The sequence below is a fragment of the Perlucidibaca sp. genome (genome assembly GCF_057084925.1).
The window spans coordinates 1-57264 of record NZ_JBXMRC010000016.1 but is presented as its reverse complement, the minus strand read 5'-3'; the positions used below and the strand labels follow the sequence as shown (position 1 = coordinate 57264).

Genomic DNA, 57264 nt, shown 5'->3' with positions numbered 1-57264 from the left:
CCGAACAGGAAACTCACATGAATTCGCCCGAAAATGCCTTCCTGAGCAGCTCCGCTCAGGTCGATGCTGCTGCTATAGCTCCCTTGCCCAACTCGCGCAAGGTGTATGTCACGGGGTCGCGCCCCGATATTCGGGTGCCGCAGCGCGAGATTTCGCTGGCGGACACCCCCACCAACATGGGCGGCGAAAAGAATGCGCCGGTCATCGTGTATGACACCTCCGGCGCCTATACCGATCCGGCGGTGAAGATTGATATTCGCCAGGGTTTACCGTCAGTGCGAGCTAACTGGATCGATGAGCGGGGCGATGTCGATTTGCTCAGCGGCGTCAGCTCGGTGTTCGGTTTGCAACGCGAGAAGGACATTGCCACCGCGCACCTGCGTTTCGGTCACATTCGTCAGCCGCGCCGTGCCAAGGCCGGTGCCAATGTCACGCAGATGCACTATGCGCGCAAAGGCATCATCACGCCGGAAATGGAATATGTGGCGATTCGCGAGACCATGCGCCGTGAGCATCTGGCAGACGCTGGCTTGCTCAATCATCAGCATCCGGGCCAGAGTTTCGGGGCATCGATTCCGAAGATCATCACGCCTGAGTTTGTTCGTGACGAGATCGCCCGCGGTCGCGCCATCATCCCGGCCAACATCAATCACACCGAGCTGGAGCCGATGATCATCGGCCGTAACTTCTTGGTGAAGATCAACGCCAATATCGGCAACTCGGCGCTGGGCTCGTCGATCGACGAAGAAGTCGAGAAGATGACTTGGGCCATCCGCTGGGGCGGCGACACGGTCATGGATCTGTCCACCGGCAAGAACATCCACGAGACGCGCGAGTGGATCATCCGCAACTCGCCGGTGCCGATCGGCACGGTGCCAGTGTATCAGGCGCTGGAGAAGGTCGGCGGCGTCGCCGAAGACCTGACCTGGGAGCTGTTCCGCGACACGCTGATCGAGCAGGCCGAGCAGGGCGTGGACTACTTCACCATCCACGCCGGCGTGCTGCTGCGCCATGTGCCGCTGACGGCCAAGCGCATGACCGGCATCGTCTCGCGCGGTGGCTCGATCATGGCCAAGTGGTGCCTGGCGCATCACAAAGAGAACTTCCTGTACACGCATTTCGAAGACATCTGCGACATCATGAAGGCCTACGATGTGTCGTTCTCGCTGGGTGACGGCCTGCGCCCCGGCTCGATTGCCGATGCCAACGATGCCGCGCAGTTCGGCGAGCTGGAAGCGCTTGGCGAGCTGACCAAAATTGCCTGGAAGCACGATGTGCAGACCATGATTGAGGGTCCTGGGCATGTGCCCATGCACCTCATCAAAGAAAACATGGAGAAGCAGCTCGAATGCTGCGACGAAGCGCCGTTCTACACGCTAGGCCCGCTGACCACCGACATCGCACCGGGCTATGACCACATCACCTCCGGCATCGGTGCTGCCATGATCGGCTGGTTCGGCTGTGCCATGCTTTGCTATGTGACGCCGAAGGAGCATCTTGGCCTGCCCAACAAGAAAGACGTGAAGGACGGCATCATTACCTACAAGATTGCTGCCCACGCTGCCGACTTGGCGAAAGGGCATCCCGGCGCGCAAATCCGTGACAACGCGCTAAGCAAGGCGCGCTTCGAGTTCCGTTGGGACGACCAGTTCAACCTGGCGCTGGACCCGGACACTGCGCGTGAATATCACGATGAAACCTTGCCGAAAGAGGCACACAAGGTCGCGCATTTCTGCTCGATGTGCGGCCCGAAGTTCTGCTCCATGAAGATTACCCAGGACGTGCGCGATTACGCCGCCGGGCTGGAGGATGCTGCAGCGCTCGCCGAAGCCGAAAAGGGCATGGCCGAGAAGTCGGCGGAGTTCCGCGAGCAGGGTGCCGAAATCTATAAGGTGGTCTGACCATGAGCAGCAATGAGCTGGGCCGAAATGATGTCGTGATTAACCGTCGGGAAACCCTGTTTCAGGGTTTCTATCGCGTCGACAAATTTTGGCTACAGCATCGGCATTTTGATGGCTCCATGGGCCGCGAAATCACGCGCGAGATGTTCTTGCGTCCGCCGGCCGTTGGTGTCCTCATCTATGACGTAAAAACCGACGATGTGCTGCTGATAGAGCAGTTTCGAGTAGGCGCTATCGACGATCAGCATCCTTGGCAATATGAAGTGGTTGCAGGTCTAGTCGAGCCAGGCGAAGCGCTTGAAGCGGTGGCTCGCCGAGAGACGTTAGAAGAAGCCGGTGTGGTCATTACGGATCTCGAGAAAGTCTTTGAGTTCATGCCCAGTGCGGGCGGCTCAAATGAGCGCTTTACCTTATTCGTGGCGCCAGCCGATTTGTCTCGTGCCGGCGGCGTTCATGGCCTTGCCGAAGAGGGCGAAAATATTCGTGTCATCGTGCTGGGTCTGAAGCAGGCGTTACAGCTGGTCAGTAGTGGCCGCATCAATAACGCGCCGTGCATGTTGGCGCTGCAATGGTTGGCTTTGAATAAGGCGCATATCGTGTCGAAGTGGTCGCGTTGAACGCCTTAACGCCGCGCTACACCGTCGATCTGGCGGGTATGCATGCACTCTACGAATTCAACTATGCGCGTCTGCAAAAGCTGTTGCGTGGCGCGGGTGTGGGGGATCGCTTAGGCGCTGTCTCGCCCCTGGAGTTTGCGTGGGGTGATAGACAAGACGTCATGCTGGCGAGTGAGCTCATCAGCGTGCAGCCTGTGTTGCAACTGCAGCGTGTAGAGCGCACGCGTTATACCGAAACGTGGCGATTAGCGCAGATGACACCGACTTTGCCGTGGTGCCCTGAGCTCGACATGGAGGTGCGCCTGTTTCACGACGCACGCATGGCGGATGTGCTGCGCTTTCAAACCGCACGACGCATTCCGGCGATAGTTCCTGCCCAGCATCAATCCGGCTGGCGAGTCAATGAAAAGCAGTTGGTGAATGAATTCCTTGGCGACTGCCTGCAGCATTGTTTACGCTTCGGTCTGCCCCGAGATCCGCGCTTGAGCCCAGACTATCGAAACTGGGACCAGCGTAATCTGTCTATTTTTGATGAACCGCAACCTGAGGATGCGCAATGACCGGCTATACCGCCGCCTCTATCGAAGTCTTGTCTGGCTTAGACCCGGTGCGCAAGCGCCCGGGCATGTACACCGACACCACACGCCCTAACCATTTGGTTCAGGAAATTCTCGACAATTCGGTGGATGAGGCCTTGGGTGGCTTCGCTGATGAAGTTCGTGTTGTCCTTGCGGCAGACGGTTTTATTGAGGTGAGTGACAACGGCCGTGGCATGCCTGTGGATATCCACCCGGAGCATGGCGTCTCGGGTATCGAACTCATCCTCACGCGCCTGCATGCCGGCGGTAAATTCTCGGGTAAAAACTATAAATATTCCGGGGGCTTGCACGGTGTTGGCGCCTCGGTAGTGAACGCGCTCTCCACGTCACTGGAAGTTACGGTGAAGCGCAATGGTCAGCTCTGGCGTATGGCGTTTGCTGGCGGTGAAAAGGTGACAGAATTGGCGGTGGTGGGCGAGTGTGGTAAGCGCGCGACCGGCACGGTGGTGCGCTTTTTGCCGGATGCCAGTTATTTTGATTCGCCGAAAATTTCGCTGAGTAAGCTTAAACATGTCTTACGTGCCAAGGCGGTACTTTGCCCCGGCCTGCATTTGCACTTCCATGATGAAGCCAGTGGCGAGCGCATGGAGTGGCACTATCAAGACGGTCTGAAAGACTACCTCATGGAGTCGACTCAAGATTGGCTGCGACTACCTGACCAACCGTTTCTGGGTAAGCTTGAAAGCAAGAACGAGGCAGTGGATTGGGCCGTGCTGTGGCTTCCCGAGGGCGGTGAGCTAACCCAAGAGTCCTACGTTAATTTGATTCCGACCGTTCAGGGCGGCACGCACGTGAATGGCCTGCGCACCGGTTTGCTGGAAGCGTTGCGCGAATTTTGTGAGTTCCGCAGTCTGTTGCCGCGGGGCATTAAACTCGCGCCCGAAGATCTGTGGGAGCGCTGTGCCTATGTGCTCTCGCTGAAAATGCAGGACCCGCAGTTTGCTGGCCAGACCAAAGAGCGTTTGTCTTCACGCGAGTCGGCAGCTTTCGTGTCGGGTGTGGTGAAAGATGCCTTTTCGCTGTACCTAAATCAGCACACAGACATTGCTGAGCAGCTGGCTCAGCTGGTCATTAATTCTGCGCAAAAACGCCTCAAGCAAAGCAAGCAAGTCGCGCGTAAGCGCATCACCTCCGGACCGGCATTGCCGGGGAAGCTGGCGGATTGTTCCGGCAGTGACATTGCGCGCAGTGAGTTATTTCTGGTCGAAGGCGACTCGGCCGGTGGTTCGGCTAAGCAAGCGCGAGATCGTCAATTCCAAGCGGTAATGCCCCTGCGCGGCAAGATTCTGAATACCTGGGAAGTCGACTCATCGCAAATTTTGGCCTCGCAGGAAGTACACGATATCGCGGTGGCATTAGGCGTGGACCCGGGCTCCGATGACCTTAGCGGCTTGCGCTATGGCAAGGTCTGCATTCTTGCCGATGCCGACTCCGACGGTCTGCACATTGCCACCTTGTTGTGCGCCTTGTTTGTGCAGCACTTCCCCGCCTTGGTGCGTGGCGGACATGTCTGTGTGGCGATGCCGCCACTCTTCCGTATCGATCTTGGCAAGCAGGTTTTTTATGCGCTGGATGAGAGCGAGAAGCAGGGCATCATGGATAGGTTGGAAGCGGAGAGCAAACGCGGAAAGCCCCAGGTAACACGCTTTAAGGGCCTGGGTGAGATGAATCCGCTGCAGCTGCGGGAAACCACCATGGCGCCGGATACGCGTCGCCTCATCCAGCTGGTGCTAGATGAGGTCGAGGCGACTCACGAAATGATGGATATGTTGCTGGCGAAGAAGCGCTCGGGTGATCGTAAAAGCTGGTTGGAAAGCAAGGGCAACCTAGCGGATGTGGAGGTTTGAGCGTGACCGATGATCTGATGTTATCCACTCCAGTAGACGGCACCGAGCTCGTCCCGCTGCGAACCTACACCGAACAGGCGTACCTGAATTACTCGATGTATGTGATCAAGGATCGCGCCCTGCCGCACATCGGTGACGGCCTGAAACCGGTGCAGCGTCGCATCGTTTACGCCATGAGTGAGCTCGGCCTGAAAAATTCGGCCAAGCATAAGAAGTCGGCACGCACCGTCGGTGATGTGCTGGGTAAGTACCACCCGCATGGTGACTCGGCCTGCTACGAAGCCATGGTGCTGATGGCGCAGCCGTTCAGCTACCGCTACCCGCTGGTCGATGGTCAGGGCAACTGGGGCTCGCCGGACGATCCCAAATCCTTTGCGGCCATGCGTTATACCGAGGCGCGCCTCTCGCCCTATGCCGACACGCTGCTGGCCGAACTAGAACAGGGCACCGTGGATTGGCAGCCAAACTTTGACGGCACGCTGGAAGAGCCTTGCGTGCTGCCTGCTCGTCTGCCGAATTTATTGCTCAATGGCACCACCGGCATTGCCGTCGGCATGGCAACGGATATTCCCGCGCATAACCTGCGTGAGATTGCCAACGCCACCATCGCGTTACTTAACGACCCCGGCATTTCGTTAGATGAGCTCTGCGAGTTTGTGCCTGGCCCCGACCTCGCCACTGCCGCCGAAATTATCACGCCGCGTCATGAATTGATTCAGATGTATGCCACCGGCAAGGGTGGCTTCCGCATGCGGGCGGTCTACGAGATCGAGGATGGCGACATCGTCGTCACCGCTCTGCCGCACCAGGTTTCCGGCGCCAAGATCCTGACCCAGATTGCCGACCAGATGCAGGCCAAGAAACTCCCGTGGGTAGCCGACCTGCGCGATGAGTCCGACCACGAAAATCCGACTCGCCTCGTCATTGTGCCGCGCTCTAACCGCATCGATGTTGAGCAGCTCATGGGGCATTTATTTGCCACCACCGATTTGGAATGCAGCTATCGCGTTAACATGAACGTGATCGCGCTCGATGGCCGCCCGCGCGTCATGGGCTTGCGCGAGATGCTCGGCGAATGGCTGGAGTTCCGCACGCTGACCGTTCGCCGGCGTTTGCAGCATCGTCTCGATAAGGTCAACGCGCGCCTGCACATCCTTGATGGCTTGCTGATTGCCTTCCTCAACATCGACGAAGTCATTCGCATTATTCGTTACGAGGATGAGCCCAAGTCTGAACTCATGCTGCGCTTCGGGCTCAGCGACATTCAGGCCGAGGCTATCCTTGAGCTTAAGCTGCGCCATCTCGCCAAATTGGAAGAGATGCGCATTCGCGGCGAGCAGGATGAGTTGGCGAAAGAGCGTGAGCAATTAGAGAAAGTACTGGGCTCGAACGCGCTGTTGAAAAAGCTCTTAGTTAAAGAAATTCAGGCCGATGCTGCCAAGTACGGCGATGCACGTCGTTCGCCGCTGGTGGTGCGCAAAGACGCCGCTCCGCTCAGTGATACCGATATCACGCCTGCCGAACCGGTCACTGTCGTGCTGTCAGAAAAGGGTTGGGTGCGCGCCGCTAAGGGTCACGATGTGGATGCTGCCGGCCTGAGCTATAAGGCGGGTGATGCCTACTTGGCCAAGGCCGAAGGCAAGAGCAATCAGCTCGTCCATTTCTTGGATACGACGGGGCGTAGTTATTCGCTGGCGGCCAACACACTGCCTTCTGCCCGCGGCCAAGGCGAGCCCCTCACCACCAAATTGAGCCCGCCCAGCGGCGCGCAGTTTATGGCGGTGGTGATGGGCGATGCCGCACGTCTGCTCCTGCTGACCAGCAATGCCGGCTACGGCTTTATCGCGCAGCTGGGAGACCTAGAGGCCGGCAATAAAAATGGTAAGGCACTGCTGAATGTGCCGGATGGCGCCACCGTGTTGTCGCCCACACTCATCGCCGATGCAGAGAATGACCAGCTGGCTGTGCTCAGCAATACGGGTCGGCTATTGTTATTTCCCGTGAAAGATCTGCCTCGCTTGGCGAAAGGTAAGGGCAATAAGCTTATGTCATTGCTGGCGAGCGATGAGGAAGTCGTGGTTCAGGTATTGCCCATTCGCAGTGGTGATAAGTTAACCGTTCATGCTGGCGGCCGGCACATGACCTTAACGCAAAAAGACCTCGAGCATTACCAAGGCGAGCGTGGACGCCGTGGCCAAAAATTGCCGCGTGGGTTCCAAAAAGTAGACGGCTTGAGTGTGAGTTAAAGGGAGAAGAATTCGGTGCGTGAAATTTTACTCGTCTCCATTGCGGGGCCAGACCGTCCGGGCATCAGTGCTGTGCTAACGCAGGCCTTATCGGCGCATCAGGTCAACATTCTGGATGTCAGCCAAGCGGTGATTCATGATCAATTAACCCTTGGGTTAGTGATTGAAACGGGCGGGGAGAATGACTCGGCGCTGCTGATGCGGGCCGTGCTTTTTGAGGCGCATGCCTTAGGCCTGCAAGCCCGATTTACCCCGATTAGTGCCGACAGTTATCACCATTGGGTCGCGGGGCATGGAAAGGCGCGCTATATCCTGACACTGCTCGCCCGCAAAATTACCGCAGAACATCTCGCAGCACTCACCAAGCTCATCGCCGAGCAAGGCTTGAATATTGATGGCTTGCAGCGCTTGTCGGGCCGTGTGTCGCTAGAGGATGAACAGACTGATGCTCGTGGCAAAGCCTGCGTTGAGTTCTCAGTGCGTGGAGAGCCGCGCAATGTTGATGCCATGCGCAGTGAGTTCTTGCGCTTAGCGGGCGAGCTCGGTGTGGATATTGCCTTCCAAAAAGACAACGCCTTCCGCCGTAATCGTCGCCTAGTCTGTTTTGATATGGACTCCACACTCATTGAGCATGAGGTCATTGATGAACTGGCCAAGGCGGCCGGCGTAGGTGAGCAGGTGGCAGAAATTACCGAGCGTGCTATGCAGGGCGAGCTCGATTTTATCCAAAGTTTTGAGGCGCGGGTGGCGCTGCTGAAGGGGCTGGATGCCTCGGTTTTGGAGTCTATTGCGCAGTCGCTCAAACTCACCGAAGGGGCAGAGCATCTCATGCGTACCCTAAAAGCACTGGGCTATAAAACGGCGATTCTCTCTGGCGGTTTCACCTATTTTGGCGAGTATTTGCAACGCAAACTGGGCATTGATTATGTTTATGCCAATGCCTTGGAAATTGAGGACGGCAAGGTCACTGGACGAGTTGTGGGGCGGGTGGTAGATGGCCAGCGCAAGGCAGAATTGCTGCGGGAAATCGCCGCTAGTGAGGGCGTGAACCTAGAGCAAGTTATTGCCGTGGGTGATGGTGCCAACGACCTGCCCATGTTGTCGATTGCCGGCCTTGGCATTGCGTTCCGGGCGAAGCCGCTGGTGAAAGCCAATGCCAAACAAGCCATCAGCACCTTAGGGCTGGATGGCATTTTGTACCTGCTCGGTGTACGTGATCGCGATGTGGAGCTAGCTTAAGGTCTGCTGACACATCGCCATAAAGTCAGTCAGGCTGCGAGTCGCATATTTGTTGCGATGCCGCAGCATAAATAGCGAGCGTTTTAGGTTCAGGAAGGGCGTGGGCAGCACCACCAGCGTGCCTGCCGATAGCCCTTCCTTCAGCGTTAATCGTGACGCGCAGGCAATGCCAATGCCTGCCTCTACTGCCCCCCGAATGGCCTCAGTATGGCTAAGCTCTAAACGCACCTTGAGCGTGGGTAGTTTTCCCGCAACCGCATTATCAAAAACCTCTCGCGTGCCTGAACCGGTCTCACGCAAAATCCACTGCGCGTCGTTAAAGTCAGCAGCACGCAGCGATGGCTTACGAGCCAACGGGTGTTTTGCACTGGCAAAAATGACCAACTCATCCTCTAGCCACGGTAGCACTTCGATGTCCGGCTCATGGCAAAATCCCTCAATAAAGCCCACATCGCAGCTGAATTGACGAACAGATTCAATGACATGACGGGTATTGCCGACTTCAAGAGCGATTTCCGACTCTGGGTAGGTTTGCAGGTAGTTGCCGATGCATTGAGGCATCAGGTAGTTGCCAATGGTCAGGCTGGCACCGATGCGCAAACGACCCTGACCCGGACGATTGCCCGAGGCGATATCTTCAATTTCTTGAGCACGCGCGACCGTTTCCTGTGCCAACGGTAGCAGGCGATGACCGAGGTCATTGAGCTGTAATCGACGCCCCAGACGATCAAACACTTTAGCGTTGAGTTGCGCCTCTAAATCGGCCAGCGCCATGCTGGTCGCGCTCTGCGTCAGGCTCAGCCATTGCGCCGCTTTGGTCACGCTACCCTCGCGGGCCACGGCAGAGAAAACATCGAGCTGTCTGAGGGTGATGCGCATGCGTAGACTCGGTCATCGTGAAAGTTTGACTGGAGTTTACGCTGACCTAGCCATAAAAAAACCCGCGATACGAGTTCGCGGGTTTTAGGTGTCACCGGAGCAATCGGTTAGATGGGGAGGCCACCTGTGATGCCGCCCAACAAGCCACCGAGCAGACCACCGAGTACGGGGCCAACAACAGGGATTTGGTTAAGTGCGTCTAGGCCTGGAACTGCGCCGCCGCCTGTGCCTGTACCAGCGCCACCACTGAGGATCCCATTTAAGGTGTCAATCACCGGTGCTAACGCAGCATCATCTTCAGCAACTAGTGCATCGACCAGATCATTGAGCTGGCCAAGTGCTTCACCGCTGGAGGTGACTTCATTAAGTACGCCTGTCAGTGGTGCGAGCGCGCCTGCATTAGGATCAACCAGCATATTCACCAAGTCTTGAACTGGTGCGAGCGGCGTGTTGCCCAGCAAGTTATCAACAGTGTCTTGCACGCCGGAGATAACGCCATCGCTGGTTCCACCACCGGTGCCGCCACCTGCCGAAGGGATTAAGCCAGCCAGCGGATTGCTACCACCGCCCGCGCTCAGACCGCCTGCCAAACCCTGCAGGGCGGCTGCAATTTCAGCGGGGTCTTGATTGGTGAGTAGGCCAACCAGAACGCCGTTAAGCGCAGTAATTACTGGTGCCAGAGCCGCATCGTCAGCAGCAATTAAGCCATCGACCAGTTCAGACAGTGGGCCAAGTGGACCACCCGATACGTTGGTGAGGTCTTCCAGAACGGCTGTTAAGGGCTCCAGAGCGCCAGACTGTGGATCCAGCAGCGTGTCTACCAGTTCAGATACGGCCACTAGTGGGGTGTCATTCGTGACGTCACCCAAGATGCCTTGAACTTGTGTGATCAAACCAATGTTGCCAGTGCCACCATCCGTACCACCACCTGTGCCAGGTAGTGCGCCAGCGCCGCCGAGTGCACCCAGCAGGGCTGTTAACGGATTGGCGTCGCCGCCCAGTGTCAACAGGGCATCGAGCGGAGTGCCAGTTGGGCCGTTGCTGCCACCAGCCGCACCACCACCTAAGCCCGCTAATGCGTCTGCAATAGCGGCTGGGTCAGCCCCTGCATTGAGCAGAACCAGAACTGAGTTCAGGCCTTTGATAACCGGTGTCAGAGCGCCATCTTCATTGGCACCTACCAGCATCACTAAGAGTTCATTCACGGGAGCTAGTTGGCCGTTTGGACCAATCAAGTCTTCCAGTGCACTTGTTAAGCCACCCAATGTTCCATTGGTGCCGATTAGATTGTTCAGTACATCGCTGACTGGGCCAGCGGGGGTGTTCTCTAGCAGATCGCAAAGCGCGCCTTGAGTTGTTGTGATGGCGCCAGAAGGCTGAAGGTTTTGGCAAACATTCGAAGAAGTGTTGGTGTTGGTGTTGGTATTTGTGTTGCTGCCTGTGGAATTGCCGTCGGCATTACAAGCAGCGAGGCCTGCAGCCAAGGCTAGGTAAGCAGCCAACCGAGTCAGTTTAACGTTGTGCATAAAAACCTCTGTGACCCGTTGGGGCCCGCTTATCAATGAAAAAGTGATGTCTACTAAAATCAGCAAACCTTTACAAAGCGCATCCTAGGCGGCGACTAGATGTTACACAGTCTGCTAACTGTCTGGCTTTTGTAACTGACTGTTAAGTCGATGCTGATTCATGAGGCATTCAAGGTCGCGAATCATAGAGAGAGCGATGCTTTTTGTCATCGCTTAGTTGCAGATAAAAAACAACCCCAGCCAAGCTTCCTGGACTGGGGTTGTTTTTACAGGTTGAGATCAGGACGTATCAGCGCTCTCAAGCGCGGAGATTAGCCTCCAAGAAGGCCGCCTAGGCCGCCCAAAATACCTCCCACAATTGGAAGGCTGCTCAATAACCCTGTGCTGCCGCCCGTGCTCGTGGTGGTAGGCAGTGTGGTGATGGTGGTGAGCAGTGTGGTGACCACATTGTTATTGAGGTCGGCCGCTGACGTGATGGCGTTGGTGAGGTCGGAAATCACGGTAACGGTGGGCGCACCACTTCCCATGCTGACATCAAGGGCGGAGGTTAGGGAGCCAATCAGCGATGTGAGCGCATCCGTGTTGGCGCTGCTGCCATTGCAGTCGCCGAACAGGGCGAGTGAGCAAGACAGGGGTGCCAGGGCGCTAAGCACCGGGGTCAGTACAGCATTGTCCACCTGTGTTAGCAGCGTCGTGTTGAGTGTATTGGTCAACGTGTCGATGCCATTGTTGAGCTGCGTATTGCCACTGTTTACGGCGCTAATAAACTGAGCATTACCAGAGGCTGCCGCCAGCGTGCCAAGGAGGCCGGTGGGTGCAGTCAACAAGTTGCTGACATTGGTGAGGGTGTTATTCAGTGTGTTGCCCACGCTCACACCCGTACCGCTTTCCAGTGTGTTAAGCGTGACACCAAGGTCTGCTAATACACTACCCAGTGTTTGCACCACTTCCCCTGCCAGTGGAATTTGTCCGCTGCCTGGAAGGTTGTTGTAGCCGTCTACGATGGCATCGCCAACGGTTGCTAGGCCTAAACCTAGGCTATCCACTAGCTGGCCATCAAGTGGCACAGGGGCTGCGCCACCTGGGGTGCCCAGCGCAGTCAGTAGTGGGGCCAGTAATGCGTCTAAGGGAGTGCCAGTGGGGCCGCCAGCTGGTGTGCCAGGTGCGCCATCGGTGCCTAGTCCGGCCAATGGTGTGCCGGCAAATGGGTTATTGCCTCCTGCAAACAGGGCAATCAGGTTTTGCAGCTGTTGCGCTGGGTCGCTGCTGGTGCAGACGCTGCCACGTTGACCAGCAAGGGTGGCGAGGGCGCAGGGCAATGTCTGTGCCAAGCTGGCTACGGACGGTGGCAGTGCGCTGAGGCCTTCTTGAATTTGACCTGCTGCGATACTGAAACCTGCAGGGGTTGGATTGGCCAGAATGGTTTGTACGCCATCAAGTAGGCCTGATACCGTGGCATCAGGACCGGTCAACAAATTGTTTACCACCGGGTTGAGTGCAATCAGAAAGCCACCAATGTCGAGGGGGCTGCCTGCTGGTGTATTTTGTTGAACCGTGGTGCCCAAATTGACTAGCACACCCGAAAGTTGATTTCGGGTATCAGAAAGTATGAGCGTACTGCTGCCACCTGTGCCACCTGTGCCGCCGTCGGTGCCGCCCGTGCCAGTTCCGCTCGAGCTGCCGCCATCGGCGCCGCAGCCTGCAAGGCTCATTGCAATCATTAGACCGGCTGCCAAGCCAGTGAGTTTGAGTTTATTCATCGTATTTTCCTCAAGGCAAAATGCCGGTTGCTGACGCAGTGCGAAAGGGCAACTGCTGACATTTGCAACCGTAGCAAGTGCTTAGAGGGCGGTGTACGTAGGTTTAGTTGTAGCTTGGTTGCACGATATAAAGCGCGTAAAGCAGGTGTTTAGGCGAGGTTGTGGAGTGTCTGTGCTGCGTAGCCTTGTGTACGTAGCACAGACAGATAGGGGCTGAAGAGACGGCGGCGTGTTAGCAGGCGCTGCCGAGGCGTTCGCCCATGCGAGTGGGTGTGCCAGCGGCATAGCGCTCATCCCACCCCATCACATCGGGCCCGAACAGCACAATCGCTGTGGAGCCGAGGCGGAAGCGGCCCATTTCAGCGCCTCGATTCAGCGTGATTTGCTGCCCTTCTGGAAACTCGCGTACGCGGATTTCATTGCCGATGGGCTCTACGCCGCCCCAGACGGTCTCAATGCTGGCAACGATCATGGCGCCGACTAATACAACCACCATCGGACCCAGGGTCGTGTCGAAGTGCGCTACGAGGCGCTCATTGCGGGCAAAGAGATTGGGCACATTTTCGGCCGTGCGTGTGTTCACGGAAAACAGTTCGCCCGGTACATAGACAGACTTGGTCAGGCGTCCTGCGAGCGGCATATGCACCCGATGGTAATCGCGCGGGGATAAATACACCGTGGCAAATTGGCCGCCAATATAGGCTGCCGCATCGGTATCGCTGGCGAGTAAGTCACTCAGTGAGTAGCTGTGACCCTTGGCTTGGAAAATCTGATCTTGCGTGATGGGGCCGAGCTGCGAAACAGCACCGTCCGCTGGGCACAAAATGCTGTTTGGGCGACTATCCAATGGACGCGCGTTGGGTTTGAGTGCGCGCGTAAAAAAAGCATTGAAGTTTTCATAGGCCGACAAGTTAGGTTCGGCGGCCTCGCTCATGTCCACTTGGTAGCGTGCGGCAAAGCGTGTGATGAAGGTGTCTTTGATCCAGGGCGTGCGGCTGTCTGCCAAGCTACCCACGAGTCGTGACAGGCCATGTTGCGGAATCAGGTATTGCGGCAGTGTCAGTAGGCGGTCGCGCAGCAGAGCCATGGTGATGTTTTCCTTGTGCAAAAAAGTGTGCCGACCTTCGGGTGAGTCAGGTGCAGGCATTAAAGCGGCGATGGTAATGCAGCCGAGGCTGGACTACCAAGCCTCGGCGCAAGGAACTTCAAGGCCTTAAGCAGCCTTTTGCGCACGCACCCAGAAGCCATTGAGTACGGCCACCCCATTAACACCATCCACCGCTTGATCATCGGTAAGGTCGTTGAGGCTGGCACCGGCATGCTTTTCAGCCACCGATAAGTGTGTGCCGACCCTATCGTGGCCCCAGCCATGCGGCACACTGGCAACGCCGGGCATGATGCTGTCGCTAATCTGTACGGGTAGGCAGATTTCACCCACTCGGCTGCGTAGCGTTAACGAGTCACCTTCGCCAATGGCTAGTGCTGCTGCATCGTGCGGATGCAGCAGCACAGTGCAACGGTCTTTGCCTTTTACTAAGCGGTGCGCGTTGTGCATCCAGGAATTATTGCTGCGCACATGGCGACGGCCAATCACCAGCAGCGCGTGACCAGGGCCCGCGAGTTGCTCGGCTGGCGCCGTTGTCAAGGCGACTTGCAGCGCCTCGATAAAGTCCTGAGGGCTCAGCTGAATTCGTTGGCTATCGGTGAAAAGTCGTTGTGGGAAGGCGCGTTGTAGTGCACCTAAGTCCTTGCCATGCGGATACTGCTTTAGCGTGCGAATACTCAGGCCTTGAGCCGCGCCACTGAGCGGCCCGAAACCGGCCAGAGCCTTGCCCAAGTGTTTGCGCTGCGCGACTTGTTTTTGCAGCCACGTTTTCACTTGGCCAAAGAGCGGGGCAGTTAAGCTGTTCTCGCTGAGTAGGCTGCTGGCGCGTTGCAGCCAGGCGGCCTGCTGACCATAGGGGCCGACACGAAGCAGAATATCCAGAACACCCTCTAGGCCAAGGCGCTGCACCAGCTTTTGTGAGGCGCGTGCCTGCCAGCGCTCACTGCCGGGCTCGGTGCTCATGCGTAAGGTCAGTTCGAGCAGAATTTCCCAATCATGTCGGGCATCTTCAGGCTTAGTGAGCAGGGGCGGTGAATACTTGGCGACATTTCGTACGGCAAGGGTGTTAAAAATGACATCGTAGTAGGGGCGCTCTAATGGCCCAGTCGGCGGCAAAATGAAATGGGCGTGGCGCGTCGTTTCATTGATGTAGTAGTCGACCGCGACATAGCAATCCAGCGTGGCCAGTGCCTCATCGAGCTGGCGGCCATTGGGTGTGGACAACACCGGATTACCCGCATGGGTGATGAGGCCGCGGATTTGATCTTTGCCTGGCGTCAAAATTTCTTCAGCAAAGGCGGCCACGGGCAGCTCACCGCCAAACTCCGGCAAGGCGCGCACACGGGACTTAAATCGCCCGAATGAACCTTGTAAGCCTTGACTGGTGGCGCTGAGTGCGACCAGATCGATGGCCGGGCGGGTGAACATCATGCCGCCCTCATGGTCGAGATTGCCGGTGACGATATTCAGGACAGTAACCAGCCACGTGGTGAGCTGGCCATGCTGCTGCATGGACGTGCCGCAACGCGAATAGGCGCAGGCGTGGTTGCTGGCGGCAAATTCGCGGGTCAGGCGGCGAATGGTATCGGCACTAATGCCGGTGGAGTCGGCTGCCTGCTCAGGGGTGAAGTCGGCCACGGCCTGTTTGACGGCATCAAGGCCATCAATCATTTCGCTGAGGTGACGCGGGCGGGCGAGACGCTCGGCAAAGATCACCTGCAACATGGCGGCGATCAGGTAGAGGTCGCTGCCGGGACGGATGAAGACGTGCTCATCGGCCTTGTCGGCGGTTTCGGTACGACGCGGATCGATGACGGTGACGCGCCCGCCACGCTGGCGAATGGCTTTAATGCGGCCCATCGGGTCGCCAGCGGACATCAGACTGCCGTTGGATGCGCCGGGGTTGGCGCCGATGATAAGAAGGTGCTCGCAGCGATCCAGGTCCGGAATAGTAAATAGGGCCTGATTGCCGAATAGCTTGTAGCTGGTGAGCATATGCGGCAGCTGATCGACGCTGGTGGCGCTGAAGCGATTGCGTCCGGCAAAGGCACGGATCAGGTTGGGCAGAAAAAGAATCGCGCCCGCGCTGTGTGCCGTTGGGTTGCCGGCATAGACCGCCAGGCTGTGTTTGCCGTGCTCGTTGCGAATGGCCTTAAATCGGTGCTCGATTTCCTCATAGGCATGCTCCCAGCTCACCGGCATCCATTCTGAGCCAACGCGCTTCATGGGCTGGCGCAGACGGTCCGGGTCACTTTGCAAGTCCTGCAGCGCCACCGCTTTCGGGCAGATATTGCCTCGGCTCAGTGGGTCGTCTGGATCGCCTTTGATGGACAGAATTTGGTCGCCTTCGTGCTCAATAATGATGCCGCACATGGCTTCGCAGAGGTGGCAGGTACGGAAGTGCTGCTGGGTGTTGGCCATTGAGGGCTCCGGCCGAACATGCTCGGCTCTTGTTATGGGGCGGCGCGGGACGGCCAGCTGACACTGACCATGGCATCGGGTAAGCGGAAGCTGTGTAGCTGCCAAGCGCCTAGGAGTGGATGCTGCACGGCATCGTCACAGGTGTCCAGTGTGTTCAGCTGCAAGCGCAGGCCGAGCCCGTGCGCTTTCAGCACGGCCTCCTTGCGCGTCCAGATCTCTAGCCAAGTGGCGGCGCTTTCGGCGGGATCTGCCGCTTGCCAGTGGGTCTTCTCAGCGGGATGGAAGTAGCGCTCGGCGAGGGCGGCGAAACTCGGGCGACGACCGAGATCTTCGATATCGACCCCGACCGGTTCGTTGCCTACACGCCAGCTGAGCGCGAACCAGTGCGGGCTGTGCGAGAAATTGAATTGCAGGGTGCTGTTGGCGAGATAGGGCTTGCCGGCGTCGGTGCGTAACACCTCCGGCTGGTGCCCGAGTAATTCGGCCAACCAACGCAAGAGCAACGTAGGCGAATCAGGCGTTTCTTTTTCCTTTTGCAGTAACCAAACCTGCACATCACTGGCAGGCACAGCATAAAGCAAACGGCCGCTGCCTCCGGGGTGGGAAGCAGCGGCCGCGGTCAGCACGCGTGCAGCAGCTTAGAACAGTACGCGGGTGCGGATCGTGCCGTTGACCTGCTGCAACTTAGCCAGCGCCAGCTCCGAGTACTCGGCATCGACATCCATGACGAGGTAGCCAATGCTGTCATTGGTCATCAGTGATTGCGCGCTGATGTTGATGCCATTTTCGGCAAACACCAGGTTGATCGCCGACAGCACACCGGGGATGTTGTTGTGGATGTGCAACAGACGGTGCTTGCCCGGCGATTGTGGCACGGCCACTTCTGGGAAGTTGACGGAGGTGATGGTGGCGCCGCTGTCGGAATAGCGAGCGAACTTCTCGGCCACTTCGAGGCCGATGTTGGCTTGTGCTTCCAGCGTCGAGCCGCCAATGTGAGGCGTCAGGATGACGTTATCGAGACCGCGCAGCGCGGATTCGAAGATTTCGTCATTGGCCTTGGGCTCTTTCGGGAACACGTCAATCGCGGCACCATTGAGATGCTTGCTCTTGATGGCATCGGCCAGGGCTTCGATATCAACGGTGGTGCCACGGGCGGCGTTGATGAAAATCGCACCCTTTTTCATTTTGGCGAATTCAGTCGCGCCCATCATGTCCTTGGTCGATGGCAGTTCCGGTACGTGCAGCGTGACCACATCGGATGTGGCGAGCAGTTCGTCCATGGTGCCGACTTGGCGCGCATTGCCCAACGGCAGCTTGGTCACTACATCGTAGTAAATCACTTGCATGCCCAGCGACTCGGCCAGAACAGACAGCTGTGAACCAATCGAGCCATAGCCGACGATGCCCAGCACCTTGCCACGGGCTTCGTAGGAGCCTTCAGCCGACTTCGACCAGCCACCGCGGTGCACGAGGAAGTTCTTCTCGGGAATGCCGCGTAGCAAGAGGATCAACTCGCCCAAAACTAACTCGGCAACCGAGCGCGTATTTGAATAGGGGGCGTTGAATACCGGAATGCCGCGCTTCATGGCAGCCTTCAAATCCACTTGGTTGGTGCCGATGCAGAAGCAACCGACCGCAATCAGTTTATTGGCCGCGGCAAAGACTTTTTCCGTGAGCTGGGTGCGCGAGCGAATGCCAACGAAGTGAGCATCTTTGATTTTTTCGATCAGGGCGTCTTCGTCGAGGGCACCACGCAGGTACTCAATATTGGTGTAGCCATTGTTGCTGAGCACGTCGAGAGCGTTCTTGTGAACGCCTTCCAGCAGCAGGAAACGGATTTTAGCTTTGTCGAGGGAGAGCTGGCTCATGGCGCAAAGACTCGTGTCATCAAAAAGGAAGTCGCGAATGTTAGCACACACTGTCCACCTGTTAGAATGCGCACATTCTTCTGTTCTCGAGAGATTGCCATGAGCCTCGCGCCTGAAACGCTGTCCCGTTTGCAAGCCATCGTCGGTGAAAATCGTGTTCGCACGGATGCAGACAGTCTGAAGACCTGGGGCTGTGACTGGACCAAAATGTACACGCCCGCGCCCACGGCGATTGTCTTCCCGTCGACGACCGAGCAGGTGCAGGCGGTGGTGCTGCTGGCCAATGAAGTCGGCTTCGCGATTGTGCCGTCGGGCGGGCGAACCGGGCTATCGGCAGGTGCTGTAGCTGCCAACGGTGAGGTCGTCATCAGCTTCGATTACATGAATAAGGTGCTGGAGTTCATCCCTGAGGATCGTGCCGTGCGCATCCAGCCGGGTGTGGTCACTGAGCAGCTGCAAAACTTCGCGGAAGAGCAGGGCCTGTATTACCCGGTCGATTTCGCTTCGGCCGGCTCCTCGCAGCTGGGCGGCAACATCGGCACCAATGCCGGTGGCATCAAGGTCATCAAGTACGGCATGACGCGCAACTGGGTGCTGGGGCTGAAGGTTGTCACCGGCAGGGGTGACATCCTCGAGCTCAACAAGGACATGATCAAGAACGCCACCGGTTATGACCTGCGCCATTTGTTCATCGGTGCCGAGGGCACGCTGGGTCTGGTCGTGGAAGCGACCATGAAGCTTGATCGTGCGCCTCGTAATCTGCAGGTCATGGTGCTGGGCACGCCGGACTTCCCGAGTGTGATGAACGTGCTCAAGGCCTTCCAGGCGCGCCTTGACCTGACCGCCTTCGAGTTTTTCTCGGAGCTGTCGGTGCAGTTGGTGACCGCGCATCAGGGCATTCCGCGTCCGTTCGATACCGCCACGCCGTTCTACGCGCTGCTGGAGTTTGAAGCGCTGTCGGAAGCCATGAGCGATGAAGCCATGGCGATCTTCGAGCAGTGCGTCGCCGAGGGCTGGGTGGTCGATGGCGTGCTCGGCCAATCCGAGACGCAGGCAAAGAACCTCTGGCGCTTGCGTGAGGACATTTCCGAGACCATCGCGCAGTACACGCCGTACAAGAACGACATCTCCGTGCTGATCCAGCGCGTACCGGCGTTCATTGCCGATATTGATGCCATTGTGGCCGCGCAATATCCGGACTTCCGCGTAGTCTGGTTCGGGCATATTGGTGACGGCAACCTGCACTTGAATATCCTCAAGCCCGCTGATCTGGCGAAGGAGGATTTCTTTGCCAAGTGCAAGAGCGTGAACACGCAGGTGTTTGAGACGGTGCAGCGCTATAACGGATCGATCTCTGCCGAGCATGGCGTTGGCATGACCAAGAAGCCGTATCTGACCTATACGCGCTCGCCGGTTGAGGTCGAATATCTCAAGGCCATCAAGCAGGTGTTTGATCCGAAGAATGTGATGAATCCGGGGAAGATTTTCGATCTTTGAGAGACCGCTGGCGGAGCGGAGTGACACTGTTCGGGAGCGCCGCAAGTACTTCCCTGTAGGCTCTCACGCGCCATCCATGGCGCGTGAGGTCCCGCACAGTGTCACTCCGCTACGCCAACAGCGTTCCCGTTCTGAATCTTGCACTGGGTTCTTGTGGTTCGGATTTACCGCGTCGTGATATTCATGCGCAGCTCAGTTTGGGCTCGCGTGGAGGGATGAAATGCCCCGTGATGGGACGTTGTGCGCCATGGATGGCGCACGAGAGCCTACAAGGATGTATTCACGGCGGTCCCAACACGGGAAATCCCACCCCGTCAAAGCCCGTCAAAAAGGAATTGAGAATGACCTACCAACACCAATGGCAAGATGGAACACCAGTGAGCTGGCTCGCCGGCAAAGTGGTGTGCGTCGGCCGCAATTACGCCGCTCATGCGAAAGAGCTGGGTAATGCTGTACCGGAAGCGCCAATCCTATTTCTGAAACCAGCGACGTCACTGGTGCCACTGGGGCCGGATTTCGCGATTCCGAGCGGACGCGGCAGTTGCCATCATGAGACCGAGATTTCACTGTTGATTGGTCGCACGCTGACGGGGCAAGTCAGTGAGGCAGAAGCCCGGGCCGCGATTGCCGGCATCACGCTAGGCCTGGATCTGACGCTGCGCGATGTGCAGAACCAGCTCAAGCAGCAGGGACATCCCTGGGAGGTGGCGAAAGCGTTTGATGGCGCGGCACCGATGGGTACTTTTGCGCCCTTGTCGGCAACGACGAGTCTCTCGGATCTGAGCTTCACGCTGACGGTTAATGGCGATCTGCGTCAGCAAGGGCATAGTGCTGACATGATCATTGGCATCGTTGACTTGCTGCAGTTCATTGCGACGATTTTCACGCTGCAACCGGGTGATGTGGTGATGACGGGCACGCCGGAAGGGGTGGCTGCGCTTAACGCGGGCGATGCGTTGGTTCTGACTCTAGGTGAGCAATCCTGGGCGACGCGCGTACGCTAAATATTTACTTATTAGGGCGCAGCGCGTACCAGCGCAGCAGCATGTAGCTCACGCCCGTCAGCCCGGTTAGCCCAGCGGGGATGAGCAGCGTGTTGTAGCCGATTTCCTGAAAGCTAAGTGCGCCTGCCAGACCGCCGCAGAAGAAAGCTGAGATGACCATCAGGCACAACATTAGCCGCCGGGGCTCCACTGCAACGCCACGCAACGCCTGACCAAGAAAGATGCCGAGATCGGTAAACATGCCGGACAGATGCGTGGTGCGTATGACCGCTTTGCTATAGGTCGTGGCCATGCCGTTCTGTAAGCCGCAGGCCGCCGCGGCGAACCATAGTCCGGCCATGTGATGGCGCTGCAGCAGCGCGGTCGCCACGACCAGAATCAGCGACTCCAGTATCAGCACGGCACCATAGCGCCTGCCCAGTCGCAGCACCTTGTCCTGGATGATCAGGCCGCTGGTCAGCGAGCCTAGAAAGAAGGCCAGCAGAATGGCGCTGAGCAAAACCACGTGGTGAGCATCGTGCTCAATCAGCGCGATCGCGAGCAGACTGGTGGTGCCGGTGAGATGCGTGACAGCCTGCTGCGAAATGCTGAGAAAGCCGACGACATTGATCATGCCGGCGATAAACGCCAGCAGCCAAGTGCCGACCCAGATCCAGCGTGGCAAGGTCGTCATCCGCCGCTGCCGACATCGCGCTGGAAACGATGGATCTGCCGGCGCTCCTTCTTATTCGGGCGATGATCTGGGTGGGCCAGATTCAGAGCCTGGCGCTGGGCTGTCTGCTCGGCGCGCTCGGCTAAGCTCTCCGGGGTTTCAGCGTAGAGCAGCTGTGCCGCGGCAGCCGGGCCGCGCACATCGCTGATCGCGAGCACATCCACGGTCTTGTAATCAAAGCCTTGCCGAATCCGTAGCTGCATGCCCACGGCAACCTCGCGACTGACCTTGATGCGCTGTCCTTGGCAATGCACATGCCCACTTTCGATGGCGGCCTTAGCCAGCGATCGCGTTTTAAAAAAGCGCGCCGCCCACAGCCATTTGTCGATGCGGGTACGCGCATGAGCGGCATTGTCACTCATGGCAGTGAGGCTCCCGATGAGTGGAGTAAGGGCGGCTGACCCAGCTCAATAAACTGATCAATTGCCGCGTGACGCAAGTGGGTGCGTGCGGGCTTCTGGCTGTCCGGCGTGCTCACGCACACGACCTGACCGATGCCGAAGCACGCGGCACTGTCGAGAACTGATTCGCTGTCATCGACAAACAATGCGCGCGCCGGATCGAAAGGATGTGCTGCATGAAGGGCCTGCCAGAAACGCTGGTCTTCCTTCGGCGCGTCGTAATCGTGCGAGCTGACCATCACATCAAAGTAGTGACCGAAGGCGATCTCGGCGAGCTTGATCTCAAGGCTGGCGCGGTGTGCATTCGTGGCTAACCACAGTGAGCGGCCACTGGCCTTTACGGCGGCAAGAAAGCTGAAGGCATCGGCTCGTTCGCGTATCAAATGCTTGAGGTCTGGTTTGAGTGCGGCCACATCAAAGCCGACTTTTTCACTCCAAAAGTCGGTGCAGTACCAATTGAGCGAGCCTTGATGCGCGGCGAATTGCGCGAGCAGCTCGCTTAAGCCTTGCTCTCGAGGCAGTCCGCGTTTATCTGCATACACTTCGGGCAAATACTGCATCCAAAAGCGGTTATCAAAATGCAAATCGAGCACCGTGCCGTCCATGTCGAGGATGACCGTATCAATGCGGGACCAATCTATCATTTGCGCTATCCTGTAAACCTTAAGCACAGTATGCCAAAGCCTATGCGCGCTGCGGCAGGACAAATGAGGCTCATCCATGACAAATCTTGAACTGCCATCTATTGATCGTACGTTGTTGGCGGCGGTATTGCAGGTGGCCGAAGCGGCAGGTCGAGACATCATGGCGATTTATGCGGACAGTAGCCGATGGGGCACGGTCACTAAAGCAGATGACTCGCCGTTAACCGCAGCGGATTTAGCTGCACATCAGCGCATCGTCGACGCGCTCGCACAGTTAGCAGGGCCTTGGGCACAGTTGCCGGTGTTGTCTGAGGAGTCATCGGCGGATGAGCTGGTCTCGCGGCGCGACTGGCCTGCGTGTTGGTTGGTTGATCCGCTGGATGGCACCAAAGAGTTCATCGCTCGGAATGGTGAGTTCAGCGTCAATATTGCCTTGGTCATAGGCCACGAAGCGGTGCTCGGCGTGGTGCATGGCCCCGCCACGGGTCTGAGCTATGTAGCGGCAAAAGGTGTGGGGAGTTTTCGAGTGGACGCTTCAGGCTGGCGGCCTATCAAGAGCGCAGCCCTTCCTGCTGTGGGTGAGCGACCGATTCAGTTGACGGTGAGTCGTCGCCATGGACTTCAGCAATTAGCACAGTTTGAGCAGGCTGCAGTCGCCGTGTTTGGTGCGGTGCAGAGTGTGCCGGCAGGCTCCGCCTTTAAAATTTGTGCGGTGGCGGAAGGCTTGGCGGATGCCTATCCGCGCTTTGGCCCGACGAGCGAATGGGATACAGCGGCAGCTCAAGTCGTCTTAGAAATGGCTGGCGGGTATTTGGTGGATCAGCAGGGGCGCTCCTTCCGATACAACAGCCGCAACACGCTGCTTAACGCCAGCTTCCTCGCCGTGGGATGTGAGCTTCAGCAGTGGTTGAGCTTATGGCCCACATAAAAACGCCCATCACAGGGATGGGCGTTTAGCTCACAAAAACACCTACTGCGCGCTTAGAACCAGTATTGATAGACCAGCTCGTAACCATGACTCTGGTACTTGGTCGCACCTTCGTAGTTATAGCCGATGCTGACGGCAGCATTGCGGCCCACGGGCATCATTACGCTAGTGCCCAGACCGAGCATGTTCTTCACAGCTTTTTGACCTTGGCTGACAAATGCGCCAACACCACCGACGGTGCCGCTGGTGTTCAGGCCTTCCTGTTTGAACTCATGCAGCCATTGCGCGGTCACGCTGGGTTTGATTTGACGGCCGGCAACTGTGGCTTCGGTGACCAGTCGCGCACCCAGGCCGGAAGTCAGACGCGAAGCGGTTGTGCGGTTAACTGTCAGGGGCGCTGGGCCATTTTCGGTATAACCATCTTGCTTCAGGTGATCGTATTGCAGGCTAACAAAGGGGGTAACCACCATCTTGCTGTTGGCTACTTCCATGCGCTTGCCTGCGGTAACGCGAGTGCTGAACAGGTCGCCATCAAACTTGCCGGTCATGTTGGACAGGCCAACAACACGTTGGGTTTTGTTCTGCTGTTTGGTGTAAGCCAGCAAGGCATCCAAGTGCCATGTGCCGTAGTCGCGGCTCATGTAGCCCGTGCCTTGGTAACTTTTGATTTCGCTACCGGAGCCTGTGGCGGTGTCACGGGCGTTCACGTCGGTATCAATATAAGTGAATGCGCCACCGACAATCATGTCGTTATCCAGGCGTGTATCAGCGCCAACGGTGAGGCCCGCAGATTGGCTCTCGTAGCCATCAAAGCCATTACGCATGTCCTGACGAGCTGTGTTGCCAATGGCCTTTATCCAAGCGCCGTGCTTGATTTCTTTAGTCGCGACAATGCCGCTGGCTACGCCGCGATGGTTGGCTTGCATCGACTTCAGCGAAGCGGGTGCATAGGCGATTAAGTCAGCATCGCGCAAGTTGTCAATGCGGCTGCCGATAGAGGTGAACGACAAGTTAGTGATGTTGAACAGCGCTTGGCTAGCAGCGTTGGCTGTATCGCAGGTGATGGCTTTTTTGGGAGCTTTCTGATTATTTTCAGAAATAAGATCAGATTCTTGAACAAAGTCATTGCAGGGATCTTTCGGAATCTCGCATCTAGATTCGTATTTACAGGCTGCAAAAACATTCCCCGCCAAAACAGAGCTAATCGCAAAGAAAAGTAATTTTTTATTCTGTGTCATGGATATAAACCTCTTATAAAAAGCCTGCGAAACAATGCAGGAGCCTACCTATAGTCAGTTATCCAAATGAAACAGAATGTATTTAAATTGTAAATTTGGATGAGCGGAGTCAACCCATCTTACTGCGACAAAAAAAGGGGGGTCTCCGTGTTTGAGCGAGCATGATAGCTCGAGCAAACAGGGAGTCCCCCCTTGGTACTAGCGCTTACCAGGCCTTTTCTAAAATCGCCATGATCTCTGCGCGATCGGCTTCCTTCGGATTGATGATGATGGCGCCGTCATCCAGCGTCAGCTCCGCAATTTGAGCCAGCTGCTCGCGCGTGACTTTGCCGGTTTCCCTCAGGGTGCGCGGGAGTTTGCAGCGATTGAAGATCTCGTCACGCATGCGACGGATTTCAGCGATGGCGCGGTCGGCGCGGTCCGCTACCGGCGTCGCGGCATAGACATCGGCACCGGCCAACGGCAGCAGCAGCTCGGCGATGCGGTCGCCATTCTTGTCCTTGTTGAACTCCAGCGCGTAGGGCAGGAACAGGTTCATGCACAGTCCATGCGGCAGGTGGCAAACAGCGCCAAGCGAGTGACCTAGTGCGTGTACCAAACCCACCATCGCATTCGAGAACGCAACACCGGCCATGGTCGACGCTTGAGCGAGCTCTAGGCGGCCATCGGCATCGGTCGGGTTGTCGAGCACATTGAGCAAGTTGTCGGTAATTTTCTTGATGGCGCCCGTTGCGTAGGCATCGCTGATCGGGTTGTGTGCCAGGCAAGTGAAGGCTTCAACGGCATGCGTCAGTGCATCCATACCGGTCATGGCGGTAATGTGCGGTGGCAGCGTAAGCGTCATGCGTGAATCGAGCACGGCAGCATTCGGCATCAGGAAATACGACACGAAAGGCATTTTCACGCCTTTCTCGGTGTCGGAAATCACGGCGATGGCGGTGGTTTCTGAGCCGGTGCCGGAGGTGGTCGGGACCACGAACAGCGGGCGCAGTGGACGCTTCAGCACATGCGCGCCGGAGTAGACGAGCAGGTCGTCGCCGCCTTCGGATGCAAGAATATTCACAGCCTTGCTGGTGTCGATCACCGAGCCACCGCCAACAGCGATAATGGCGTCGCAGTGATTGTCACGATAAGCCTTGGCAGCAGCGCGCACGGTCTGCAGCGAGCTGTCTGGCGGCACGTCGTCAAAGATCGCCGCAATGCTGGCACCGGCGGCGGCAAAGGCGGCCTCAACATGGGTCAGCAGGCCCACACCACGCACACCTTTATCGGTGATGATGAGCGGGCGTTGCGCGCCCAAAATGTTGAGTTCGAACGGCACATGTTCGAGGGCGGCGTGACCGGCAATGACTTTGACCGGGCAGAAAAATTCGTAGTAGGGCTTGCTCATGATTAGTTTCCTGTGACGAGTGACTTGGCCACGAGGCCGTAGATGCGGGCGGCTTTGCTCAGCTTTTCGGTGAGCGGTACGTCGTCGTAACGCTTCACGGCGCGCGTGGCGATCAGCTTGGGCAGAATCAGGGTTTCCATACGGTTCAAACAGCGCACCAGACGAATGGAGTGCGAGACATTGCCATCGGCCACCATGCGGTCATTGGCAAAGGCTTGCGCCGTGCCCTCTTGAAACGAGAAGACGAGGAAGGCATGGGTCATGTGCTTGAAGCGAATCGTCAGGTCGGGCTTGCCGATGGGCGCGTTGATGACATCGGCGATGCCGTTCTCCTGCATGCGCAGGAAGAAGTTCGGGCCGCTCGGGAACACCGTCATGCAGATCTGGTAGCCGGCCGGGAAGGCGGAGAGGTTGCGCTGCACGTCGGCATCGACACGACTGGCAGCCGCCAAGCCGCCACCGACGATTTTCATCATGGTGGAGACATAGGCTTTCTGAGCTTCGTAGCCCAGCGTTTCTTTATTCAGGTTCATGAGACGCTCGCGTCCAAAGAATGGCGACGCAAGAGTCTAGAGCAATTACTCTATATTTGCCAGCCAGCGTACCTTGCTCGACTTCTGCGGGTGGTCCGACAGGCGGTCAAGCAACCATGCCAAGGTTTTTTGCGCTTCTTCATAGAAGCCCCAGGGCGGGTTAATGACGATCAGACCAGAGCCGTTAAGGCCCAGTGCATTGTCGTCCGGCTGCATGAGTAATTCGCAGGCGAGCATCTTCGGGATGCCGCTGTTCATCAGCTCGCGGTAAAACTTGACGATGGCCGTGCGCTGCTTAATGGGGAACCAGATCGCGTAAACACCCGTCGGCCATTTGGTATGCGCCGCCACGATGAGTTTGACCAGCTGCGGAAAGGCGTCGCGTTCCAGTTCGTAGGGCGGGTCGATCAGCACCAAACCACGTTTCTCCTTGGGCGGAATCATCGCGTTCAGGCCTTCATAGGCATTGCGTTGATGCACCGCCACTCGAGCATCATCCTTAAAATAATGACGTAGGCTGGCGACTTCGGCGTGCTGCACATCCATGAAAATGGCGCGATCCTGTGCGCGGAGCTGGCGCAGGCCGAGCCACGGCGAGCCGGGGTAATGACTGCGACCGCCGGCGGCTTGGCAGGCGAGAATGCCTTGCAGGTAGTCAGCCACCCACGTGGGTGCGCCACGATGATCAGTCAGCCGTTCAATGCCTTGCAGGTATTCACCGGTTTTTTGCGCTTGCATGCCGTGTAAATCGTAGATGCCAGCGCCAGCATGCGTATCAATAAAGCAGAAGGCGGTATCCTTCTTCTTCAGTGCGGCGAGCAGGCCCATTTGCAGGCTGTGCTTCATCACGTCGGCAAAATTGCCGGCATGGAAATGGTGACGGTAGTTCATGGTAGCAACATCAAATAATGAGAAACGAATGATACCCGCTTTGCCGCCCTTAGATTGGGCTACTGTTTTAACGGTGTTGCCCGAGCCGGGCTATGTGGTGTTGCCGGACTTTATACCCGCCTCGCTGGTGACGGCGTTGCGCCACGAGTTGCGCGAGCAGGATGCGAGCGGGCAGTTTCATGCCGCCGGCATCGGGCGTGGTGCAGCGCAGCAAATTCAGCGTCAAATTCGGGGTGATCGTATCGCTTGGCTAGAGGCCTCGTGGCCAGCTGCCGCCGCCTACCTGCAGATCATGGATGACTTGCGTGAGCAATTGAATCGCGAGCTATTTCTTGGCGTGGCGGAATACGAGGCGCATTACGCCTGCTATGAGCCCGGCAACGGTTACGGGCGACACATCGATCGGCATGTCAGCATGGCGGGATCAGGGCAGGGGCAGCGCGTGATTTCTACGGTGTGCTATCTCAACGAGCCGGGCTGGCCGGCTGATGCGGGCGGGAAGCTGGTGCTTTACCCAGAAGGTGCTACGCCGTTAAGCGTTACGCCGGAGGCCGGCACTTTGGTGGTGTTTCGCAGTGACTCGATGGCGCATGAAGTGCTGCCGGCGAAGCAGCAGCGATTAAGCATTGCTGGCTGGATGCGTACGCGCGATTAAAATTGCCGCGTGCGCAGCAGCACCAAGGTGCAGGCTTCCTCGGTGGCAATGCCGGCTTTTTCAAGCCGAGCTGCCACTGAAGGATGCTCGGCACCCGGGTTGAAAATGACCCGCGTCGGCTTCAAGGCCAGCAGGCCGTCCACCAGCGGTTCCAAATGCACAGGGCTGACATACACCGTTACCGTATCCACCTTTTCCGTGATGGCAGCCAGCGAGGCAGCCACCGGCAGGCCGGCGATTTCCCGTTGGATGGGATTCACTGGAATCACCGTGTGCCCATAATGGCGCAGCAGATGAATGGCCTGATTGCTGTAGCGCTCAGCCTTGGGGCTGGCGCCTAGCACGGCGACGGTTTCAGTCATTACTTGTCCGTCACCGCGCCTTCGGAGGCGCTAGACACCAGCTTGGCATACTTGGCCAGCACGCCACGCGTGTAGTTCGGCTTAGGTTGCACCCACTTTGCCTTGCGCTCGGCCATCACCGCATCGGACACGGCCATGCTGATTTCACGAGTTTCGGCATCAATGGTGATCTTGTCGCCATTCTCCAACAGGGCAATCGGGCCGCCATCAAAGGCTTCCGGCGTGATGTGACCGACCACGAAGCCATGCGAACCGCCAGAGAAACGGCCATCGGTAATGAGCGCGACTTCCTTGCCTAGCCCCTTGCCCATGACGGCCGACGTTGGCGACAGCATTTCGCGCATGCCGGGGCCACCCTTGGGGCCTTCGTAGCGGATCACGATGACATCGCCCGCAACCACTTCGCCGTTGAGAATGCCGGCGAGCGCGGCCTCTTCGCCGTGATAGACACGCGCCGTGCCTTCGAAGCGCAGACCTTCCTTGCCGGTGATCTTGGCGACTGCGCCAGTGGGCGACAGGTTGCCGTGCAGAATAACCAAGTGTGAATCTTTCTTGATCGGGTTGCTGAACGGACGAATGATGTCTTGGTCGGCTGGGTAGTCGGCAACATTGGCGAGGTTTTCAGCCAGCGTTTTACCGGTCACGGTCATGACATCGCCGTGCAACAAACCGGCATCGAGCATACGTTTCATCAGCGGCTGGATACCGCCAATGGCGACCAGCTCCGACATCATGTATTTGCCGCTCGGACGCAGGTCAGCGAGCACCGGCGTGGTCTTGCCGATCTCGACGAAGTCATCGAGCGTGAGCTTCACGTCCACGGCATGGGCCATAGCGAGCAAATGCAGCACGCCGTTGGTGGAGCCTGCCAGCGCGATGATGACGCGGATGGCGTTCTCGAACGCCTTGCGGGTCATGATGTCGCGCGGCTTGATATCACGGGCGAGCAGCTCCACGACTTGCTGACCCGCACGGAAGCAGTCCGAAGCCTTGTCGGAGGAAATGGCGTCTTGCGCGGACGAGCCGGGCAGGGACATGCCCAAGGCTTCAATCGCGGAAGCCATGGTGTTGGCGGTGTACATGCCGCCGCAGGAGCCGGGGCCGGGAATGGCGGTGTCTTCAATCTGCTTAACTTGAATCAGGTCGATGTCGCCCTTAGCGTGCTGACCCACGGCCTCGAATACCGAGATGATGTCGGTGTGGCCATAACCGGGCTTGATGGTGCCGCCATAAACGAAAATCGATGGACGATTCAGGCGGGCCATGCCGATCAGGCAGCCCGGCATATTCTTGTCGCAGCCACCAACCGCCACGATGCCGTCGAAGCCTTCGCAGCCCGCCACGGTTTCGATGGAGTCGGCAATGACCTCACGCGACACCAGCGAGTACTTCATGCCTTCGGTGCCGTTGGCGATGCCGTCGGATACGGTGATGGTGTTGAAGATGACGCCCTTGCCGCCGGCCGCGTTGGCGCCCTTCTCGGCCTCTTCGGCGAGCTTGTTGATGTGCATGTTGCAGGGCGTGACGTTGGCCCAGGTCGAGGCGATGCCGATCTGCGGCTTCTTAAAGTCTTCGTCGGTGAAGCCCACAGCGCGCAGCATGGCGCGACCCGGTGCCGCCTCCACGCCGTCCACGACTTGAGAAGAATACTTACGCATGTTGTCGGTGATTTTTGTCATGTCCGAAATCCTTAAAGCGGTTTGCTGAGTACCAGCGAGTTGCGCTGGTAGTTGTAAAGGGATTGGCGATACTTCGGCAGGTCATCCACCGAGGCGGGCTCAAAGCCGTGTTCTTGGAACCAGAGGCCAGTGCGTGTGGTGAGTACGAAAAGTTTACGAAGCCCTTTGCTGCTGGCACGCTTTTCGAGGAACTCCATGAGCTCGCTGCCACGGTCGCTCTTGCGGTAGTTCGGGTGAATAGCAACGCAGGCAATTTCGCCCGCAGGCTCCTCGCCCTTGAGTGCTGGCAGCGGGTACAAGGCCGCACAGCCGATGATCATGCCGTCGCGCTCGACCACGGCGAAATGGGCGATCTCGTTCTCCAACTTTTCACGCTCGCGACGCACCAGGATGCCTTCTTCTTCCAGCGGCTCGATGAGGTCGATGATGCCGCCCACGTCCTCAATCTCGGCCGTGCGAATTTCTTCGTAGGGGTCGTGTGTGATTAGCGTGCCCGAACCGTCACGCGTGAACAGTTCCTGTAGCAGCGCACCATCGCGGGCGTAGGAAATGATGTGGATGCGCTTCACGCCCTCGCGGCAAGCCTCGCGAGCGGCGTTCATGTGACGCAGCAGCTCGCTGTCTAGCGGTCGGTTGCGCAGATACTGATCGACCTCATTGGGGATCATTTCGCGCAGCAGGCGGTCATCGTTGTCATCGACGATGCCTTCGCGCTCGCCCAAGCAAATTAGCTTATCAGCTTGCAGTGAAGTGGCCACCGACACCGCTACGTCTTCCGCAAGCAAGTTAAAGACTTCGCCGGTGGTCGAGTAACCTGTTGGGCCAAGAATGACGATGTGGTGATTGGCGAGGTTCTTATTAATGACCTCGGTATCCACCGCACGCACTTCGCCGGTTAGGCAGAAGTCCACGCCATCGCGCACGCCATAGGGTTTGGCGGTAATAAAATTGCCCGACACGGCATCGATCTTGGCGCCAAACATGGGCGAGTTCGACAGACCCATCGACAGAAGTGCTTCGATCTCCAAGCGAATGGCACCGACGGCATCCATGACGCAGCGCAGCGCCTCACGCGTGGTCACGCGCAGACCGTTGTGATAGGGCGTGGTCAGACCGTACTCGACCAGGTTTTCGTCGATCTGCGGGCGTGCACCATGCACCAGCACCAGCTTGATGCCCAGCGAATGTAGCAGCGCGATATCATGCACGATGTTGCGGAAATTCTCGTGGTTCACCGCCTCGCCGCCAAACAACAGCACGAAGGTCTTGCCGCGATGCGCGTTGATGTAAGGCGCGGAATTGCGGAACCAGTGCACATACTGTTCCGACATGGTGTCTTGAAACGGGTTCTGGCTGCTCAAGGGGGTAGGCCTAGGTCAGTGGGAGGCATCGCCTCAAAGTGTTGGGATTGTATAAGTGAAGCGGGGTCGGGCGGTAGCATCTGCTTACAAGCAAAAACGCCGAACCAACGCCGCTAATGTATCAATTGTCGGCTGCAGGCTGGCAATCACCAAATGCTCATCGGGCTGATGCGCGGTTTCAATGCCGCCCGGGCCGAAAATCACCGCCTCCATGCCCAGCTCCTGAAAATACGGGCCTTCTGTGCCGAATGCCGCCGCACCGGCGGTGAAGCCAGTCATCTCCTCAACAGCTTTCACCAGCAGGGAACTGGCCGGGGTTTCCATGGCCGGCGTACCACTAAACAGCGACTCGTTGCTGATGCTGACCTGATACTCCTCGGCCAACGGTTTTAAGCGACGCTTGATCTCGGCGCGCAGACTGTCCATCTCCATGCCGGGTAGCGGTCGCAGGTCGTACTGCAGCTCGCAGCGGGCGCAGATGCGGTTGGGGTTATCACCGCCGTGAATGCAGCCGAGGTTGAGCGTGGGCGTTGGCACCGTAAAGAGCGGGTTGTGCCATTTTGCCGCTAGTTCGCGACGGTAGCCGATCAGCTCGCTGATCACGGCGTGCATGGCATCCAATGCGTTATGACCCAGCGAGGGATCGCTGGAGTGACCGCTACGACCCTCAATAATCACGCGCTCCATCATTACCCCTTTTTGCAGGCGCAGCGGTCGCCCACTAGTAGGCTCACCGATCACGGCAAATCGTGCCTTCGGCTTACCAGCGGCGACCAGTGCCTTGGCCCCCGCCATGCTGGTTTCTTCATCGCAGGTGGCCAGAATAATCACCGGCGCTTTTAGCGATTCACCCCGCCGCACGGCAGCAACAGCAGCCTCAGCGGCTTCCAGTACGAGCGGGAAGAAGCCCTTCATATCGGCCGTGCCAAGGCCAAATAAGCGGCCATCGCGTTCGGTCAGTGTGAACGGGTCGCTCTGCCATTTGGCCCCATCGAAGGGGACGGTGTCGGTATGACCAGCGAACACCAAGCCGCCGGGTCCTTCCCCGAGCGTGGCAATCAGGTTGGCCTTGCCCGGCGCCACCGACATGATCTCGCAGCGAAAGCCGAGCGTCTCGGCCCAGTTCGCCAGATGCTCAATGACGGTCAGATTGCCCTGATCCATGGAGGGATCCGTGCAAGTCACGCTAGGTGTTGCAATCAGGGTGCGCATGCGCGCGAGTAGGGTGAGGTGATTCATGGTGCAGGCTGCAGTTCATTCGAAGGTTTAGCAGTGTAGCGCGACTCAGGCCGCCCTCGCAGCCTGGGCAAAAATTCATGCGCCTGTCACGAAACGATCAGGGCAATGTCATGCAGTAGGGGCAGGGTACAGCTATCTAAAACCACCTGATAGGTAACGAGATGAGCCACAACCACCCCATGGAAAATAGTAACCCCTCAGCCAACGAGCACATTGACGTGCTGATTGAGCAGCGCATGAGTCGTCGTGATGTTTTAAAGGGCGGCGCGACCATGGGCGCAGGCTTGATGATGGGCAGTGTGGCGCTGACGGGTTGCGGTGAAACCAAGGCCGCTGAGTCGTTGACATTGAAATTTAACCCAGTGGCCAAGTCGGTGGCTGACAGCGTGACGGTGCCAGCCGGCTACACCGCTCGCCCGTTAGTGTCTTGGGGTGACCCCTTGTTTTCCGGCGGTACATTACCCAGCACCATTACGGCGTTGACCTCTGCTCAGCAAGAGCAGGCCATTGGTGATCATCATGATGGCATGTATTACTTTGGTTTGAATGCGGCGGGCTTGCCCGACCGCAACAGCAATGATCGCGGCCTTTTGGTGATTAACCACGAGGCGGTTACGGAAGATTTTGTTCATGCCAATGGCGCAACATTCGATAAAACCACGCTGGACACAAGCTCACAGCTGCTGCCCAAGGCCGGTGATTACAGCAAGGACAGTGTGCGTACTGACGCCGAAGAGTGTTTAAAGGAAATGGCGCTTCACGGCATTTCAGTCGTGGAGATTGTTAAGCAGAACGGCCGTTACCGTTATGTGCAGGGTAGCCCGTTTAATCGCCGCCTTACCCCGTACACCCCGATGCAAGTTTCCGGACCCGCACGCGGCAGTGATTTGCTGAAAACGGTGTACGACAACACCGCCACGAAGGCGCGTGGCACACTCAATAATTGTGCTAACGGCTTTACGCCGTGGGGCACCTACCTGACCTGTGAAGAGAACTGGGCAGGCTATTTTGGTCAAGCGGATGCTAAGTTCGATACCAACGACAACACCGCTGGGCGTGTCAATCTGGCCACCGGTACGCCAGAGCAAAAGCGCCAAGCACGCTATGGCATTTCCCGTCATGGCTTCCAACAGCTGCGCTGGTACACGGCGCCCGATCCCATGGGCACGGGTGACCGCGCGCAATTGATGTCGCGTTTTCAGCTGCAGCCGCAGGCCGGCATGACCGCCATGCAAGACTATCGTAATGAGGCCAATACCTTTGGCTACGTGGTAGAAATCGACCCCTACGACCCGCTGTCGGTTCCGAAAAAGCGTACGGCCTTAGGGCGTTTTTCGCACGAAGGTTGCTGGCCCAAATTTATCGTTGGCAAGAAGATGGCCTTCTATATGGGCGATGATTCGCGCGGCGAGTATCTCTATAAATTTGTCACCGATGCCGTGTTTACCGGTAGCGAAAATCGTGTGAACGATATTTTGGACAATGGCACGCTGTATGCCGCGAAATTTAATGCCAATGGCATGGGCGAATGGCTGCCATTGGCGGCGACCAATATGACCTTGGCCATGACGGCGGCTGAAATTGCTGTCTTCACCCGTGAAGCAGCCGATAAAGTCGGAGCCACGAAAATGGATCGCCCGGAGTGGACGGCGGTTAACCCGAGTAATGGCGAGGTTTATCTCACCTTGACCAATAACAGCCAGCGCACAACCGGCACGGCCGACGCTGCCAACCCGCGCGCTTACAGTGATGTCCGCCAGTTTAAAGATACCTTTGGCGATGGTCAGACGCGCACCAACAACGGTAACGTCAATGGCCACATCATCCGCTTAGCAGAAACGAGCGATGATCCGGCGGCCACCACGTTCCGATGGGATATCTATGCGTTTGGCGCAGAGGCCGATGCGGCTGCTTCGGTGAATCTCTCCGGCTTAACCGACACCAATGATTTCTCGAGCCCCGATGGCTTGTGGTTCGATCCGCGCGGCATCCTCTGGATTCAAACCGATGATGGCGCCTACCTCGATGAAACGAACTGCATGATGTTGGCCGCGATTCCCGGCAAAGTTGGCGATGGCGGCCCGGTGACGGTGAACAATGTCATCGGGTCAACGACTGGCACCGTGGTCACCGTGGCAGGCAAAGCCCCCACCGCGGATAACCTGAAGCGATTCTTGGTAGGACCCAAAGGTGCGGAAATTACCGGCATTGATATGACCCCAGATCGCAAAGCCCTGTTTGTTAATATTCAGCATCCCGGTGAGTCGGGCGGCTTTAGTAACTATTCGCAAATGAGCACATTCACTGAGCAGAGTAGCTTTAATGCCTTGGAGTCAATGCCGGGGAGTCGCCGAGCACGCTCAACCACGTTGGTCATCACGAAAGATGATGGTGGCGAAATCGCCGTTTAGGTTAATCCAGCCATAAAAAACCCCAGCATCTGCTGGGGTTTTTTATGCCAAACGAAGCTTAGATGGGCAGCATGGCGAGCAAGGCACCGAGGCCAGGGATGGCACTAAGGGCTGCTTTAAGACCCGCCGGCGACAACGCATCAGCGCCCGGAATGGCCGGTGCGCTAGGGATGGCTGGAGCACTTGTCGGTAAGCCACTTAAGGGTAACGAGCTCAACGGCAGTTGGTTCAGGCCAGGAATGCCTGCCAGCAAGTCAGTTAAGGGCTTCAGTGGGTTCGCGCCCGCACCGGGTGCGCCGGAAGGAAGGCCTGGAATGCCGCTAGGCAAGCCGCCGCCAGTGAGTGCAGCAGGTAAGGCCTGAAGATTAGCCGCTAGGTTCTCAACGAGTTGAGTAACGGCTACTTGGTAGCCAGCAGCATTCGTGCCCTGTTGCAGCACCGTCACCGCATCATCAACGGCATCGGCAACAAGCTCTAAGGCCTCTGGCACGAGCGGTGCTGCACTGGCTTGGCTGGCTGCATTACGCAGCTGCACGCTAATCGCACGAATCGCTTCCGCTTGTTGTGTGAGCGTTTCTAGGGAGAGGGGCAGGTCGCTGGGCGCGTTACTACCAGAAGGCAGCCCGGGCAGGCCAGGAATGCCGGCGAGATCACAGCCGGTTTGACCGGCTAGCGAACCCACCAGGCCACCAGCGGCCGACACCAGTGCTTGAGCCGCCTGAAGTGTTTGGCTGTTTTGTGGCGCGGTGAGGGTGTCGGGGCCAGCTGCGCCGTCCGCAGCGAGGGCGTCAACCAGATCCAGTGCACGCAAGGACACGGTGTTATCAACACAGGTGAGCACACCAGCGACCTTTACCGGAAGAGGGGAGGCTTCATCGGCGGGTGCAGCACCCTCTATAAGTGCGCCGAAAAGCTGCTCAGATAGGGCTTGTTGCACCGGGTCTGCGGGGCCCTCGATGCCAAATTTAGCCACAGGTGCAGTAGGGGTCGTGCCGCCATCGCCTGTGCCACTGCCACTCATGCTGCCGCCGGTGGTGGTATCGCCGCCAGAATTATTGCTGGAGGTAGTGGATGAGCTTTCGCTACCGGAACAGCCTGCCAAACTAATGGCTACAGCGAGTGCTAATAATTGAAATTTCATGTTGTGCCCCTCGTGGTAATTCACGTTATTCGTTATTGGATTGCAGGGCGATCGTAGTGGAATTGTTGGTCGTTGACGTGCTCAGATACAAAACGAAACAGGAGTCATACAGGATGTTGTATTTTGTTACGAAGATGCCTCGTTTGCTCTCTTGCGATGCTTTTCAAGTAGGCTGCCAGCAAATAGGCCCACTTCAAATAGCAGCCACATGGGTACGGCTAGCATAGTCATCGACAGCGCATCAGGCGGGGTCAGAAACATGGCCACAAAGAAGCAGCCAACAATGATATAGCGGCGCTGAGCAGCCAAGCTTGCGCTTTCCATGACGCCCGCTGCGATTAGCACCAGTACCGCGACGGGTATTTCAAAGGTGAAGCCAAAGACAAGGAACAGCTTGAGGGCGAAGTCCAAATACAGATTGATATCGGTCATGATGGCCACGCCTTCGGGGCCCACGCTGGTAAAAAAGCCAAGAATGGCGGGCAGCGTAATGAAATAGGCGAAACTCACGCCCGCGTAGAACAACAGAATACTCGAGAGCACAATGGGAATCGCAATGCGGCGCTCATGGGTATACAGCGCCGGTGCAATAAAGCCCCAGAGCTGAAACAGGATGTAAGGCACGCAGGCAAACAGTGAGACAAAAAAGGTTAACTTAAACGGCGCCATAAACGGCGAGGTCACATCGGTGGCAATCATGGTGCTGCCCGGCGGAAGTAGTGCGCGCAATGGGGCAGACAGCAGGGCATAAATGTCGTTAGCGAAATAGACTAATGAAAAAAACACCACGATCAAGGCAATAACCACGCGCACTAGACGTGTACGCAGCTCAATCAGATGCGTGACCAAGGGCATTTCAGTGGGTGGCAGTTCAGCAGGCGAGGTCATGGCTTCTCAGTGCGCTCGGGCTTAGGGGCTTCGAGAGCGGTATTCAGAGTTTCTTGGGCTTCATCTAGGCCAGATGCCGCTTTCACTTTTTCCATTTCTTGCTTAATGCGTTCACGCATTTCAGCGGCAGCCACTTCATTTTCAATATCGGCTTGCACACTCACAATCATGCGGCGGATACGGCCCACCCAAGCGCCGGTCATGCGCGCAGCATGCGGCAATTTCTCTGGGCCGAGCACGACCAAGGCAATAACGGCGAGCAGGAGAAGTTCGCTAAAGCCCACATCAAACATGGGTTATTGGCCCGATTTCTGGTCAGTCGGCTGTTGCACGGGCTGAGCAGGCGGTGTTTGTGCTTGTTGGATTTGAGCGGGCGGCGGGGTTGGCGTAACCGGCTCCTCTTCGCCCTTCATGGATTCTTTAAAGCCCTTGATGGCGCCACCCAAGTCTTTGCCCAGGTTCTTAAGTTTAGAGGTGCCAAAGACCAAAATAACAACGCCGAGTAACAGCAGAATGTGTGGTAGTGAGAGTCCAGACATTTTCTACTCCAAGCCCGAGGGCATACAGGTTAAGAGGATTGACGAGCGGCCTTTTCGGCCAGCCCAGAAAGGTCGAAGCGACGAGACAGTTCTTGCAGCACCGCGTCCGGGTGCACATTAAGCTGACTCAACATGACCAGCGTATGAAACCAAAGGTCTGCTGTTTCATAAACTAGCTCGTCGGTACTGCCACTGCGTTCGGCATCTTTCGCGGCAAGTAGGGTTTCCGTGCACTCTTCACCGACTTTCTCGAGAATCTTGTTCAGACCCTTGTGGTACAGGCTAGCCACATAGGAGCTGTCTGGCGAAGCGAGTTTACGCTCTGCAAGCACGGTAGCGAGTTGGCTCAATACATCTGTCATCACGCATATATCTCATGGGGGTCTTTGTGCACGGCATCCACTACCTGCCATGCGCCATTTTCATAGCGTTGGTAAAAGCAAGATTCGCGCCCAGTATGGCAGGCGATACCACCTAATTGCTCCACTTGCAGCACCAGGACATCACCATCGCAGTCCAAGCGCAGCTCTTTCAGCACTTGCACGTGGCCAGACTCTTCGCCTTTGCGCCAGAGTTTGTTGCGGGAGCGCGACCAATAGATGCCCCTCTGCTCGCTGACGGTGAGCGCTAGCGCTTCACGGTTCATCCACGCCACCATGAGTACACGGCCCGTGACGTGATCTTGGGCAATGGCCGGGACCAGTCCGTTACCATCCCATTTGATGGCATCTAACCAATTCATGTTGCGCCTCACTTGCCCCAAAACAGGGCTCTAGCATAACGGAAAGCGCCTTACTGCGTGAGCACTTGCCAGCACAGGGCTGCTACAGCAATCAGGGTGGCCCAGCTCAGCAGGCTGCTGCGGCGGTGCTGATTCTGCAACTGACGCTGGATGGCCTTCAGCTCGGCGATCTGGCGGCTCTGCCATTGACCGTTCTGGCGCATCTGCGTGAGCGCATCGAAGACCATCTGCGGCAGCTCGGGCAGGCCGGCGAGCAGAATCGGTGTGTCTTCGGTGAAGCGCTTGAGCAGGGCTTTTGGGCCGATGCGGTCGGTCATCCATTGCTTTAGCAGCGGCTGCGCCAGGCTCCAGATGTCCAGTGCCGGGTAGAGCTCTCGACCGAGGCCTTCGATGTGAATCAGCGTCTTCAGCAGCAGTACCAGCTGCGGCGGAATCTGCAGGCCGTGCGTGCGCGCCATGTCGAGCAGGCCGGCGAGAATCGGTGCCAGATTGATCTGGTCGATGGGCTGCGTCAGCACCGGTTCGACCAGGCGGCGAACCTCCTGCGCGAGGAAGTCCAGCGGTGCGCCGGCAGGCACCCAACCGGCTTGCGCAGCGGTGCGGATGAGCTGGTTGAAATCGCGCTGGATCAGGCTGAGCAGGATCTGCGCGATGGTGAGCTGATCGTCCGGCGGCAGCGAACCCACGATGGCGCAGTCGAGGCCGATGAAGCGCGGATCGGTCGGGTTGCCGGTCTCCACATAGACATTGCCAGGATGCATGTCGGCATGGAAGAAGTTGTCGCGGAAGACCTGCGTGAAGAAGATGGTCAGGCCCTTGTTGGCCAAGCGTTCACGGTCAATGCCGAGGCGGGCGAAGGTGGCGTGATCGCTGATCGGTACACCTTCGATGCGCTCGGCGATCATCACCTCACGGCTGCCGTTAGCGTCATAGACTTCCGGCACGTAGAACAGCGGCGAGCCGACAAAGTTGGCGCGCAGCTGGCGCGTGTTGGCGGCTTCGCGGGCGAGATCGGTCTCATCGAGCAGGGTGCGCTCGTAGTCGCTGACGATGCGCGACAGCGGGACCACGCGCAGATCGAAGCGGGCTTCGGCGAGCGCGGCCAGATCTTTCAGCAGTGCCATATCAGTGCGGATGCGATCCGCTACGCCGGGTCGTAGCACCTTAACGATGACTTCACGGCCATTCGGCAGTGCAGCAGTATGAACTTGAGCGATGGAGGCTGCGGCCAGCGGAGCGTCATCGAAGCGGGCGAACGCCTGTGCCAGCGGCATAGCCAGTTCGCGCTCGACAATAGCCTTGGCTTCGATGGTCGGGAACGGCGGCACGTTTTCCTGCAGATGCACCAGCTCATCGAGCAAGGCGGGGTCCAGCAGGTCGCGGCGTGTCGCCAGCAGCTGGCCAAGTTTAATAAAGAGCGGGCCCAACTCTTCGAAGGCCAGACGAACTCGGGCTGGATTCTGTGCGGCAGCTCCTGCGGTCCACCAGGCCGGATGTAGGCGAAACGCCAGCAGGGCGAGTCGTGCAGCAGCAGTCGGTGGTGGCGGTAACAGTGTGTCGAGGCGATAGCGGGCGGCGACGCGCCAGAGCTGGAGTAGGCGGGGCCAGTGACGCATCATGAGCTGATCCCCTCCGAGTTGAGCGGGGCGGCCGCCGTGAGCTTAGTAACGCGTTGCTGCAAGCGCTGAAGCCGTGCTTCCAGACGCTCCACGTCGGCACGCAGGTCTTCACTTTCTTGCACGAACTCGTTGATTTCCCAGCGCACTGGCAGGAGCTCTTGCTCTTCTTGCAGATACTCGCTGCTATTCATTAGAAACGTTTTCGCAGTTTTCTGCGCGAAGCTGAAGAGACCACGCAACTGCTGGCCGAGCTGATGCCCCGCCACATCGCCCCAGAGCATGGCCAGTGGTTCTTCCCAGTCGATGTCGAGTTGTTTCGCGATGCTGTGCAACTGCTCGATGAGTTGAACTTGGCCGTGCACACGCAGCGGCCCGCCAATCAATTGCGGCTGTTTAGACAGTGCCAATTTAAGCAGCGCCACACTTTCGGCTTCGATGGTGGCGTGCGGTTTTTGATCGCACTCGGCCAGCAAGCGAATACGATTTTCTCGAATTTGTACCATCACCGCGATGGCTGGCGATTGGGTTTCGATGAACAGACTTTTCCCGGCCAGCGCATTCAGACGCTGTTGTGTTGCTGGATCAAAGCGTAGCGCCTGATTGATCAGCGACTCGAGTCCGCGCAGGGCAAGCATGTAGGGTAGCGATGGCATAAAGCGGTCCTGTTCTCGAATGGCGCGGGCTTAGAACTTAAAGCCACGGTGCAGGGCGACAATGCCGCCGGTGAGGTTGTGATAATCGCAACGCTCGAAACCGGCACTTTCCATCATGCCCTTCAACGTGTTCTGGTCCGGGTGCATGCGGATGGACTCGGCCAAGTAGCGATAGCTCTCCGCATCGTTGGCCACGAGCTTGCCCATCATCGGCAGTAGCGAGAAGGAGTAGGCGTCATAGATTTTCGCCAGCGGTTCGGCCACGGGCTTACTGAACTCAAGTACGAGTAATCGGCCGCCTGGCTTCAGCGATTGGTACATGGAGCGCAGGGCGGCATCTTTATCGGTGACATTTCGCAGGCCAAAAGCGATGGTGATGAGGTCGAAGCTGCCTGGCGCGAACGGCAGACATTCGGCATTGGCTTGAACGAATTCGATCTGACCCGCCACGCCAACATCGAGCAGCTTGTCGCGGCCGACCATGAGCATGGACGAGTTGATGTCGGCGAGCACGACGCGCCCCGTGGGGCCCACTTCCTTATGAAAGGCGCGGGCGAGATCACCAGTGCCGCCGGCAATATCGAGCACTTGTTGACCTGGGCGAACACCGGACATCTCCACCGTGAAGCGTTTCCACAGACGGTGAATGCCCAGCGACATCAGGTCATTCATGATGTCGTACTTGGCCGCCACCGAGTGAAAAACTTCAGCGACCTTGCCGGCCTTTTCTTCGCGCGCCACGGTCTGATAACCGAAGTGCGTGACTTCACCTGAGGCCTGTGTGGGCGAGCGGGGTGCCGTGCTGCTAGTGCTTGGCGTCGGCTGGGTCGCTGCCACAGATTCGCCTCGGCTCATCGGGCCGTTGGCAGGAGGCAGATCGGGTCGGCGGTGGCTCATGGCGAATCTCTAAGGGCAGCGTAACGGGCAATCGGATTAAACCGCGAAGGGATCGTCGCAGTCTGTGTTGAGCTTGTCGAGGATACGAGCCTCGCGCCCCAAAAAATCATCGAGAAAGTCGGCGACAGACTTCATTGGCTTCATCACAGCAAAACCTTTTCCCATGAAGTCATAGAGGCCACCGAGACCCGCCATTTTCGCGGGTCGCGCGGCCATCTTAAAGGTGGCCGTAATGAGACGCGAGCGCACATAGCGATCCAGGCCTAAGCCGAGCTCACGCAGCAGGCGCATTTGTTCGCGTCTAGCCACGTCTTGGTCGCAGCGACGGTAGGCGGCAATGAGGTCGCTGTCTGTGGGCTCGGTGATGCCAGCGGCATGCAGCCACAGGGCCACTTCTTCGTCCAGCTCACCGGTCAGTGCGTTAGCTTCTACGGCGATGGCTGCGGTGCGCAGCACGGAATCGGGCAGCATGCGAGTGGCTACCGGCAGGGCTTTTTCGATTTCGCGAGCCAGCTCGTCCAGGTCAAGGCCGGCGTAGATTTCACAGAGAAAAAACTCGGTGATGGGGCGGAAGCGGTCGTCTGCGAGTAGGCTTTCATGGGTACGACGCAGGCGGGCGATTTGCAGCTGCTGCACGACCAATACCTGAGCGTTAAGCGCGTCATTGCCGTGGCGCTGCCAGCAGCGGTATCGCGCAATGCCGTGCCGGATACGATCGGCAGCGCTCTGTGTTTCATCAATCCGTGGCGGCAGCATGTCAGTCTCTTTCATGTTTGGTTCGTAGCGTTCAGCAACAGCAGTGCGACTCATGATTCAGTTCCATTACAGCAATGTGCATTCCAAATAAGGCATTACAAAATAAATCGGCTCAGGTCTTCGTCCTGAACCAGTGCGCCGAGCTGGGCATCCACATCGGCGCTGGTGAGTGTAAGCACTTGGCCTGCTTGTTTCGCGCCTAGGTCGCTGGCATCAAAGGCGATGCCTTCAAGCAAACGCTCAAGCACCGTGTGCAGGCGACGTGCGCCGATATTCTCTGTGCGCTCGTTGACCTGCCAAGCCACTTCCGCAAGGCGGCGAATGGCATCGTCCGCGAAACGAATCTGCAAGCCCTCGGTGCCCAATAGCGCCACATATTGCTCGGTCAGCGAGAAGTTCGGCTCAGTGAGGATGCGCTCGAAATCATTGGCGGTCAGTGCCTCCAACTCAACACGGATGGGTAGGCGACCTTGCAGCTCCGGGATCAAATCCGATGGCTTGGCGAGGTGGAACGCGCCCGAGCAGATGAACAGGATGTGATCGGTCTTCACCATGCCGTATTTGGTGTTGACGGTGCAGCCCTCGATCAGCGGTAGCAGGTCGCGCTGAACGCCCTCGCGTGACACATCGGCACCCGAGGTTTCGCCGCGGCGACAGACCTTGTCGATTTCGTCGATGAAGACAATGCCGTTTTGCTCGACGGCATGCAGCGCCCGCGTTTTCAGGTCTTCTTCGCTGACCAGCTTGCCGGCTTCCTCTTCGCGCACGCGTTTGAGCGCCTTGCGGATCTTCAGGCGCTGGCTCTTGGTCTTGCCGCCGCCGAGACCGGCAAACAGCTTCTGCAGCTGATTGCCCATGTCTTCCATGCCGGGCGGCGTCATCAGCTCGACCGAGGCCGCGACCGGGCTGAGCTCGATTTCAATTTCCTGCTCGTCCAACTCGCCGTTGCGCAGCTTGCGGCGGAAGAGCTGGCGCGTGGCGTTGTCGCTGCCGCTGGCCGGGGCCGGTTCGGTGGTATCCCAGCCGGTGCTGGCGGTACGCGCTGGGCGCAGCAGCACATCCAGAATACGGTCTTCGGCGGCCTCGTCGGCACGTTGGCCAACCTCGGCAATGGCCTGCTCACGCATCATCTTCAAGGCCATGTCAGCGAGGTCGCGGATGATGGTTTCAACATCGCGCCCAACATAACCGACTTCGGTGAATTTCGTGGCTTCAACCTTGATAAACGGCGCGTTGGCGAGCTTGGCCAAGCGGCGGGCGATTTCAGTTTTGCCGACGCCAGTGGGGCCGATCATGAGGATGTTCTTTGGCGTCACTTCTGGGCGCAGATGCTCGGCCAGCTGCATCCGTCGCCAGCGGTTGCGCAGCGCTAGCGCGACGGCGCGCTTGGCACCGCTTTGGCCAACGATATGACGATCGAGTTCGTGCACGATTTCGCGCGGAGTCATGGCGGTCATGAGGTTTACCAGTCGAGTCGTTCGAGCGTGTGCTGATGATTGGTGAAGACGCAGATGTCTCCAGCCATCGTCAGCCCGTATTTGACAATCTCTTCGGCCGACAGCTCGCTGTGGTCGATCAGCGCGCGTGAGGCGGCGAGGGCATAGTTGCCACCGGAACCGATGGCGATGATGCCGTGCTCCGGTTCCAGCACATCACCATTGCCGGTGATGATCAGCGACGCATGTTTGTCAGCGACGGCGAGCAGGGCTTCGAGCCGACGCAGCGTGCGATCCGTGCGCCAGTCCTTGGCCATTTCCACGGCAGCGCGCACGAGATGGCCGCTGTGCTTTTCCAACTTGGCTTCGAAGTAGTCGAAGAGCGTGAAGGCATCGGCCGTGCCGCCGGCGAAACCGGCCAGCACTTGATCCTTGTACAGGCGACGGACCTTGCGGGCATTGCCCTTCATGACCGTGTTGCCGAGCGAGACTTGGCCATCGCCACCGAGGACGACGGTGTTGCCGCGACGGACAGAGAGAATGGTAGTCATGGCTGACGAATCTCCGATGGGGCGGGCAGTGAACTTTGTGCGGGAGCGCTGACAGGGATGGCATCCAGCCCAGCTTCGCTAAGCTTGATCCGCGCTAAGTCACGACGCTCCAATTGATTAAATGGCCCAACCAGAACACGCTGGAATAATGCGCCGCCTTCGCGATGCGTCTTAATGCGTGCGGGCAGGCCGAGTGCGCTGATTGCGGCGCGGCGGCTATTGGCTTCATTGGGGTTGTTGAACGCGCCGGCTTGTAGCCAGTAGCTCGCTTCCGAAGGCGCGTTTGCGCCGCCCGTGGGACGAGGGGCTGGTCTGGCTTCCGGTGTGCGCGTGGGCAGTACTTTTTGCTGCGGGAGCAGTTCATAAAAAGCGAAACGTTCCGCTGGCTTCGGCACAGATTCAGGCGTTTTCACTGTTGCTTCGGCAAGGGCTGGTGGCACCGTGGCCACTGGCGGGGCCGGCTTTTTCATCAGCATCACTAGGAGTGCAATCAGACCTGCAAGCAGAATCAAGCCCAGCACGAGGCGACCTTTTTTTAGGCCAGGCTTTTTCGTCGGCGACGACTTGGGAGACGCCTTGGTTGTGCGGCGCCCGCCACGCCCGGTGTTGTTGGGCTTGCCAACGGGTCGGGGCGTTCGACTAGCACCGCGAGGCGGATTCGGACGACTCATTACATGCGTTCCGGGGCAGCCACACCGAGCAGGCCGAGGCCGTTGGCAATGACCTGGCGCACGCCGAGGCTGAGCGTCAGCCTGGCCTGACGCAGCGGCTCGTCATCCACGAGGATCTTGGTGCTGTTGTACCAGCCGTGAAATTCGCTGGCCAGCTCCTTCAGGTAGTTCGAGAGCTGGTGCGGTTCGTAGGCTTCAGCGGCTTTCAGCAGCACTTCCGGGTAGCGTTGTAGCGCCTTCGCGAGGTCACGCTCAGCGTCGCTATCGAGGCGATCGAGCGCGGCCAGGCCAGCATCGCGATCCAGCGTCCAGCCCAAGGTGGCCAGCTTTTCCAGCATCGAGCACACGCGGGCGTGAGCGTACTGGATGTAGTAGACCGGATTGTCCTTGCTCTGCGACACGGCGAGGTCGAGATCGAAGTCGATGTGCTGCTCGCTCTTGCGCGTGATGTAGTAGAAACGCGCGGCATCATTGCCGACTTCGTCGCGCAGCTCGCGCAGCGGAATGAACTGGCCGGAGCGCGACGACATCTGCACCTGTTCGCCGCCACGCCAGAGCGACACGAACTGCACCAGCAACACGTCGAGCTTGCCGGCATCGAGGCCGAGGGCGGTCAGCGCGGCTTTCACGCGGGTGATGTAGCCGTGATGGTCAGCGCCCCAGATATTCACCACGCGGTCGAATCCGCGCTCAAATTTGTTCAGGTGATAAGCCACGTCGGAAGCGAAGTAGGTGCCCTGACCGTTGTCACGCACCAGCACGCGATCCTTATCGTCACCAAACGTGGTGGAGCGGAACCAGATCGCGCCGGACTTTTCATAGGTGTGGCCATTGGCCGTCAGGCGGGCAACGGCGCGCTCGATGGAGCCGTCGGTTTCCAGTGTTTTTTCCGAGAACCACTCATCGTAATGCACGCCGAATTCGCCTAAATCCTGGCGGATGTCGCTGAGGATGCTGTCCAAGGCGGCGCGGAAAAACACGTCGTAGCCGTCGTTGCCGAGCAGGGCGCGGGCATTGGCGATGAGGCCGTCAATGTGAGCTTCCTTGTCGCCGGAAATGACCTCGCCCGCGGCATCTTTCACGGCATCGGCAGGGACATTCGCGAACAGGTCAGCAACTGGCTTTACCAGCGCTGCGCCGTGCGTGGCGGTGACGCTGGCGGCGATGTCGCGGATGTAATCGCCGCGATAGCCATTGCTCGGGAACACGAACGCCGCGCCGGCAGCAATACCGGACTCGACCGGATGCGATTCAACATAGCGCAGATAAGTCGAGGTGGCGAGAATGGCCATCTGACGACCCGCATCGTTAACGTAATACTCGCGCTGCACATCGTAACCGACGGCATCGAGTAGGTTAGCCACGGTCATGCCGTAGGCGGCACCGCGACCATGGCCGACATGCAGCGAGGAAGTCGGGTTGGCGGAGACGAATTCAACCTGTAGCTTCTGCTGGCGACGCGGTGTGCGACCAAAGTTGGCAGCGTCAGCGAAGATCTGGCTGAGCACGGCAAATTCGGTGGCACCGGCCAGGAAAAAATTGATGAAGCCTGGGCCGGCAATTTCGACCTTGCTCACCACGGCGTTGGCGGGCAAGGCGGCAACGATGGCGTCGGCAATCTCGCGTGGCTTGCGGCCAGCGGCTTTTGCGCTGGCCAATGCGAGGTTGGTGGCCCAGTCGCCATGCGCCTTGTCGCGCGTGCGATCGAGCTGAATGGCCGGGCTGAAATCTGCCGGCAGAGCGCCGTCGGCGCGCAGGGTGTCGAGGGCTGTGGTTAACAGGTTTTCGAGTGCAGACTTCATCATTTATTCCAAAGCGGGTCGCGAGCTAGTCAGCAAGCTGCCCTGTGGGCGCTTAAGTGGGCGCGATTGTACCAATAAAAAAGGCGAACACCCGTTTCCGAGTATTCGCCTTTTACGATCACCCTAACAGTGATCGGCCTCTGCCAGTGCTTACTTGGCGAAGCTGCGAGCGCCAAAGCGCTGCTTGAACTTGTCGATACGACCGCCGGTGTCGACGACCTTTTGCGTGCCGGTGTAGAACGGGTGGCAAGCGGAGCAGGTATCAATCAAGAAGTTCTTGCACAGGGTGGAGCGAGTTTTGAAGGTGTTGCCGCAGGAGCAAGTGGCAGTCACTTCTTCGTAACGCGGATGAATATCGGCGCGCATAGTAAATTCCTCTAGTTAAGAACGGGGCGGGTGACTTCGCCGTCCTCGCGGGCGTGAAACGCAAACGCAGAGGTACGAAATCAATCCATTCTTTTGGCCTACCGAAACTGTCGCTTCGTTTCAGCGGGGCACAACAAGGTGGCGGATTCTACAAGATGTCTGCTTTTTGGCCAAGTACACTTTTCGTTCAATCGCGACGGGGATCGCCACCGCCAGTCGTCGGTGGCGGTGGTAATCTTGTGAGATGAAATTAATACAGGTGGCGCTGCCATCCCCCTTGCGACAAGTCTTTGATTACCGCCTTCCGGCCGGAGCACCTATTCCGGTGGCGGGCGTGCGCGTGCGCGTGCCGTTTGGACGTCAGGCATTGATCGGCTTGGTTACGGATGTGGTGAGCGAAAGTGATGTGCCCACCGCGAAATTAAAGTCGGTGACCGAGATTCTCGATGTCGAACCGGCGCTACCGCCGGCGCTATGGACGCTGGCGCGCTGGGCTGCACAGTATTATCAACATCCATTGGGCGATGCCTTGAGTCAGATGCTGCCCGTACTGATTCGTCAGGGCGAGCCCTTGCTGGCGCCTCATCCGCAAGTCTGGCGTTTAACGGCGCGAGGCCAGGCTCTCGTGCCCGACGGGTTGCGTCGAGCCGCAAGGCAGCAACAGGCGTGGCAGGTGCTGAACGAACACCTGCAGGGGCTCAGCAGTACCGCGTTGCAGGCCTTGGGCGTGAGTCGTGAGGCGCTATTGGCGCTGCAAGAAAAAGAATTAGTTGAGCGAATTGCGTTGGCTGCGCCTGCCACAGCGATAGCCGTGACGCCACTGCTGGCAGAGTCTCCGTTAGCACTCAATACCGAGCAAGCGGCGGCACTGTCTTTGCTTACTGCACAAACGGGCTTTCGCGTGACCTTGTTGCAAGGCATCACCGGCAGCGGCAAAACTGAGGTGTATTTACAGCACATCGAGCATGTTTTGCAGGCGGGTAAACAGGTGCTGATCTTGGTGCCCGAAATTGGCCTGACCCCGCAAACTGTGGCGCGTTTTCGGGCGCGCTTTCGCTGTGCTGTCGCCGTTCTGCATTCTGGTCTGACCGATAATGAGCGCTTGAGTGCGTGGCGTGCTGCACGAGCGGGCGAGGTCAGCCTGATTATTGGCACCCGCTCGGCGGTATTCACGCCCATGGCTCGACCCGGCCTGATCATTGTCGATGAAGAGCATGATTTATCGTTTAAGCAGCAAGAAGGTTTTCGCTATCACGGGCGAGACGTTGCAGTGCGCCGGGCGCAACTGGAAAACATCCCCATTGTGCTGGGCTCGGCAACACCCGCATTGGAGTCCATAGCCAATGTTCAGGCGGGACGCTACCAGCGTTTGTCGCTAACCCAGCGTGCGGGCGGTGCGCAAGCGCCTGTGGTGCGTTGCCTCGATTTACGCGGCCAGCCCGTTCAGGATGGTTTATGCGCTGCGGCTCGCCAAGCGATCACCGAAACCCTGGCGCGTGGTGAGCAAGTGCTGGTGTTTATGAATCGACGGGGCTTCGCGCCGGTCATGCTCTGCCATGATTGTGGCTGGCAGGCCGAATGCAGCCGCTGCGATGCGCGCCCCACGCTGCACCGCGATCCTGTGCGTTTGCACTGTCATCACTGTGGCTTTGAGCAAGCGCCACCGCGTCACTGCCCGAGCTGTAACAGCAGCGATTTGCGCCCCGTGGGCGTGGGCACGGAGCGATTAGAGCAGGCCTTAATCGCGGCCCATCCCAGCATTCCCGTTCACCGTGTGGATCGGGATAGCACACGCCGTAAGGGGGCCTTGCAAGGCTTGCTCGATGAAATTCATAAGCCCGGCCCGGCCATTTTGGTGGGCACGCAAATGCTCGCCAAAGGGCATCATTTCCCCCGCGTCACCCTAGTGCTGATTCCCGATGTGGATGGCGCCTTATTCAGTGCGGATTTTCGCGGCGGTGAGCGCTTGGCGCAGTTGTTAGTGCAAGTGGCCGGGCGCGCCGGGCGGGGTGATAAACCGGGGCAAATGTGGCTGCAAACCCATCAGCCCGAGCATCCACTGTTGGTGACGCTGCTTTCGCAGGGCTACATTGCTGCTGCGCGGACGCTGTTGAATGAACGTCAGCTCTTGGGTCTGCCACCGGCTGGGTATTTGGCTTTGCTGCGGGCGGAGGCGACCCGAGCAGACTTGCCCATGACCTTCTTGCAGCAAGCGGCAGTAGAAATTGTGCAGGGCAAGTACGGTGTGCAAGCGTGGGGGCCAGTTCCGGCGCCGATGGCCCGCAAAGCCGGATTGAATCGGGTGCACTTATTACTTAAAGCTGACGACCGAAAGACCTTGCATGCCTTGCTGGCGACATTAGTGCCTTGGCTGGACGCGCTGCCCAGTGCGAGGCAAGTGCGCTGGTCGATTGACGTCGATCCGCAGGAGCTGCAATAGCGGCTCCTGCGGAAGTACCTCAGGGCATAATGACTTCAGGAGCAGGCAATGGCGCTGGCGATGCGTTGGCATCGTTGGGCAGCTGTTCCGTCGGCACCAGCTCGTCGATCGCTTCCGGGTCAGAGGCGTCAGCTTGTTGGCCGGTCATTCGATTCACGCGAACAGACGACAAGCCTGCCGGGTTGGGGGGCATGCTGAATGGCATGCCGCGCAGGGCAGTAGCCATGTACTGATTCCAGATAGGTAGTGCTGCATAGCCACCGTATTCGACCTTGCCGAGACTTTTCGGTTCATCAAAACCCACCCACGATACCGCCACCATTTGTGCATTAAAGCCGGCGAACCAAGCATCACGGGCATCATTTGTCGTACCTGTTTTGCCGGCTAAATCGGCGCGGCCCAAGCTCAGCGCGCCACGCCCAGTACCACGCTGAATCACATCCTGCAAAATCGAATACATCTGGCGTGCCGCCCGTGGTCGCATGATGCGCAAAGCCACCGGGTGGGCAGGCACATAAGCTTCCGGCGTGGGAGTCACGACATTGATGCTGTTGCCCTGGCCTGAAATATTGCCACTGCTGCTGGGCGTGGTCGGAGGCGTTACGCCGGGGATGACCTCGTTAGGCTCAACGCGGCCGTCCGATGTGACCACCGGAGCCGGTAAAGGGAGCTCGCAGGGGCGACAAACGCGCTTGGGCTCTGCTTGGAAGACAACCTTTCCGGTTCTGTCGACAACTTTCTCGATGAAATAAGGGTTCACGCGCAGGCCGCCATTGGCAATGCTGGCGTAGGCAGTGGCCATCTGAATGGGCAGCACTTCAGCGGAGCCCAGTGCTAAAGTTAAGTCCTGCGGCATGCGGGATTTTTCCAGGCTGAAACGACTCAGGTACTCACGGGCATCGCCCACACTCACTGCCTGCAGCAGTCGAATAGAAACCAAATTGCGTGACAAATAGAGGGCGCGGCGTAGCGTAATCGGGCCCATGAACTCGCCGTCGGAGTTGCTGGGTGACCAGTCGCCAAAAGTCAGTGGCGAGTCATCAATCATGCTCAGTGGGGTATAGCCGCTTTCCAGCGCCTTGGCATAAATGAGTGGCTTGATGGTGGAGCCCGCCTGACGCCAGCTTTGCACCGCACGGTTAAATTTGCTTTGGCTGAAGTCAAAGCCACCGACAATCGCCTCGACCGCGCCAGAGTCCGGATTCATGGCAATGAGCTGGCCTTGCACGGCAGGGATTTGTGCTAGTCGCCAGGATTTTCCCGCCGCTTGCAGGCGCACGAAATCGTTGACCTTTACGATGCTGCCGGCCGACGTTGGCGCAGCGCCAATGCTGTTGACGTTGATGTAGGGGCGGGCCCAGCGCAGACCTTCCCAAGGAATGGTGACGCGCTCACCGGAGCGCATTTCCACGACGATACTGCGGGCGTTGACCGTGGCCACCCGCACGGGCTCAAGCCCACCCACGCGACTCAGCTTCTTCAATGCCGCTAAGTCGCCATTGCCTTCGGGGCCACGCCAGCCGTGGCGTTGGTCATAAGCGAGCAAGCCACTGATCACCGCAGCGCTCGCAGCATTCTGGTTGCGTGAATCCACCGTGGTATAGACCTTGTAGCCCGTGTCGTAAACGGATTTGCCAAAACGCTCCAGTAACGACTCGCGCACCATTTCAGCCAGCCAAGGTGCCTGCACATCCTGCATGCTGGCCTTGAAATTGAGCGCGACCGGCGCGGCAATCGCCGCATCGTGGGCTTTCTGGCTGATGTAGCCGAGCTTGAGCATGCGGCCAATAATCCAGTTACGACGAATCAGCGCACGTTCCGCGTTACTCACCGGATTGTACTTGGAGGGGGCTTTTGGCAGGCCGGCGATCATTGCCATTTCCGCCAGCGTGAGCTGTTGCACGGATTTGCCATAATAGATTTTTGCGGCGGCTCCGATGCCGTAGGCGCGCTGTCCGAGGTAAATTTTGTTCAGGTATAGCTCAAGAATTTCCTCTTTGCTGAGCGAGTCTTCAATGCGCTTAGCCAGCATCAACTCGGTGAACTTGCGGCTAAAGGTGCGCTCCGAGCTCAGGAAGTAGTTTTTCGCTACCTGCATGGTAATGGTGGAGCCGCCCGAGCGAATATTGCCCGTGGTGAGGATCTCACTGAAGGCGCGGCCGAGGCCGGCGTAGTCAATGCCATCGTGCTGAAAGAATTGATCATCCTCAGCCGCTAAAAAAGCTTGCACAAAGGGCTTGGGAATTTCTTTGTATCTCAGCGGAATGGTGTGTTTGATGCCAAATTCGCTAATGAGCTTGCCGTCACGAGAGAAGACTTGTAGCGGCGTTTCGTATTCCACGGATTTCAGCGTGGAAATATCCGGCAGTTGTGGTGTTAAGGCGAGGTAGGAGCCGCTGGCGCCCAGCGTAATACCGGTTAATGCGAGCCCGAGCCAGCGCATCAGGCGAAAGGGGGAAGCTGCAGCAGTCATGCAAAGCTCTCGTGAAACGTCCAAAACTAGGACTTATGGAGCGAAGTATAAGGCGAGGAAGAAAAGCGTGCCTGCGTGTTTGCGTAAATGCCACTTCGTTGCTACATCTCATGGGCGACAGGATGTCGTGGATAGGGATGTTCAACATGAGAACAGGGATCGTACGCGCAGCGGTGTGCGGCTTGGTGTGGGTTTTTATTAGCGTGACCGGACTTGCGGCGGGGCGTGAGAGCACACTCAGCGCCCAGGTTGCCGATGTGGACATCAGGGTTTTGCTGCTTCAGTTGGCCGAAAGTGCGCGTTGCGATCTGCTGCTCGCCGACGGCGTTCAAGGGCGGGTCAGCTTTAAACTGTCGCCGGAAAAGCCGCGTGAGGCCTTGTTGGCCTTGATTAAAGCGCGCGGACTGGTGATGCAAGCGCATCGGCTGTCATCCCAGCGAAAGCTCCTGTGGGTCGGAACTGGTGAAGATGCAGCGCAATGGGCTAAGCAACAGCTGGCCGGGCAGCAGGCTCGAGAAATACAGCTGCCGGTACAAACGCAGCTGCTGTCGCTACAGCATGCGCTAGCCAGTGATCTAGCGAAATGGCTGAGTGCGGGTGCGAATGAGCGCTTGCTTGGGCCTCGAAGTCGCGTTGATGTCGATGCGCGTACCAATACCCTAATCGTGACAGATACTGCCGAACGTCTCGTGCAGCTTAAGGGCTGGCTGAGTCAGCTGGATAAGCCATCGCGTCAGGTGTTGATGGAAACACGGTTGGTCGCCGTATCGCGGACACAGGCGCAAGCCCTGGGAGCGCGCTGGCAAGTCAGCGGGCCGGAATGGACGGGGAAAGTGCCGCTAACGGCGCCAGGCGCTGAGGTTTCAGCGCTGCGCTATGGGGTGCTGGGGTTAAGTGGCCATGCTTTGGATGTTGAGTTATCTGCCCTTGAAAGCAATGGCCACGGCGATATTTTAGCGAGGCCCAGCGTACTCACGGCAGAGCACCAAAAGGGCCTAATCGCCTCAGGCCAGCAAATTCCCTATCAAGAAACCACCCATAGTGGCGCGACCACCACGCGCTTTGTGAATGCAGAGCTCAGTCTAGAGGCTACGCCTAGCGTGACGGCAGAGGGGCAAGTGGTGCTGGATCTTGAGCTAAAACACGACAGTCCGGGCGAGCTTCAGGCCAGCGGCGCGAGAGCAATCGAGACCAATCGACTGAAAACACAGGTGCGCTTAAGTGACAACCAAACCTTGATGTTGGGCGGAATTTTTCGTACTCAGTCGGTTCGCTCTGTCAGTCAGGTGCCAGTACTGGGTAATATCCCGTTATTGGGCTACTTGTTTCGACGCCATCAGGTTCGCGAAGACAAGCAGGAGCTACTTATTTTTGTTACGCCACGGGTGTTGAATGCGTCTGGCTTATGGCCAGCGCCGCAGACCGATCCGCGGGCGGTTGAGACTTCAGATGCTGCCAACACCTATTCAAAACATCTATTTGGTCGGGCCCATGGGCGCGGGCAAGACCACCATCGGGCGGCAGCTTGCTGAAATCTTGCACTGGGAGTTTTTAGACTCCGATCATGAAATTGAGGCGCGTACGGGCGCAAACATTCCGTGGATCTTTGATATCGAAGGTGAAGAAGGCTTTCGTCAGCGCGAAGAACATGTCATTGATGTGCTCACGCAGCGCCGTCATGTGGTTTTGGCCACCGGCGGTGGAGCGGTCATGCGCGAGAGCAATCGCCGCCATTTACATGAGCGCGGCACCGTCATTTATTTGGAAACCACGGTGGAGCGCTCGCTGGAACGGACCGCGCGGGATCAGAATCGCCCGTTGTTACAAACGGCAGATCCTCGGGCGCGTTTGGCTGAGCTCCTGCAGCAACGAGACCCGTTGTACCGTGAAGTGGCTCATCACATCATGCCCACCGAGCGTGTCAGTGCGCGGGAAGTGGCATGGCATATTTTGCAGAAATTAGGTGCACGCTAAGGCGCGTGTTTGGCGTGCTAGCAGACTGAGAGATTGAAATGCATACCGTGTTAAATGTGGCCTTAGGCGATCGCAGTTACCCTATTTATATTGGGGATGGTGTGCTGGCGAGAGCGGACTTGGTGTTGCCGCATATTCGCGGCAAACAGGTGTTGCTGGTCAGCAATGAAACCGTTGCGCCGCTTTATGCCGGGACCTTGCGCGCCAGCTTATTGTCAGCTGGATTGACCGTGGCCGAGGTTGTGCTGCCCGATGGCGAGCAATACAAAGATTGGCAGCATTTGAATCAGATTTTCGATGCCTTATTGCAGGCTCGCTTTAGTCGTAAAGCCACCCTGATTGCCTTGGGCGGCGGCGTTATCGGCGACATGACCGGTTTCGCAGCGGCCTGCTATCAGCGCGGCGTCGATTTTATTCAGGTGCCGACTACTTTGCTTTCTCAGGTCGATTCGTCGGTGGGCGGGAAAACGGGCATTAACCATCCGCTGGGCAAAAATATGATCGGGGCCTTTCAGCAGCCTCGCGTCGTGCTTGCCGACACCGGCGTGTTGAAATCCTTGCCGCAGCGCGAATTATCGGCGGGGCTGGCCGAGGTCATTAAGTACGGGCTCATTCGCGATCTCGACTTTTTGTGCTGGTTGGAAACGCACATGGAAGGGCTGATGGCGCGGGATTCGTCGTTGCTGGCAGAAGCCATTGAGCGCTCCTGCCAAAACAAGGCCGATGTAGTCGCTGCCGATGAATTTGAGCAAAACGATATCCGAGCGCTGCTCAACTTGGGCCATACCTTTGGCCATGCCATAGAAACCGGTATGGGCTATGGCGAGTGGCTGCATGGCGAGGCGGTGGGCGCAGGCATGTTGCTGGCAGCGGATCTGTCCTGCCGTGAAGGCTGGCTCACGCCTGCGGATGTGGCGCGCGTGAAAGCCCTGCTGTTACGTGCTGGGCTGCCCGTGGCCGCTCCTGCCGGCATGACGCCTGCGATATTTATGCAGCACATGGCGGTGGATAAAAAGAATGTGGATGGTCGTTTGCGCCTGGTGCTGTTGAAGCAATTGGGTGAGGCGATTGTTACCGATCAAGCGTCGCCCGCGCATGTGCAGGCCACGTTAGTCGCCGCGTGTGAAGGAGTAGTGGGGTGATGACGGCAAAGTCGCAACAACGATTAGGCAATGCCTTTTTAGTTTTATTCGTGCTGGGCGTGTTGGGCTTGTGGTTGCAAACGCCGGTAAAGGCGCTGTTCCAAGAACGTATCTTGGCGAACGTGGGGTTTGGCGAGGCAGGTTTTAGTGACAGCTTTGGTGCGCTGCCCTCGTTGGTGAAAGATAACGGTGGCGCGCAACCTGTGCCTATCGAGGCCTCGGCGCCACAGCGAACAGCACAGTATCGTGATAAGGCCTGGCTGCTGTCGCAGGATGCCGCCAGCTTCACTCTGCAGGTTGCCGTGTTCGAGGATGAGCGCCGTATCGGTGATCTATTGTCGAGCCGCAGTGATAAGGATCAATTTCACTATATAGTGCTGCCGGCAACGATTGATGCGGCAGATGGCTCATCGTCGGGTCCACGCTATGTACTGACCTATGGCCAGTTTGCCAGTCGTCAGCAGGCAGAAGAAGTGGCGGCAGCGTTGACCGGCTTGCCCGGAAAAATGCCACGGGCTTGGGGCGCGCTACAAAGTGATGCAGAGGCAGCATTTGCCGCTGAAGCCTCGTTGCAGGGGGCAGCTGAGGGTATGGCGGCGCCAGCTAACCCCTCATCAACCATTACCGATGATGACCCCGCACTCCAAGTGCCGACAGGCTCGTCGCCTATGGTCATTCCGGTGCAGCCCAAGGCAAATTCCACCCCAGGTGCAATCCCTGTCGACACCTTGTAGGGTCGGCAAGGCCAGGGACTGGCCTGAAACTTGCTCCGTGAGTAGAGGTTAATTGGCAAATTTTATGAAATGAGGCGGTCTGAGCGGCTTGCATCAATTGAGTGAAAACGCCTTTTCACCTACTATACGCGTCCAATTTTGCGCCCAGCGCGGTTTTTGCCTGCGCGTAAGAATTCTTAAACCTTTGTTTTCCAAGGTATAACTGATGCTAGAGCAGCCGGTCGTCAACGCGGGTCTGTACCACCCGGATGAGTTTCGTGACAACTGCGGTTTCGGCCTCATCGCACAGATGAAGGGCGAGACCAGTCACCATCTGGTCCAGACAGCGATTCATTCACTCAGCTGCATGACCCATCGCGGTGCTATCGCCGCTGATGGCAAGACTGGCGACGGCTGCGGCCTGTTGCTGGCGATGCCGCGTGCCTTCTTCCGTGCCGTTGCGCAGGAAGAGCTGGGTGTCACCCTGACCGATACCTTTGCGGTCGGCTTGGTGTTTCTCAATACCGACCCCGCCCTGGCTGCCAACGCCCGCGCTATCCTGAAAAAGGAAGTTGAGGCTGAAGGTCTGACGCTGGCTGGCTGGCGCACGGTGCCCACCGACAACAGCATCCTCGGCGAAATCGCTCTGCGTTCGCTGCCGGTGTTCGAGCAAGTGCTGGTTAATGCCGGCTCGATGGATGAGGTCGAGGCCAATCGCAAGCTGTTTATGGCACGCCGCCGTGCCGAACAGCAGCTCAAGGCTGACCCGCTGTTCTATGTCACCACGCTGTCGACCCAGGTCATCTCCTATAAGGGCCTGGTGATGCCGGCCGACTTGCCGGTGTTCTATAAGGATCTCGGCGACGAGCGTCTGGAAACGCATATCTGCGTGTTTCACCAGCGCTTCTCCACCAATACGCTGCCGCGCTGGCCGCTGGCACAGCCGTTCCGCTACCTCGCGCACAACGGTGAAATCAACACCGTCAGCGGTAACCGCAACTGGGCCGTAGCGCGCACGCCGAAGTTCACGCACCCGGATCTGCCCGGTCTCACTGAGCTGACGCCGCTGGTGAACCGCACCGGCTCCGACTCGTCGTCCATGGACAACATGCTGGAGATCCTGCTCGGCGGCGGCATGGGTCTGTTCCGCGCCCTGCGTATGCTGGTGCCACCGGCTTGGCAGAACGTGGAGTCGATGGACGCCGATCTGCGTGCGTTCTACGAATACAACGCCAAGCACATGGAAGCTTGGGATGGTCCGGCCGGTCTGGTTATTACCGACGGGCGCTATGCCGTGTGCATGCTCGACCGTAACGGTCTGCGTCCGGCGCGTTGGGTCATCACCAAGAACGGCTACATCACGCTGGCGTCAGAAATTGGCGTCTGGGATTACAAGCCGGAAGATGTCGTGTCCAAGGGCCGTGTCGGTCCGGGCAAGATCGTCGCCATCGATACGCAGAAGGGCGAGCTGCTCGACAACAATGCCGTCGATGCCCTGCTCAAGAATG

General features: G+C 58.1%; 50 protein-coding genes and 1 pseudogene. 17 read left to right on the top strand and 34 right to left on the bottom strand.

Annotation, left to right across the window (positions count from 1 at the left end):
* The first annotated feature begins 17 nt into the window (after window positions 1-17).
* Genes thiC through serB form a run of 6 tightly spaced genes read left to right on the top strand, consistent with a single transcriptional unit; the run spans window position 18 to window position 8449 of the window.
* Window positions 18-1901, top strand: a complete 1884-nt coding sequence (thiC, locus tag AC14IB_RS05070; protein WP_484230857.1) for a phosphomethylpyrimidine synthase ThiC — start codon at window positions 18-20, stop codon at window positions 1899-1901.
* A 2-nt stretch (window positions 1902-1903) separates the two neighbouring features.
* The gene (locus tag AC14IB_RS05065) at window positions 1904-2518 is read left to right on the top strand and encodes an NUDIX domain-containing protein (RefSeq protein WP_484230856.1); all 615 of its coding nucleotides are present in this window, start codon (window positions 1904-1906) and stop codon (window positions 2516-2518) included.
* Complete coding sequence (locus AC14IB_RS05060; protein ID WP_484230855.1) at window positions 2515-3078, top strand: DUF1249 domain-containing protein; 564 nt, start codon at window positions 2515-2517, stop codon at window positions 3076-3078. Before AC14IB_RS05065 ends, AC14IB_RS05060 begins: the two co-directional genes overlap by 4 nt.
* Window positions 3075-4964, top strand: a complete 1890-nt coding sequence (gene parE, locus AC14IB_RS05055; RefSeq protein WP_484230854.1) for a DNA topoisomerase IV subunit B — start codon at window positions 3075-3077, stop codon at window positions 4962-4964. Before AC14IB_RS05060 ends, parE begins: the two co-directional genes overlap by 4 nt.
* A 2-nt stretch (window positions 4965-4966) precedes the next feature.
* On the top strand, window positions 4967-7210 hold the full coding sequence (gene parC, locus AC14IB_RS05050; protein ID WP_484230853.1) for a DNA topoisomerase IV subunit A: 2244 nt from the start codon (window positions 4967-4969) through the stop codon (window positions 7208-7210).
* 15 nt (window positions 7211-7225) lie between these two features.
* Window positions 7226-8449: a phosphoserine phosphatase SerB gene (serB, locus tag AC14IB_RS05045; protein WP_484230852.1), complete on the top strand. Its 1224-nt coding sequence runs from the start codon at window positions 7226-7228 to the stop codon at window positions 8447-8449.
* Here serB and AC14IB_RS05040 read toward each other — a convergent pair.
* The 7 genes from AC14IB_RS05040 to serA all read right to left on the bottom strand — a co-directional run bounded on the left by AC14IB_RS05040 (window position 8441) and on the right by serA (window position 18008).
* Window positions 8441-9328 carry a LysR family transcriptional regulator gene (locus tag AC14IB_RS05040; protein ID WP_484230851.1) on the bottom strand — a complete coding sequence of 296 codons (888 nt, stop codon included), beginning with the start codon at window positions 9326-9328 and terminating at the stop codon, window positions 8441-8443. The two genes, serB and AC14IB_RS05040, sit on opposite strands and share 9 nt — an antisense overlap.
* Window positions 9329-9435: 107 nt before the next feature.
* Window positions 9436-10854 (bottom strand): hypothetical protein, encoded by a 1419-nt coding sequence (locus tag AC14IB_RS05035; RefSeq protein WP_484230850.1) that lies wholly within the window; start codon window positions 10852-10854, stop codon window positions 9436-9438.
* Window positions 10855-11165: 311 nt separating this feature from the next.
* The gene (locus AC14IB_RS05030) at window positions 11166-12614 is read right to left on the bottom strand and encodes a hypothetical protein (protein WP_484230849.1); all 1449 of its coding nucleotides are present in this window, start codon (window positions 12612-12614) and stop codon (window positions 11166-11168) included.
* A gap of 232 nt (window positions 12615-12846) precedes the next feature.
* Window positions 12847-13692 carry an archaetidylserine decarboxylase gene (asd, locus tag AC14IB_RS05025; protein WP_484230872.1) on the bottom strand — a complete coding sequence of 282 codons (846 nt, stop codon included), beginning with the start codon at window positions 13690-13692 and terminating at the stop codon, window positions 12847-12849.
* 135 nt (window positions 13693-13827) lie between these two features.
* Window positions 13828-16140: a molybdopterin-dependent oxidoreductase gene (locus AC14IB_RS05020; RefSeq protein ID WP_484230848.1), complete on the bottom strand. Its 2313-nt coding sequence runs from the start codon at window positions 16138-16140 to the stop codon at window positions 13828-13830.
* A 32-nt stretch (window positions 16141-16172) separates the two neighbouring features.
* Window positions 16173-16766, bottom strand: a complete 594-nt coding sequence (locus tag AC14IB_RS05015) for a 4'-phosphopantetheinyl transferase family protein (protein WP_484230847.1) — start codon at window positions 16764-16766, stop codon at window positions 16173-16175.
* A gap of 12 nt (window positions 16767-16778) precedes the next feature.
* The gene (serA, locus tag AC14IB_RS05010) at window positions 16779-18008 is read right to left on the bottom strand and encodes a phosphoglycerate dehydrogenase (protein WP_484230846.1); all 1230 of its coding nucleotides are present in this window, start codon (window positions 18006-18008) and stop codon (window positions 16779-16781) included.
* Window positions 18009-18107: 99 nt separating this feature from the next.
* Here serA and AC14IB_RS05005 point away from each other — a divergent pair, with 99 nt between their 5' ends.
* Together AC14IB_RS05005 and AC14IB_RS05000 are read left to right on the top strand one after the other, a co-directional pair.
* The gene (locus AC14IB_RS05005) at window positions 18108-19505 is read left to right on the top strand and encodes an FAD-binding oxidoreductase (protein WP_484230845.1); all 1398 of its coding nucleotides are present in this window, start codon (window positions 18108-18110) and stop codon (window positions 19503-19505) included.
* Window positions 19506-19846: 341 nt separating this feature from the next.
* Window positions 19847-20509 carry a fumarylacetoacetate hydrolase family protein gene (locus tag AC14IB_RS05000; RefSeq protein WP_484230844.1) on the top strand — a complete coding sequence of 221 codons (663 nt, stop codon included), beginning with the start codon at window positions 19847-19849 and terminating at the stop codon, window positions 20507-20509.
* 4 nt (window positions 20510-20513) lie between these two features.
* Here the strand turns inward: AC14IB_RS05000 and AC14IB_RS04995 are convergent, their stop codons facing one another.
* The 3 genes from AC14IB_RS04995 to yrfG are packed head-to-tail and all read right to left on the bottom strand — an operon-like array spanning window position 20514 to window position 22266.
* Window positions 20514-21182: a YoaK family protein gene (locus AC14IB_RS04995; protein ID WP_484230843.1), complete on the bottom strand. Its 669-nt coding sequence runs from the start codon at window positions 21180-21182 to the stop codon at window positions 20514-20516.
* Window positions 21179-21583: an RNA-binding S4 domain-containing protein gene (locus tag AC14IB_RS04990; protein WP_484230842.1), complete on the bottom strand. Its 405-nt coding sequence runs from the start codon at window positions 21581-21583 to the stop codon at window positions 21179-21181. Before AC14IB_RS04990 ends, AC14IB_RS04995 begins: the two co-directional genes overlap by 4 nt.
* Window positions 21580-22266, bottom strand: a complete 687-nt coding sequence (gene yrfG, locus AC14IB_RS04985) for a GMP/IMP nucleotidase (protein ID WP_484230841.1) — start codon at window positions 22264-22266, stop codon at window positions 21580-21582. The genes AC14IB_RS04990 and yrfG overlap by 4 nt, the downstream gene beginning before the upstream one ends.
* 76 nt (window positions 22267-22342) lie before the next feature.
* Between yrfG and cysQ the strand changes: the two genes are divergently transcribed.
* Window positions 22343-23194 carry a 3'(2'),5'-bisphosphate nucleotidase CysQ gene (gene cysQ, locus AC14IB_RS04980; protein ID WP_484230840.1) on the top strand — a complete coding sequence of 284 codons (852 nt, stop codon included), beginning with the start codon at window positions 22343-22345 and terminating at the stop codon, window positions 23192-23194.
* Window positions 23195-23247: 53 nt separating this feature from the next.
* Here the strand turns inward: cysQ and AC14IB_RS04975 are convergent, their stop codons facing one another.
* From AC14IB_RS04975 to AC14IB_RS04960, 4 genes are all read right to left on the bottom strand, one after another.
* Entirely contained in the window at window positions 23248-24432 is a 1185-nt protein-coding gene (locus AC14IB_RS04975) for an autotransporter outer membrane beta-barrel domain-containing protein (RefSeq protein ID WP_484230839.1), read from the bottom strand.
* 205 nt (window positions 24433-24637) lie between these two features.
* A complete protein-coding gene (locus tag AC14IB_RS04970) occupies window positions 24638-25822 on the bottom strand; it encodes an iron-containing alcohol dehydrogenase (RefSeq protein WP_484230838.1) in 1185 nt (394 codons plus the stop codon).
* A 2-nt stretch (window positions 25823-25824) separates the two neighbouring features.
* Entirely contained in the window at window positions 25825-26355 is a 531-nt protein-coding gene (locus AC14IB_RS04965; protein WP_484230837.1) for a hypothetical protein, read from the bottom strand.
* A gap of 45 nt (window positions 26356-26400) precedes the next feature.
* Window positions 26401-27246, bottom strand: a complete 846-nt coding sequence (locus tag AC14IB_RS04960) for a 23S rRNA (adenine(2030)-N(6))-methyltransferase RlmJ (RefSeq protein ID WP_484230836.1) — start codon at window positions 27244-27246, stop codon at window positions 26401-26403.
* A 28-nt stretch (window positions 27247-27274) separates the two neighbouring features.
* Between AC14IB_RS04960 and AC14IB_RS04955 the strand changes: the two genes are divergently transcribed.
* A complete protein-coding gene (locus AC14IB_RS04955; protein ID WP_484230835.1) occupies window positions 27275-27901 on the top strand; it encodes a 2OG-Fe(II) oxygenase in 627 nt (208 codons plus the stop codon).
* Here AC14IB_RS04955 and AC14IB_RS04950 read toward each other — a convergent pair.
* The 4 genes from AC14IB_RS04950 to argE form a co-directional block, all read right to left on the bottom strand.
* Window positions 27898-28263, bottom strand: a complete 366-nt coding sequence (locus AC14IB_RS04950; protein ID WP_484230834.1) for a CoA-binding protein — start codon at window positions 28261-28263, stop codon at window positions 27898-27900. The two genes, AC14IB_RS04955 and AC14IB_RS04950, sit on opposite strands and share 4 nt — an antisense overlap.
* Window positions 28263-29942, bottom strand: a complete 1680-nt coding sequence (gene ilvD, locus AC14IB_RS04945) for a dihydroxy-acid dehydratase (RefSeq protein WP_484230833.1) — start codon at window positions 29940-29942, stop codon at window positions 28263-28265. Before ilvD ends, AC14IB_RS04950 begins: the two co-directional genes overlap by 1 nt.
* Window positions 29943-29953: 11 nt before the next feature.
* Window positions 29954-31273, bottom strand: a complete 1320-nt coding sequence (gene argA / locus AC14IB_RS04940) for an amino-acid N-acetyltransferase (RefSeq protein ID WP_484230871.1) — start codon at window positions 31271-31273, stop codon at window positions 29954-29956.
* Window positions 31274-31387: 114 nt separating this feature from the next.
* Window positions 31388-32542 carry an acetylornithine deacetylase gene (argE, locus tag AC14IB_RS04935; protein ID WP_484230832.1) on the bottom strand — a complete coding sequence of 385 codons (1155 nt, stop codon included), beginning with the start codon at window positions 32540-32542 and terminating at the stop codon, window positions 31388-31390.
* A 161-nt stretch (window positions 32543-32703) separates the two neighbouring features.
* Here argE and AC14IB_RS04930 point away from each other — a divergent pair, with 161 nt between their 5' ends.
* On the top strand, window positions 32704-34953 hold the full coding sequence (locus tag AC14IB_RS04930; RefSeq protein WP_484230831.1) for a PhoX family protein: 2250 nt from the start codon (window positions 32704-32706) through the stop codon (window positions 34951-34953).
* 58 nt (window positions 34954-35011) lie between these two features.
* On the opposite strand, the gene AC14IB_RS04925 is transcribed toward AC14IB_RS04930, so the two are convergent.
* The 15 genes from AC14IB_RS04925 to rpmE all read right to left on the bottom strand — a co-directional run bounded on the left by AC14IB_RS04925 (window position 35012) and on the right by rpmE (window position 47014).
* The gene (locus AC14IB_RS04925) at window positions 35012-36094 is read right to left on the bottom strand and encodes a hypothetical protein (protein WP_484230830.1); all 1083 of its coding nucleotides are present in this window, start codon (window positions 36092-36094) and stop codon (window positions 35012-35014) included.
* A 126-nt stretch (window positions 36095-36220) separates the two neighbouring features.
* Window positions 36221-36982 carry a twin-arginine translocase subunit TatC gene (tatC, locus tag AC14IB_RS04920; protein ID WP_484230829.1) on the bottom strand — a complete coding sequence of 254 codons (762 nt, stop codon included), beginning with the start codon at window positions 36980-36982 and terminating at the stop codon, window positions 36221-36223.
* A complete protein-coding gene (gene tatB / locus AC14IB_RS04915) occupies window positions 36979-37275 on the bottom strand; it encodes a Sec-independent protein translocase protein TatB (RefSeq protein WP_484230828.1) in 297 nt (98 codons plus the stop codon). The genes tatC and tatB overlap by 4 nt, the downstream gene beginning before the upstream one ends.
* 3 nt (window positions 37276-37278) lie before the next feature.
* On the bottom strand, window positions 37279-37521 hold the full coding sequence (gene tatA / locus AC14IB_RS04910) for a twin-arginine translocase TatA/TatE family subunit (RefSeq protein ID WP_484230827.1): 243 nt from the start codon (window positions 37519-37521) through the stop codon (window positions 37279-37281).
* A gap of 29 nt (window positions 37522-37550) precedes the next feature.
* A complete protein-coding gene (locus tag AC14IB_RS04905) occupies window positions 37551-37883 on the bottom strand; it encodes a phosphoribosyl-ATP diphosphatase (protein ID WP_484230826.1) in 333 nt (110 codons plus the stop codon).
* Complete coding sequence (gene hisI, locus AC14IB_RS04900; protein ID WP_484230825.1) at window positions 37883-38263, bottom strand: phosphoribosyl-AMP cyclohydrolase; 381 nt, start codon at window positions 38261-38263, stop codon at window positions 37883-37885. Before hisI ends, AC14IB_RS04905 begins: the two co-directional genes overlap by 1 nt.
* A gap of 50 nt (window positions 38264-38313) precedes the next feature.
* Window positions 38314-39879 carry an ABC1 kinase family protein gene (locus AC14IB_RS04895; protein ID WP_484230824.1) on the bottom strand — a complete coding sequence of 522 codons (1566 nt, stop codon included), beginning with the start codon at window positions 39877-39879 and terminating at the stop codon, window positions 38314-38316.
* The gene (locus AC14IB_RS04890; protein WP_484230823.1) at window positions 39879-40535 is read right to left on the bottom strand and encodes a ubiquinone biosynthesis accessory factor UbiJ; all 657 of its coding nucleotides are present in this window, start codon (window positions 40533-40535) and stop codon (window positions 39879-39881) included. Before AC14IB_RS04890 ends, AC14IB_RS04895 begins: the two co-directional genes overlap by 1 nt.
* Window positions 40536-40565: 30 nt before the next feature.
* Window positions 40566-41390 (bottom strand): bifunctional demethylmenaquinone methyltransferase/2-methoxy-6-polyprenyl-1,4-benzoquinol methylase UbiE, encoded by an 825-nt coding sequence (gene ubiE / locus AC14IB_RS04885; protein WP_484230870.1) that lies wholly within the window; start codon window positions 41388-41390, stop codon window positions 40566-40568.
* 78 nt (window positions 41391-41468) lie between these two features.
* Window positions 41469-42242, bottom strand: coding sequence for a DUF8198 family protein (locus AC14IB_RS04880; RefSeq protein WP_484230822.1), 774 nt, complete (start codon window positions 42240-42242; stop codon window positions 41469-41471).
* A gap of 41 nt (window positions 42243-42283) precedes the next feature.
* The gene (gene hslU / locus AC14IB_RS04875; RefSeq protein WP_484230821.1) at window positions 42284-43645 is read right to left on the bottom strand and encodes an ATP-dependent protease ATPase subunit HslU; all 1362 of its coding nucleotides are present in this window, start codon (window positions 43643-43645) and stop codon (window positions 42284-42286) included.
* 5 nt (window positions 43646-43650) lie between these two features.
* Complete coding sequence (gene hslV, locus AC14IB_RS04870; protein ID WP_068858066.1) at window positions 43651-44175, bottom strand: ATP-dependent protease subunit HslV; 525 nt, start codon at window positions 44173-44175, stop codon at window positions 43651-43653.
* The gene (locus AC14IB_RS04865) at window positions 44172-44846 is read right to left on the bottom strand and encodes an SPOR domain-containing protein (protein WP_484230820.1); all 675 of its coding nucleotides are present in this window, start codon (window positions 44844-44846) and stop codon (window positions 44172-44174) included. Before AC14IB_RS04865 ends, hslV begins: the two co-directional genes overlap by 4 nt.
* Window positions 44846-46648: an arginine--tRNA ligase gene (argS, locus tag AC14IB_RS04860; protein WP_484230819.1), complete on the bottom strand. Its 1803-nt coding sequence runs from the start codon at window positions 46646-46648 to the stop codon at window positions 44846-44848. Before argS ends, AC14IB_RS04865 begins: the two co-directional genes overlap by 1 nt.
* Before the next feature lie 150 nt (window positions 46649-46798).
* Window positions 46799-47014: a 50S ribosomal protein L31 gene (gene rpmE, locus AC14IB_RS04855; protein ID WP_068858069.1), complete on the bottom strand. Its 216-nt coding sequence runs from the start codon at window positions 47012-47014 to the stop codon at window positions 46799-46801.
* A 244-nt stretch (window positions 47015-47258) separates the two neighbouring features.
* Between rpmE and AC14IB_RS04850 the strand changes: the two genes are divergently transcribed.
* Window positions 47259-49454, top strand: a complete 2196-nt coding sequence (locus AC14IB_RS04850; protein WP_484230818.1) for a primosomal protein N' — start codon at window positions 47259-47261, stop codon at window positions 49452-49454.
* Between the two features lie 19 nt (window positions 49455-49473).
* On the opposite strand, the gene AC14IB_RS04845 is transcribed toward AC14IB_RS04850, so the two are convergent.
* Window positions 49474-51927 carry a penicillin-binding protein 1A gene (locus tag AC14IB_RS04845; protein WP_484230817.1) on the bottom strand — a complete coding sequence of 818 codons (2454 nt, stop codon included), beginning with the start codon at window positions 51925-51927 and terminating at the stop codon, window positions 49474-49476.
* A 146-nt stretch (window positions 51928-52073) separates the two neighbouring features.
* Between AC14IB_RS04845 and AC14IB_RS04840 the strand changes: the two genes are divergently transcribed.
* From AC14IB_RS04840 to gltB, 5 genes and pseudogenes are all read left to right on the top strand, one after another.
* Window positions 52074-53459, top strand: coding sequence for a secretin N-terminal domain-containing protein (locus AC14IB_RS04840; protein ID WP_484230816.1), 1386 nt, complete (start codon window positions 52074-52076; stop codon window positions 53457-53459).
* Window positions 53392-53901, top strand: coding sequence for a shikimate kinase AroK (aroK, locus tag AC14IB_RS04835; RefSeq protein WP_484230869.1), 510 nt, complete (start codon window positions 53392-53394; stop codon window positions 53899-53901). The genes AC14IB_RS04840 and aroK overlap by 68 nt, the downstream gene beginning before the upstream one ends.
* A gap of 38 nt (window positions 53902-53939) precedes the next feature.
* On the top strand, window positions 53940-55043 hold the full coding sequence (gene aroB / locus AC14IB_RS04830; protein WP_484230815.1) for a 3-dehydroquinate synthase: 1104 nt from the start codon (window positions 53940-53942) through the stop codon (window positions 55041-55043).
* On the top strand, window positions 55043-55777 hold the full coding sequence (locus tag AC14IB_RS04825) for a hypothetical protein (protein WP_484230814.1): 735 nt from the start codon (window positions 55043-55045) through the stop codon (window positions 55775-55777). The genes aroB and AC14IB_RS04825 overlap by 1 nt, the downstream gene beginning before the upstream one ends.
* A 205-nt stretch (window positions 55778-55982) precedes the next feature.
* Window positions 55983-57264, top strand: a pseudogene (gltB, locus tag AC14IB_RS04820) (glutamate synthase large subunit); the annotation flags it as partial.

What these genes read in the sequence shown, in the direction of transcription:
- thiC (WP_484230857.1), top strand. Translation starts at nt 18, where the DNA reads ATGAATTCGCCCGAAAATGCCTTCCTGAGCAGCTCCGCTCAGGTCGAT.
- AC14IB_RS05065 (WP_484230856.1), top strand. Translation starts at nt 1,904, where the DNA reads ATGAGCAGCAATGAGCTGGGCCGAAATGATGTCGTGATTAACCGTCGG.
- parE (WP_484230854.1), top strand. Translation starts at nt 3,075, where the DNA reads ATGACCGGCTATACCGCCGCCTCTATCGAAGTCTTGTCTGGCTTAGAC.
- AC14IB_RS05040 (WP_484230851.1), bottom strand. Translation starts at nt 9,328, where the DNA reads ATGCGCATCACCCTCAGACAGCTCGATGTTTTCTCTGCCGTGGCCCGC.
- AC14IB_RS05035 (WP_484230850.1), bottom strand. Translation starts at nt 10,854, where the DNA reads ATGCACAACGTTAAACTGACTCGGTTGGCTGCTTACCTAGCCTTGGCT.
- AC14IB_RS05030 (WP_484230849.1), bottom strand. Translation starts at nt 12,614, where the DNA reads ATGAATAAACTCAAACTCACTGGCTTGGCAGCCGGTCTAATGATTGCA.
- AC14IB_RS05020 (WP_484230848.1), bottom strand. Translation starts at nt 16,140, where the DNA reads ATGGCCAACACCCAGCAGCACTTCCGTACCTGCCACCTCTGCGAAGCC.
- serA (WP_484230846.1), bottom strand. Translation starts at nt 18,008, where the DNA reads ATGAGCCAGCTCTCCCTCGACAAAGCTAAAATCCGTTTCCTGCTGCTG.
- AC14IB_RS05005 (WP_484230845.1), top strand. Translation starts at nt 18,108, where the DNA reads ATGAGCCTCGCGCCTGAAACGCTGTCCCGTTTGCAAGCCATCGTCGGT.
- AC14IB_RS05000 (WP_484230844.1), top strand. Translation starts at nt 19,847, where the DNA reads ATGACCTACCAACACCAATGGCAAGATGGAACACCAGTGAGCTGGCTC.
- AC14IB_RS04995 (WP_484230843.1), bottom strand. Translation starts at nt 21,182, where the DNA reads ATGACGACCTTGCCACGCTGGATCTGGGTCGGCACTTGGCTGCTGGCG.
- AC14IB_RS04990 (WP_484230842.1), bottom strand. Translation starts at nt 21,583, where the DNA reads ATGAGTGACAATGCCGCTCATGCGCGTACCCGCATCGACAAATGGCTG.
- yrfG (WP_484230841.1), bottom strand. Translation starts at nt 22,266, where the DNA reads ATGATAGATTGGTCCCGCATTGATACGGTCATCCTCGACATGGACGGC.
- cysQ (WP_484230840.1), top strand. Translation starts at nt 22,343, where the DNA reads ATGACAAATCTTGAACTGCCATCTATTGATCGTACGTTGTTGGCGGCG.
- AC14IB_RS04975 (WP_484230839.1), bottom strand. Translation starts at nt 24,432, where the DNA reads ATGACACAGAATAAAAAATTACTTTTCTTTGCGATTAGCTCTGTTTTG.
- AC14IB_RS04970 (WP_484230838.1), bottom strand. Translation starts at nt 25,822, where the DNA reads ATGAGCAAGCCCTACTACGAATTTTTCTGCCCGGTCAAAGTCATTGCC.
- AC14IB_RS04965 (WP_484230837.1), bottom strand. Translation starts at nt 26,355, where the DNA reads ATGAACCTGAATAAAGAAACGCTGGGCTACGAAGCTCAGAAAGCCTAT.
- AC14IB_RS04960 (WP_484230836.1), bottom strand. Translation starts at nt 27,246, where the DNA reads ATGAACTACCGTCACCATTTCCATGCCGGCAATTTTGCCGACGTGATG.
- AC14IB_RS04955 (WP_484230835.1), top strand. Translation starts at nt 27,275, where the DNA reads ATGATACCCGCTTTGCCGCCCTTAGATTGGGCTACTGTTTTAACGGTG.
- AC14IB_RS04950 (WP_484230834.1), bottom strand. Translation starts at nt 28,263, where the DNA reads ATGACTGAAACCGTCGCCGTGCTAGGCGCCAGCCCCAAGGCTGAGCGC.
- ilvD (WP_484230833.1), bottom strand. Translation starts at nt 29,942, where the DNA reads ATGACAAAAATCACCGACAACATGCGTAAGTATTCTTCTCAAGTCGTG.
- argA (WP_484230871.1), bottom strand. Translation starts at nt 31,273, where the DNA reads ATGTCGGAACAGTATGTGCACTGGTTCCGCAATTCCGCGCCTTACATC.
- argE (WP_484230832.1), bottom strand. Translation starts at nt 32,542, where the DNA reads ATGAATCACCTCACCCTACTCGCGCGCATGCGCACCCTGATTGCAACA.
- AC14IB_RS04930 (WP_484230831.1), top strand. Translation starts at nt 32,704, where the DNA reads ATGAGCCACAACCACCCCATGGAAAATAGTAACCCCTCAGCCAACGAG.
- AC14IB_RS04925 (WP_484230830.1), bottom strand. Translation starts at nt 36,094, where the DNA reads ATGAAATTTCAATTATTAGCACTCGCTGTAGCCATTAGTTTGGCAGGC.
- tatC (WP_484230829.1), bottom strand. Translation starts at nt 36,982, where the DNA reads ATGACCTCGCCTGCTGAACTGCCACCCACTGAAATGCCCTTGGTCACG.
- tatB (WP_484230828.1), bottom strand. Translation starts at nt 37,275, where the DNA reads ATGTTTGATGTGGGCTTTAGCGAACTTCTCCTGCTCGCCGTTATTGCC.
- tatA (WP_484230827.1), bottom strand. Translation starts at nt 37,521, where the DNA reads ATGTCTGGACTCTCACTACCACACATTCTGCTGTTACTCGGCGTTGTT.
- AC14IB_RS04905 (WP_484230826.1), bottom strand. Translation starts at nt 37,883, where the DNA reads ATGACAGATGTATTGAGCCAACTCGCTACCGTGCTTGCAGAGCGTAAA.
- hisI (WP_484230825.1), bottom strand. Translation starts at nt 38,263, where the DNA reads ATGAATTGGTTAGATGCCATCAAATGGGATGGTAACGGACTGGTCCCG.
- AC14IB_RS04895 (WP_484230824.1), bottom strand. Translation starts at nt 39,879, where the DNA reads ATGCGTCACTGGCCCCGCCTACTCCAGCTCTGGCGCGTCGCCGCCCGC.
- AC14IB_RS04890 (WP_484230823.1), bottom strand. Translation starts at nt 40,535, where the DNA reads ATGCCATCGCTACCCTACATGCTTGCCCTGCGCGGACTCGAGTCGCTG.
- ubiE (WP_484230870.1), bottom strand. Translation starts at nt 41,390, where the DNA reads ATGAGCCGAGGCGAATCTGTGGCAGCGACCCAGCCGACGCCAAGCACT.
- AC14IB_RS04880 (WP_484230822.1), bottom strand. Translation starts at nt 42,242, where the DNA reads ATGAGTCGCACTGCTGTTGCTGAACGCTACGAACCAAACATGAAAGAG.
- hslU (WP_484230821.1), bottom strand. Translation starts at nt 43,645, where the DNA reads ATGACCGCCATGACTCCGCGCGAAATCGTGCACGAACTCGATCGTCAT.
- hslV (WP_068858066.1), bottom strand. Translation starts at nt 44,175, where the DNA reads ATGACTACCATTCTCTCTGTCCGTCGCGGCAACACCGTCGTCCTCGGT.
- AC14IB_RS04865 (WP_484230820.1), bottom strand. Translation starts at nt 44,846, where the DNA reads ATGAGTCGTCCGAATCCGCCTCGCGGTGCTAGTCGAACGCCCCGACCC.
- argS (WP_484230819.1), bottom strand. Translation starts at nt 46,648, where the DNA reads ATGAAGTCTGCACTCGAAAACCTGTTAACCACAGCCCTCGACACCCTG.
- rpmE (WP_068858069.1), bottom strand. Translation starts at nt 47,014, where the DNA reads ATGCGCGCCGATATTCATCCGCGTTACGAAGAAGTGACTGCCACTTGC.
- AC14IB_RS04850 (WP_484230818.1), top strand. Translation starts at nt 47,259, where the DNA reads ATGAAATTAATACAGGTGGCGCTGCCATCCCCCTTGCGACAAGTCTTT.
- AC14IB_RS04845 (WP_484230817.1), bottom strand. Translation starts at nt 51,927, where the DNA reads ATGACTGCTGCAGCTTCCCCCTTTCGCCTGATGCGCTGGCTCGGGCTC.
- AC14IB_RS04840 (WP_484230816.1), top strand. Translation starts at nt 52,074, where the DNA reads ATGAGAACAGGGATCGTACGCGCAGCGGTGTGCGGCTTGGTGTGGGTT.
- aroB (WP_484230815.1), top strand. Translation starts at nt 53,940, where the DNA reads ATGCATACCGTGTTAAATGTGGCCTTAGGCGATCGCAGTTACCCTATT.
- AC14IB_RS04825 (WP_484230814.1), top strand. Translation starts at nt 55,043, where the DNA reads ATGACGGCAAAGTCGCAACAACGATTAGGCAATGCCTTTTTAGTTTTA.